49 protein-coding genes and 1 riboswitch (1 of these 50 running past the window's edge) are annotated in these 57,671 nt (G+C 41.6%); of the genes, 22 read left to right on the top strand and 27 right to left on the bottom strand.

Annotated features, from left to right (window positions below; all coding sequences use genetic code 11):
- The 3 genes in view from pabC to ACH0BF_RS10965 are tightly spaced (at most 1 nt apart) and all read right to left on the bottom strand, a layout consistent with a single transcriptional unit that may run on beyond the window.
- On the bottom strand, window positions 1-334 hold the 5' end (the start) of the coding sequence (pabC, locus tag ACH0BF_RS10975) for an aminodeoxychorismate lyase (RefSeq protein ID WP_406909385.1). Its footprint begins 524 nt before the window's first position; the window shows 334 of its 858 coding nt (coding positions 1-334); it begins with the start codon at window positions 332-334; its stop codon lies off the left edge, out of view.
- A gap of 1 nt (window position 335) precedes the next feature.
- Window positions 336-923, bottom strand: a complete 588-nt coding sequence (gene pabA, locus ACH0BF_RS10970) for an aminodeoxychorismate/anthranilate synthase component II (RefSeq protein ID WP_406909384.1) — start codon at window positions 921-923, stop codon at window positions 336-338.
- Entirely contained in the window at window positions 920-2,347 is a 1,428-nt protein-coding gene (locus ACH0BF_RS10965; protein WP_406909383.1) for an anthranilate synthase component I family protein, read from the bottom strand. The genes pabA and ACH0BF_RS10965 overlap by 4 nt, the downstream gene beginning before the upstream one ends.
- A gap of 155 nt (window positions 2,348-2,502) precedes the next feature.
- Between ACH0BF_RS10965 and ACH0BF_RS10960 the strand changes: the two genes are divergently transcribed.
- Window positions 2,503-3,315 carry an AAC(3) family N-acetyltransferase gene (locus ACH0BF_RS10960; protein ID WP_406909382.1) on the top strand — a complete coding sequence of 271 codons (813 nt, stop codon included), beginning with the start codon at window positions 2,503-2,505 and terminating at the stop codon, window positions 3,313-3,315.
- Here the strand turns inward: ACH0BF_RS10960 and ACH0BF_RS10955 are convergent.
- Together ACH0BF_RS10955 and ACH0BF_RS10950 are read right to left on the bottom strand one after the other, a co-directional pair.
- Entirely contained in the window at window positions 3,296-3,838 is a 543-nt protein-coding gene (locus tag ACH0BF_RS10955; protein ID WP_340856252.1) for a class I SAM-dependent methyltransferase, read from the bottom strand. The genes ACH0BF_RS10960 and ACH0BF_RS10955 overlap by 20 nt on opposite strands.
- 80 nt (window positions 3,839-3,918) lie before the next feature.
- Window positions 3,919-4,029: riboswitch (SAM riboswitch) on the bottom strand.
- Window positions 4,030-4,134: 105 nt separating this feature from the next.
- Window positions 4,135-5,331 (bottom strand): pyridoxal phosphate-dependent aminotransferase, encoded by a 1,197-nt coding sequence (locus ACH0BF_RS10950; RefSeq protein ID WP_340856253.1) that lies wholly within the window; start codon window positions 5,329-5,331, stop codon window positions 4,135-4,137.
- Window positions 5,332-5,427: 96 nt separating this feature from the next.
- On the opposite strand from ACH0BF_RS10950, the gene ACH0BF_RS10945 reads away from it, so the two are divergent.
- Entirely contained in the window at window positions 5,428-6,213 is a 786-nt protein-coding gene (locus tag ACH0BF_RS10945; RefSeq protein WP_120036298.1) for a carbon-nitrogen family hydrolase, read from the top strand.
- 100 nt (window positions 6,214-6,313) lie between these two features.
- Here ACH0BF_RS10945 and metA read toward each other — a convergent pair whose 3' ends face one another.
- Together metA and ACH0BF_RS10935 are read right to left on the bottom strand one after the other, a co-directional pair.
- The gene (gene metA / locus ACH0BF_RS10940; protein WP_340856255.1) at window positions 6,314-7,222 is read right to left on the bottom strand and encodes a homoserine O-acetyltransferase MetA; all 909 of its coding nucleotides are present in this window, start codon (window positions 7,220-7,222) and stop codon (window positions 6,314-6,316) included.
- A gap of 141 nt (window positions 7,223-7,363) precedes the next feature.
- Entirely contained in the window at window positions 7,364-9,526 is a 2,163-nt protein-coding gene (locus ACH0BF_RS10935; protein ID WP_340856256.1) for a DNA topoisomerase III, read from the bottom strand.
- Window positions 9,527-9,710: 184 nt separating this feature from the next.
- Here ACH0BF_RS10935 and ACH0BF_RS10930 point away from each other — a divergent pair, with 184 nt between their 5' ends.
- Window positions 9,711-11,912, top strand: coding sequence for a GDYXXLXY domain-containing protein (locus tag ACH0BF_RS10930; RefSeq protein WP_406909381.1), 2,202 nt, complete (start codon window positions 9,711-9,713; stop codon window positions 11,910-11,912).
- A 295-nt stretch (window positions 11,913-12,207) separates the two neighbouring features.
- Window positions 12,208-12,657 (top strand): C40 family peptidase, encoded by a 450-nt coding sequence (locus ACH0BF_RS10925; protein ID WP_120036295.1) that lies wholly within the window; start codon window positions 12,208-12,210, stop codon window positions 12,655-12,657.
- 43 nt (window positions 12,658-12,700) lie between these two features.
- Here ACH0BF_RS10925 and ACH0BF_RS10920 read toward each other — a convergent pair whose 3' ends face one another.
- Window positions 12,701-14,017, bottom strand: coding sequence for a hemolysin family protein (locus ACH0BF_RS10920; protein ID WP_120038118.1), 1,317 nt, complete (start codon window positions 14,015-14,017; stop codon window positions 12,701-12,703).
- Between the two features lie 311 nt (window positions 14,018-14,328).
- Here ACH0BF_RS10920 and ACH0BF_RS10915 point away from each other — a divergent pair, with 311 nt between their 5' ends.
- The 3 genes from ACH0BF_RS10915 (at window position 14,329) to ACH0BF_RS10905 (ending at window position 18,671) form a co-directional block, all read left to right on the top strand.
- Window positions 14,329-15,885 carry an ABC-F family ATP-binding cassette domain-containing protein gene (locus ACH0BF_RS10915; RefSeq protein ID WP_340856261.1) on the top strand — a complete coding sequence of 519 codons (1,557 nt, stop codon included), beginning with the start codon at window positions 14,329-14,331 and terminating at the stop codon, window positions 15,883-15,885.
- A 154-nt stretch (window positions 15,886-16,039) separates the two neighbouring features.
- Complete coding sequence (locus ACH0BF_RS10910; RefSeq protein ID WP_340856263.1) at window positions 16,040-16,705, top strand: Dph6-related ATP pyrophosphatase; 666 nt, start codon at window positions 16,040-16,042, stop codon at window positions 16,703-16,705.
- A gap of 28 nt (window positions 16,706-16,733) precedes the next feature.
- Window positions 16,734-18,671 (top strand): SpoIIE family protein phosphatase, encoded by a 1,938-nt coding sequence (locus tag ACH0BF_RS10905; RefSeq protein ID WP_340856265.1) that lies wholly within the window; start codon window positions 16,734-16,736, stop codon window positions 18,669-18,671.
- 139 nt (window positions 18,672-18,810) lie between these two features.
- Here the strand turns inward: ACH0BF_RS10905 and ACH0BF_RS10900 are convergent, their stop codons facing one another.
- Window positions 18,811-19,980 (bottom strand): DEAD/DEAH box helicase, encoded by a 1,170-nt coding sequence (locus ACH0BF_RS10900; protein WP_340856266.1) that lies wholly within the window; start codon window positions 19,978-19,980, stop codon window positions 18,811-18,813.
- A 161-nt stretch (window positions 19,981-20,141) separates the two neighbouring features.
- Between ACH0BF_RS10900 and ACH0BF_RS10895 the strand changes: the two genes are divergently transcribed.
- Window positions 20,142-22,133 carry an alkaline phosphatase family protein gene (locus tag ACH0BF_RS10895; protein ID WP_340856268.1) on the top strand — a complete coding sequence of 664 codons (1,992 nt, stop codon included), beginning with the start codon at window positions 20,142-20,144 and terminating at the stop codon, window positions 22,131-22,133.
- Between the two features lie 24 nt (window positions 22,134-22,157).
- Here ACH0BF_RS10895 and ACH0BF_RS10890 read toward each other — a convergent pair whose 3' ends face one another.
- Entirely contained in the window at window positions 22,158-22,724 is a 567-nt protein-coding gene (locus ACH0BF_RS10890) for a general stress protein (RefSeq protein ID WP_120036287.1), read from the bottom strand.
- Window positions 22,725-22,863: 139 nt separating this feature from the next.
- On the opposite strand from ACH0BF_RS10890, the gene ACH0BF_RS10885 reads away from it, so the two are divergent.
- Window positions 22,864-23,076: a hypothetical protein gene (locus tag ACH0BF_RS10885; RefSeq protein ID WP_340856269.1), complete on the top strand. Its 213-nt coding sequence runs from the start codon at window positions 22,864-22,866 to the stop codon at window positions 23,074-23,076.
- A 335-nt stretch (window positions 23,077-23,411) separates the two neighbouring features.
- Here the strand turns inward: ACH0BF_RS10885 and ACH0BF_RS10880 are convergent, their stop codons facing one another.
- Window positions 23,412-24,008 carry a DNA-3-methyladenine glycosylase gene (locus ACH0BF_RS10880; protein WP_340856270.1) on the bottom strand — a complete coding sequence of 199 codons (597 nt, stop codon included), beginning with the start codon at window positions 24,006-24,008 and terminating at the stop codon, window positions 23,412-23,414.
- Window positions 24,009-24,294: 286 nt separating this feature from the next.
- On the opposite strand from ACH0BF_RS10880, the gene ACH0BF_RS10875 reads away from it, so the two are divergent.
- The gene (locus ACH0BF_RS10875) at window positions 24,295-24,657 is read left to right on the top strand and encodes a DUF948 domain-containing protein (protein WP_340856271.1); all 363 of its coding nucleotides are present in this window, start codon (window positions 24,295-24,297) and stop codon (window positions 24,655-24,657) included.
- Window positions 24,658-25,023: 366 nt separating this feature from the next.
- On the opposite strand, the gene ACH0BF_RS10870 is transcribed toward ACH0BF_RS10875, so the two are convergent.
- Together ACH0BF_RS10870 and recQ are read right to left on the bottom strand one after the other, a co-directional pair.
- Entirely contained in the window at window positions 25,024-25,398 is a 375-nt protein-coding gene (locus ACH0BF_RS10870; RefSeq protein ID WP_120036283.1) for a DUF2512 family protein, read from the bottom strand.
- 197 nt (window positions 25,399-25,595) lie between these two features.
- On the bottom strand, window positions 25,596-27,740 hold the full coding sequence (gene recQ / locus ACH0BF_RS10865; protein WP_340856272.1) for a DNA helicase RecQ: 2,145 nt from the start codon (window positions 27,738-27,740) through the stop codon (window positions 25,596-25,598).
- Window positions 27,741-27,877: 137 nt separating this feature from the next.
- Here recQ and ACH0BF_RS10860 point away from each other — a divergent pair, with 137 nt between their 5' ends.
- Window positions 27,878-29,539 (top strand): glutamine--tRNA ligase/YqeY domain fusion protein, encoded by a 1,662-nt coding sequence (locus ACH0BF_RS10860; RefSeq protein ID WP_340856274.1) that lies wholly within the window; start codon window positions 27,878-27,880, stop codon window positions 29,537-29,539.
- A gap of 58 nt (window positions 29,540-29,597) precedes the next feature.
- On the opposite strand, the gene uvsE is transcribed toward ACH0BF_RS10860, so the two are convergent.
- The 4 genes from uvsE to ACH0BF_RS10840 all read right to left on the bottom strand — a co-directional run bounded on the left by uvsE (window position 29,598) and on the right by ACH0BF_RS10840 (window position 33,260).
- On the bottom strand, window positions 29,598-30,485 hold the full coding sequence (gene uvsE, locus ACH0BF_RS10855) for a UV DNA damage repair endonuclease UvsE (RefSeq protein WP_406909380.1): 888 nt from the start codon (window positions 30,483-30,485) through the stop codon (window positions 29,598-29,600).
- 85 nt (window positions 30,486-30,570) lie between these two features.
- Entirely contained in the window at window positions 30,571-31,314 is a 744-nt protein-coding gene (tatC, locus tag ACH0BF_RS10850) for a twin-arginine translocase subunit TatC (protein WP_120036280.1), read from the bottom strand.
- Window positions 31,315-31,407: 93 nt separating this feature from the next.
- Window positions 31,408-31,602 (bottom strand): twin-arginine translocase TatA/TatE family subunit, encoded by a 195-nt coding sequence (locus ACH0BF_RS10845; protein ID WP_120036279.1) that lies wholly within the window; start codon window positions 31,600-31,602, stop codon window positions 31,408-31,410.
- Window positions 31,603-31,613: 11 nt separating this feature from the next.
- The gene (locus ACH0BF_RS10840; RefSeq protein ID WP_120036278.1) at window positions 31,614-33,260 is read right to left on the bottom strand and encodes a PhoX family protein; all 1,647 of its coding nucleotides are present in this window, start codon (window positions 33,258-33,260) and stop codon (window positions 31,614-31,616) included.
- Window positions 33,261-33,644: 384 nt separating this feature from the next.
- Between ACH0BF_RS10840 and ACH0BF_RS10835 the strand changes: the two genes are divergently transcribed.
- From ACH0BF_RS10835 to ACH0BF_RS10805, 7 genes are all read left to right on the top strand, one after another.
- Window positions 33,645-34,613, top strand: a complete 969-nt coding sequence (locus tag ACH0BF_RS10835; RefSeq protein ID WP_120038116.1) for a proline dehydrogenase family protein — start codon at window positions 33,645-33,647, stop codon at window positions 34,611-34,613.
- Window positions 34,614-34,741: 128 nt separating this feature from the next.
- Window positions 34,742-36,286: an L-glutamate gamma-semialdehyde dehydrogenase gene (gene pruA / locus ACH0BF_RS10830; RefSeq protein ID WP_406909379.1), complete on the top strand. Its 1,545-nt coding sequence runs from the start codon at window positions 34,742-34,744 to the stop codon at window positions 36,284-36,286.
- Between the two features lie 168 nt (window positions 36,287-36,454).
- Window positions 36,455-37,936 (top strand): sodium/proline symporter PutP, encoded by a 1,482-nt coding sequence (gene putP / locus ACH0BF_RS10825; RefSeq protein ID WP_120036276.1) that lies wholly within the window; start codon window positions 36,455-36,457, stop codon window positions 37,934-37,936.
- Between the two features lie 163 nt (window positions 37,937-38,099).
- Window positions 38,100-39,344: a PucR family transcriptional regulator gene (locus ACH0BF_RS10820; RefSeq protein ID WP_406909378.1), complete on the top strand. Its 1,245-nt coding sequence runs from the start codon at window positions 38,100-38,102 to the stop codon at window positions 39,342-39,344.
- Between the two features lie 150 nt (window positions 39,345-39,494).
- Window positions 39,495-39,659, top strand: a complete 165-nt coding sequence (locus ACH0BF_RS10815) for a hypothetical protein (RefSeq protein ID WP_182917088.1) — start codon at window positions 39,495-39,497, stop codon at window positions 39,657-39,659.
- Complete coding sequence (locus tag ACH0BF_RS10810; RefSeq protein ID WP_406909377.1) at window positions 39,628-40,473, top strand: prohibitin family protein; 846 nt, start codon at window positions 39,628-39,630, stop codon at window positions 40,471-40,473. Before ACH0BF_RS10815 ends, ACH0BF_RS10810 begins: the two co-directional genes overlap by 32 nt.
- A 99-nt stretch (window positions 40,474-40,572) precedes the next feature.
- Window positions 40,573-40,917, top strand: coding sequence for a hypothetical protein (locus ACH0BF_RS10805; protein ID WP_120036273.1), 345 nt, complete (start codon window positions 40,573-40,575; stop codon window positions 40,915-40,917).
- A gap of 110 nt (window positions 40,918-41,027) precedes the next feature.
- Here ACH0BF_RS10805 and ACH0BF_RS10800 read toward each other — a convergent pair whose 3' ends face one another.
- Window positions 41,028-41,918 carry a PhzF family phenazine biosynthesis isomerase gene (locus tag ACH0BF_RS10800; protein WP_406909376.1) on the bottom strand — a complete coding sequence of 297 codons (891 nt, stop codon included), beginning with the start codon at window positions 41,916-41,918 and terminating at the stop codon, window positions 41,028-41,030.
- A 274-nt stretch (window positions 41,919-42,192) separates the two neighbouring features.
- Between ACH0BF_RS10800 and ACH0BF_RS10795 the strand changes: the two genes are divergently transcribed.
- Window positions 42,193-43,389: an MFS transporter gene (locus tag ACH0BF_RS10795; RefSeq protein ID WP_406909375.1), complete on the top strand. Its 1,197-nt coding sequence runs from the start codon at window positions 42,193-42,195 to the stop codon at window positions 43,387-43,389.
- 67 nt (window positions 43,390-43,456) lie between these two features.
- Here the strand turns inward: ACH0BF_RS10795 and ACH0BF_RS10790 are convergent, their stop codons facing one another.
- The 5 genes from ACH0BF_RS10790 to ACH0BF_RS10770 all read right to left on the bottom strand — a co-directional run bounded on the left by ACH0BF_RS10790 (window position 43,457) and on the right by ACH0BF_RS10770 (window position 49,850).
- Window positions 43,457-44,635, bottom strand: coding sequence for an amidohydrolase (locus ACH0BF_RS10790; RefSeq protein ID WP_406909374.1), 1,179 nt, complete (start codon window positions 44,633-44,635; stop codon window positions 43,457-43,459).
- 55 nt (window positions 44,636-44,690) lie between these two features.
- The gene (locus ACH0BF_RS10785; protein ID WP_406909410.1) at window positions 44,691-46,034 is read right to left on the bottom strand and encodes a YfcC family protein; all 1,344 of its coding nucleotides are present in this window, start codon (window positions 46,032-46,034) and stop codon (window positions 44,691-44,693) included.
- A 221-nt stretch (window positions 46,035-46,255) separates the two neighbouring features.
- Window positions 46,256-47,875 (bottom strand): M20/M25/M40 family metallo-hydrolase, encoded by a 1,620-nt coding sequence (locus ACH0BF_RS10780; RefSeq protein WP_120038114.1) that lies wholly within the window; start codon window positions 47,873-47,875, stop codon window positions 46,256-46,258.
- A 72-nt stretch (window positions 47,876-47,947) separates the two neighbouring features.
- The gene (locus tag ACH0BF_RS10775; RefSeq protein ID WP_120036268.1) at window positions 47,948-48,709 is read right to left on the bottom strand and encodes a dimethylarginine dimethylaminohydrolase family protein; all 762 of its coding nucleotides are present in this window, start codon (window positions 48,707-48,709) and stop codon (window positions 47,948-47,950) included.
- Window positions 48,710-48,977: 268 nt separating this feature from the next.
- On the bottom strand, window positions 48,978-49,850 hold the full coding sequence (locus tag ACH0BF_RS10770) for a dimethylarginine dimethylaminohydrolase family protein (protein ID WP_120036267.1): 873 nt from the start codon (window positions 49,848-49,850) through the stop codon (window positions 48,978-48,980).
- Window positions 49,851-50,008: 158 nt separating this feature from the next.
- Between ACH0BF_RS10770 and ACH0BF_RS10765 the strand changes: the two genes are divergently transcribed.
- The gene (locus tag ACH0BF_RS10765; protein ID WP_406909372.1) at window positions 50,009-50,749 is read left to right on the top strand and encodes an IclR family transcriptional regulator; all 741 of its coding nucleotides are present in this window, start codon (window positions 50,009-50,011) and stop codon (window positions 50,747-50,749) included.
- Window positions 50,750-50,832: 83 nt separating this feature from the next.
- On the opposite strand, the gene ACH0BF_RS10760 is transcribed toward ACH0BF_RS10765, so the two are convergent.
- Complete coding sequence (locus ACH0BF_RS10760) at window positions 50,833-52,248, bottom strand: amino acid permease (RefSeq protein WP_406909371.1); 1,416 nt, start codon at window positions 52,246-52,248, stop codon at window positions 50,833-50,835.
- Between the two features lie 534 nt (window positions 52,249-52,782).
- On the bottom strand, window positions 52,783-54,183 hold the full coding sequence (locus tag ACH0BF_RS10755) for a M28 family peptidase (RefSeq protein ID WP_406909370.1): 1,401 nt from the start codon (window positions 54,181-54,183) through the stop codon (window positions 52,783-52,785).
- A gap of 244 nt (window positions 54,184-54,427) precedes the next feature.
- Here ACH0BF_RS10755 and ACH0BF_RS10750 point away from each other — a divergent pair, with 244 nt between their 5' ends.
- Window positions 54,428-55,222, top strand: coding sequence for an arylamine N-acetyltransferase family protein (locus ACH0BF_RS10750; RefSeq protein WP_406909369.1), 795 nt, complete (start codon window positions 54,428-54,430; stop codon window positions 55,220-55,222).
- A gap of 74 nt (window positions 55,223-55,296) precedes the next feature.
- Here ACH0BF_RS10750 and ACH0BF_RS10745 read toward each other — a convergent pair whose 3' ends face one another.
- Window positions 55,297-56,289 (bottom strand): zinc-binding dehydrogenase, encoded by a 993-nt coding sequence (locus ACH0BF_RS10745; protein WP_406909368.1) that lies wholly within the window; start codon window positions 56,287-56,289, stop codon window positions 55,297-55,299.
- Window positions 56,290-56,381: 92 nt separating this feature from the next.
- Complete coding sequence (locus tag ACH0BF_RS10740) at window positions 56,382-56,570, bottom strand: hypothetical protein (RefSeq protein WP_120036261.1); 189 nt, start codon at window positions 56,568-56,570, stop codon at window positions 56,382-56,384.
- Between the two features lie 149 nt (window positions 56,571-56,719).
- On the opposite strand from ACH0BF_RS10740, the gene ACH0BF_RS10735 reads away from it, so the two are divergent.
- Window positions 56,720-57,562, top strand: a complete 843-nt coding sequence (locus ACH0BF_RS10735; protein WP_120036260.1) for an STAS domain-containing protein — start codon at window positions 56,720-56,722, stop codon at window positions 57,560-57,562.
- Window positions 57,563-57,671 lie beyond the last annotated feature (109 nt).

The following is a 57,671-nucleotide window of genomic DNA, read 5'->3' as shown; positions in this document are numbered from 1 at the left end:
CAATTACATTAGGTGCTTCATAAGCGGCTGTCTGCAAGCCGATTTCACCGTTACCCGCTGAAACATTAAAACGAATATAAGAATGTCTCCATCCATTCACCTGTGATAATTGCTGGAGCAGCTCTGTCGTTTCTATACGGTTAAATTCTTTCTCAATCATTAATGCGCGCAAGCTGCGGTTCAGACGCTCCAGATGATCATCGAGTAAAAAAGGATGATCATTATATATTCGAAAGGTTTCGAATACACCAAGCCCATATAAGAAACCATGATCAAAAGGTGAGATGGCAGCTTGTTCCTTTGATACAATTTCTCCATTGATATAAATAAACACCTTATACCTTCATCCTTGCTTTTCGATAATAGCGAATGAAACTCTGCAGCATTTCTTTCCCGCCATAAGTCATAATGGACTCCGGATGAAATTGTACCCCTTCGATGGGCAGCTCTCTATGACGGATAGCCATAATCTCTCCTTCTTCTGTCCAGGCAGAAACTTCAAAACAACTTGGCAATGTCTCTCTACGCACAATTAACGAATGATAACGGGTAGCTGGAAAGGGATTAGGCAAGCCTTCAAAAATCGTTCGGCCGTCGTGGACCATAGGCGACGTCTTCCCATGCATGAGCCGATCCGCCTGAACCACTTCTCCCCCAAATACTTGGGCGATGGACTGTTGCCCCAAGCACACGCCAAAGATAGGGATTTTACCGGCAAATGCACGAATGGCTTCTAAGCTGACTCCTGCTTCGTTTGGTGTACAAGGACCTGGTGATATCATTAAAAAATCGGGATTCAACTTTCCGATTTCTTCTATAGTAATTTCGTCGTTTCTCTTTACAACTAATTCTTCACCAAGCTCCCCTAAATATTGCACGAGATTATAAGTGAAAGAATCATAGTTATCAATCATTAAAATCATCTGCATTCTCCTCCTGCTTGAACAGGTGACACTCTCTTTTCAGCCATCTCTTTCGCAGTCCAAACGGCTTTGGCTTTTTTCAAGGATTCTTTATACTCGCTTTTTGGGTCAGAATCGATCACAATCCCAGCACCCGCCTGAATGTGGCACATCCGGCCTTGAACGATCATTGTTCGAATCACGATGTTTAATTCCATATCCTCATTAAAACCAATCCAGCCGATTGATCCTGTATACAGGCCGCGCCTAACTGGCTCTAGCTCCTCAATAATTTCCATCGTTCTGACTTTGGGGGCGCCGGTAATGGTCCCACCCGGAAAAACAGCATGAACAACCTCTGCATTTGTTTTTCCCTCAGCAAGCCTTCCACGTACATTAGAAACAATATGCTGGACATGCGAATACTTCTCAATGACCATGAATTCATCCACTTCAACCGAACCGTACGCACTCACTCGGCCCAAATCATTTCGCTCTAAATCAACGAGCATGACGTGTTCGGCGCGTTCTTTTTCATTCTCAATTAATTCCAAAGCAAGCCGCAAATCGTCGTCCTCATCTTTTCCTCGCGACCGAGTGCCGGCAATTGGTCTCGTGCTTAAATTTGTTCCATCTTTTTTGATCAATAATTCTGGAGAGCCCGATACAATTTGAAAATCAGGAGTATGAATATATGCCATGTAAGGAGACGGATTCAACTTCCTCAACTCTTCATACACAGCCATGGCCGGGATGGAAAGAGATTTAGACTGTCGAACAGATAAATTCACTTGGAATACATCTCCAGCAGCGATGTATTGTTTGGTTTTTTCCACTGCCGCCTGGAAAGCTTCCTCCGAAAAAGAGACTTCCAATTCGCCCGTGGCTACGGCTACTTCTAAAGGTTTTTCTTCTTCATTAAAAGAAGCAGTCCATTTTCTTTCTGCTTCATTCAATTTCCTTTCTGCTTCTGCTGCCTCCTCATCTATAACGAGCAACCAGAGTGTTTTTGCCTGATGGTCAAATATAGCCCACTCCTCAAAGATCTGAAAATAAAGAAGCGGCAATCCCAGATCTTCTTCAGCGCAATTCGGTAATTTCTCAATGTAACGAACATAATCATAACTGATGTAACCGATTGCCCCCCCCTGGAAATCAGGCAGGCCTTCTTGCTTAGGCAGCTGATATGTTTTTAACCAACTTTCAAGCTCTGGAAGCGGGACTCCTTTTCTTTTTTCTGTTTGACCGGCAGTCTGAATTTCAATGCCCTCCTCATTTGAAAAAACAACCGCAAGCGGCGACAACCCGGCTACGCTATAACGCCCGCCCCTTCCGCTTTCGAGAAGAACATGATGGGATTCCACCCCAGCTAGCCATTTATATTGATGAAAAAACTTTTCGCTATTATAGGGAATCGTTCGAGAAAACACTCGTCGTTCATTCACTGGTTTTCACCCTTTTCCTTCTTAGTCTTTTTCATCATACTAGACAAAGCGGAAAGAAAAAAGCATGGAAATAGTATTTTTGTTGCAGCTCCTATGCATGGTCATCTCTATCTTTTATAATAGAAGAAAATAGATGAAAATAACGGAGGAAGCTGATGACAGGTAATCGTTTAGTTCAACAAACAGAATCATTCATTACTACAGAGACATTGCAAAAAGACCTTCATTCTCTTGGAATAAAACCTGGTTCGACTGTTATGGTACACTCTTCCCTGCGCTCACTCGGATGGATAGCTGGTGGAGAAGTTACCGTCATTCAAGCATTAATGGCCGCTGTTTCGAATAGCGGGACAATTGTTATGCCTTCGCAGACTACTCATAATACCGATCCAAAATATTGGCAAAATCCGCCTGTACCCGAAGAGTGGTGGCCAGGTATCCGGTATTTTATGCCTGCCTATTTACCAGATATCACTCCTACTGTTGGTATGGGGCGTATCGCGGAATTATTCCGTACGTTTCCCGGTGTAAAACGGAGCCTCCATCCTTCCAGCTCATTTACAGCCTGGGGAAAATATGCTTCCTTCATTATCGATAACCACTCGATTGACTTTGCATTTGGAGAGCAGTCGCCGCTTGCAAGGTTATATGATCTTGATGCATCCGTTTTATTTATCGGTACGGATTACAGCACGTGTACAGCTATGCACCTTGGTGAATTTCGGGCAGATGACGGCCGTAAAGCTTTTGAGCAAGGCTCAGCCATACTAGAAAATGGTGAGCGCATTTGGAAAACTTATATGGAGCTTGAAGAAAACTCTGAACAATTTAATGAAATTGGCCGAGCCTTCGAGAAGGAACACACAATGACAAATGGCACAGTTGCTCAAGCCTCTTGCAAGCTTATCGAAATCCGACCACTCATCGACTTTACGGCTCGTTATCTTACTAACCTTTCAAAGCAATAAAGCGATTCACAACAGCCGGGAACATCGCTCTTTCTGTCAGCTCTATCCATCCCTGTTCCATTGCTTCTGCAAGGGAACGGACTGTTATCTGTTGAACAAATATTGCTTCAAATCCAATTTCTCTTAAAAGATCCCAATAATCGGGGAGGCTTTTAATATAATTTTTTCCCTCTATGTTCTCCAGTGTAATGGCTTCGGCTAAATCGATGATAAGGCGGCCTCCCGGCTTCAGTAAATGAAAACTTTTTCTCAGCCATTCTTCTCCCTCATCCAAAAAATGGATGCCAAGCTGAGCTGCTGCTACATCGAATTGACTTTTTTTAGAAGTAAAAAGGGAAGGAGAAATTACAGTAATCTGAGCTCTTTCACTCACCCATCTTGTTAGTGAAGGAGTTGAAGCTGATCCTATCCATAAAATACTTTCGTTCTGTTGAACGCTAGCTGTTTCTAAAAAACTTTCTGCTGATATAGTCCATTCTAAAATGCGATCTTTTGCAAGTCCTTTCTGGTCTGTCACTGTCATTTTCCATTCCTCCCTTTTTAACAATAAAAACAAAATAAAAAACCTCTTCAGATAAGAAGAGGTTTGGTAGCTATTCCACTCTCTTATCTGTCAGCTTGCGCTGCAAGAATTAGCACCGTGCCTGCATGTATACATACGGGTCGGTTGCCGGGCTTCATCGGGCTTGTCCCTCCACCTGCTCTTGATAAGATATTCGTTTCTATTCAATTCATCAGCCTTAAGCTGGCTGAAGTAAAATTCTATTTATACTCTGAATTTACGCATTAATTTATTAATTCATACGAATTATTACATGATTATAATCGATTGTCAACCTGATTTTTAAAAATAGAAAGTTGCGAAATGCGACGCACGGCTTCTTTGATCTTTTCTTCTGAAGCTACCAATCCAGCGCGGACATACCCTTCCCCGCGTTCGCCGAAGCCAATTCCCGGTGCAAACGCGACGCCTGCTTCTTCAAGTAAAAGGTCACTGAATCCTTCAGAGGTATAGCCTTCTGGCACCTTTAACCATGCAAAAAATGACCCTTCCGGTGCTGTCACTTCCCAACCAATTTCATTCAAGCTATTAATGAGTAAGTCGCGGCGCTTTTCATACATGGCTTGTTGTTTATGCACCTCATCTTGCGGCCCGAGTAAAGCCGCGGCCGCAGCCTCCTGAATGCCGCCGTACAAACTGCAGTGTAAATGATCTTGAATTAAATCTATAGCGGCGATCACGCTCGGGTTGCCAACAGCAAATCCAACTCTCCAGCCTGCCATATTGTACGTTTTTGACATTGTGTAGATTTCGATGCCGATCTCTTTTGCCCCATCAATTTCAAGATAGCTAACCGGCCTTTTCTCATCAAAACCGATCGCTCCATAAGCGAAATCATGAACGATACAAATCCCATGCTGATTAGCAAACTGAATAGTCTCCTCAAAAAAAGCAGCGTCCGCCATAGCCCCCGTTGGATTATTGGGATAATTGATGAACAGCAGCTTTGTCTTTTTCAATATCTCTTCAGGAACATCTTCATACCGGGGAAGAAAACCATTCTCTTCTCTTAGCGGCATCATATACATTTCTGCGCCGGCAAGAGCAATGCCTGACCAGTAATCCGGGTAGCCTGGATCGGGTACAAGCGCTACATCACCTGGGTTTAACAAACATTGTGGAAGCTCAACAAGCCCTGCCTTGCCGCCGATAATAAGGGCTACTTCCCTGGCAGGGTCTATTTCTACCCCATACTCTTTCTGATAAAACTCGGCACAGGCCTCTTTTACATGATCAAACCCTTTAAAAGGTGGATATTTATCGTTGGCAGGATCGTCCACAGCTGTTTTCAACGCAGTCTTTATATGGCTAAACACCGGTTGATCTGGGCTTCCCTGTGCTAAATTTATAATTTCGCGCCCGCCAGTAGAGGCGTCTTTGATCTTTTGGCCCAATTTAGCGAAGAATTGCTCCGGCAGAGCCTGAAGCCGATTAGCTGTTTCAAAAGTCTTCATGTATGCAGCCCCCGCTTTCAAATTATAGTTAATAATGGTATAACGAAAGGGAGAGAAAGTAAAGTAAGAATTTTCGGAAAGGGAAGTGGGGCTGAAATGATATTGAAAACTGCTGTCATCCAAATGGATATTGCTTTTGGCAACCCGCAAGAGAATTACAGGCGTGTGGAAAATTGGCTGCAAAAAGCGGCCGATGAAGGCTGCCAATTAGCAGTGCTGCCTGAACTCTGGACAACAGGTTATGATTTAACACGGCTTGACGAAATTGCAGATAGACAGGCGCAAGAATCCATTGCTTTTTTATCGGAGCAAGCTAAGAAACATCAAATGCACTTGATTGGCGGCTCGATAGCTAACCAAACAGACGATGGTGTAGAAAACACGTTACTTGTAATAAACAAGCAGGGAGAATTATTGAAACAATATAGCAAGCTGCATTTGTTCCGTCTCATGGAAGAAGAAAAGTTTTTGAAGGCAGGAAAAGAAGATGGCTTATTTACACTTGAAAATGAGAAAATGGCTGCATTCATTTGCTACGACATTCGCTTTCCAGAATGGTTAAGAAAGCACGTACTTGCAGGGGCAAATGTGTTGTTTATCCCAGCAGAATGGCCTCTTGCCCGCACAGACCATTGGCGCACATTGCTCATCGCCAGGGCAATTGAAAACCAAAGCTATGTTGTTGGCTGTAACCGAAGCGGTGAAGATCCTAAAAACAAATTCGCCGGACATTCCCTTATCATTGATCCATGGGGAGAGATTATTGCTGAAGCGGGTGAGGGAGAAGAGCTGCTCATTGGAGAAATTGATCTTGCAAAAGTGTCAGAAATAAGAAAACGGATTCCTGTTTTTGAAGATCGCCGGCCAGAGTTTTATCGTTAATGAAAAAGACACCAGGGAAATTTCCCGGGTGTCTTTTTCATTAACGATAAGTAATTGCCCAAGGGCTGCCATCACTTGTCTTTACTTTCTCCTTTCGCTTTCAATCCCACTCATACGGCGTTTCTTGGTATACATAATAGTTTAGCCAGTTGGAGAATAATAAGTGAGCATGTGAACGCCATTTATTAACAGGCTTTTTTGTCGGATTATTGTCCGGGAAATAATTTTTTGGCATGTGAATCTCGAGCCCCTTCGCTAAATCCCGCTCATATTCTTCAGCAAGGGTTTTCGCCTCATATTCCAGATGTCCTGTAATCATGACATGACGTTCATCTTTTGACATAATGATAAATGCTCCTGCTTCTTCAGAATAAGCTAAAAGCTGCAAATCCTCGTGCGCCTCAATTTGCTCCTTTTCCACGTCTGTATAACGAGAATGCGGTGCATAAAAGATGTCATCGAAGCCGCGCATTAATTTTACAGTCGGCTCATTCACTACATGGCTGAAAACTCCAGAACACTTTTCAGGTAATTCGAACTTTCCGATGCCAAAATAATGATAAAGAGCAGCCTGGGCCCCCCAGCAAATGTGCAGCATGGACGTAACATTTGTTTTAGCCCAATCCATGATTTCTTTCAACTCTTCCCAATAGTTGACTTCCTCAAAGTCCATCAGTTCAATGGGCGCGCCAGTAATAATCATACCGTCGATGCGTCTGTCCTGTACTTCCTCGAATGTCGTATAAAATTGCTCTAAATGAGACCTGCTAACATTCTTTGATTCATATGTAGCCGTATGCAAAAAAGATACATTCACTTGAAGTGGTGTATTACCGAGCAGCCGCAGAAGCTGTGCTTCTGTCTTTTCTTTTTCCGGCATCAAATTTAGAATTAAAATATTTAAAGGACGGATATCCTGGCTGCGGGCCCGGTCAACATCCATCACGAAAATATTCTCTTTCTCCAGAACCTCCCGTGCTGGTAATTCCTGCGGTATATTAATCGGCATTCTTCTACCTCCTCTTAGTTTTGAATTTTCAATAAACTATTATAGACAGCCTGGCTGAAAAAACACAAGGATTGTTTTTTCGCTTGGTTATAGGAAAACAAAAAAAGCCTGCAAAGAAGCGCTTCTTTGCAGGCAGATTGTTTATTTTAGCTTTAACTTCGCTAAAGCATCAGCCAAAGCCGTGTTCAATGGTTCATCCTTTGATTGCTTTTTCAAATATTTATTCACATCTTGCTTCGTTGCTTTGCTTCCTGACTCCTTCTTCCGTCTTTCCTGAAAAGTCGTCAGTTTTTCTCTGTAACCGCATTTACAGACAAAAATTTGGCCTTTTCCTTCCCCGCGAAGCTCAAGTTTTTTATGGCAGTTCGGACAGCGGGCATTCGTTAATTTGGCCACATTCTTACGGTAACCGCATTCCCGATCCTGACAGACAAGCATTTTTCCTTTTTTTCCGTTCACTTCAAGCAACAATTTGCCGCAATCCGGACACTGACTGCCAGTTACATTGTCATGCTTAAACTTTTTGTCGCTATGTTTAATTTCATTGGTTACTGCCTTTGTATAATGGCAAATTTCTTTCATAAAAACTTGCGGCTTCAGCTTTCCCTTGGCAATGGCTTCGAGCTTTTGCTCCCACTCGCCGGTCAAAGCCGGTGACTGCAGTTCGCTTGGTACGAGCTCCAACAGTTGTTTGCCCTTAGAAGTAAGAAAGATATCTTTACCTTTCTTTTCGATCAGAAACGTATTAAAGAGCTTTTCAATAATATCTGCTCTTGTCGCTACTGTTCCAAGTCCTCCGGTTTGACTGAGTGTTTGTTTCAGCTGTTTACTCTCTTCTTCCATGTATTTTGCCGGATTTTCCATTGCGGATAGAAGTGTACCCTCATTAAAACGAGCAGGTGGATTCGTTTCTCCTTGCGTAGCAGTTAACGCTGCTACCTCAAGTTCTGCTCCATTTTTGACAGAAGGAAGCGAAGTTTCATCATCCTCTTCTTTTCCATATACCTCTTTCCAGCCAAGAGAAGTAATCACTTTTCCTTTAGCCGTAAACGTTTCTGATCCAATTTTCGCTTCTACTGTAGTCTGCTCGTATTCAAATGGCGGCAGCAAAACAGCTAAAAAACGTTTAACAATTAGATCATAAACTTTCCGTTCCTTATCGCTTAAATCACCAAGAATTGCCGTTTGTTCAGTTGGAACAATCGCGTGGTGATCACTGACCTTCGCATCATTAATAAAGGACTTGTTCGGTTTAATTCCATATTTCTTTACTTTGACCGCAAACTTTGTATAAGGATTGATTTCCACAGCTTCTACTCTTTCTTTCAGCGTATCAGCCATATCGCTTGACAAATAGCGAGAGTCAGTACGCGGATACGTTACGAGTTTATGCTGCTCATATAGCTTCTGCATGATAGATAACGTTTCTTTTGCTGAAAAGCCAAAAATCTTGTGGGCATCACGCTGCAGCTCCGTCAAATCATATAATTCCGGCGCATAAGACTTTTTTGCTGCTTTTTTCACGTCTGTAATTACCGCTTTTTCTCCACGAATTGCTTTCAAAATTCCATCACGCTTGTCCTGGGAAAAAGTCTTTGTATCATTCGACTTAGCTTCTTTCCATGTTAGCTTCATGTCGCTAGCAATCGCCGTGATTCCATAATAACTTTTCGGCTTAAATTGTTTAATCTCTTCCTCTCTTTTGGCAATCATGGCGAGCGTTGGTGTTTGTACGCGTCCGCATGAAAGCTGTGCATTAAACTTTGTCGTCAATGCCCGTGTAGCATTAATTCCGACAAGCCAATCTGCTTCTGCTCGTGCTACAGCAGACCGATACAAGTTTTCATACTCCTTGCCATCCTTTAATTTCTTAAAGCCTTCACGGATTGCTTTATCCGTTACAGAAGAGATCCATAGACGCTTAATCGGCTTTTTCACATGGGCTTTATCAATAATCCAGCGAGCAACAAGCTCCCCTTCTCGCCCTGCATCTGTAGCGATCACAATGCCTTTTACATCCTTGCGGTTCAACTGTGTTTTTACCGCTTGGAACTGCTTGCCGGTCTTCTTAATAACAACCGTTTTTAGATGATCCGGCATTAATGGCAGGTCAGCCAGATTCCATGTTTTGTATTGATCACCGTATGCCTCAGGGTCCGCATGAGTGACCAGGTGGCCAAGCGCCCAAGTGACGATGTATTGATCTCCTTCCAAAAAGCCGTTTCCTTTTTTTCCGCACTTTAAGACACGGGCAATATCGCGGGCAACAGACGGCTTCTCAGCTAGTACGACTGTTTTGCTCATAGTAACATCCTTTCATTTTCACACTGCTTTTATTATACCATTTGTTTCTGCAAATAGCGGTGCTCCTCTCCTTAAGCCTTTACTGACGATAAAAACGCGTGACTTCTTTCTCCTTTTCCTTTATATTTGGTAAAAATATTACATTTCAGCATATTTATCTATTACTTGGAAAGGAGTGATCGTTATGCTGTTGCATAAGCGCGGTGACATCCCTTATATTCTTGGGCTAATTTTTTTGATCGCTGGAATTATTTACTTTTTTGCCTCAAACTGGCCTCTGCTGGACCGCCCTGTAAAAATCGGACTGAGCATGCTGATGATTGCTGCCAGTTTTGCGGCCTCACTTATTTATAAAAAAAGCACCACTTTTGCTTATTTAAGCAATTGGTGGCTATTGATCTCATCTATCGCATTTGGTACCAGCATAGCCCTCATCGGGCAGATGTATAATTCCCACGCAGATTCTTATTTGTTGTTTCTTATTTGGCTGATCCCTGTCGTCCTGTTTGCTATTGCAACAAAATACCAGCCTTTTTTCTGGCTGTCCTTCCTGCTGCTGGAGCTGACAATTTGGCTAAAGATATACCCTGTCGGATTATGGATCGATTATTCAGATATGCAGGAGGCTGCCTTATATTTTCTGTTGATGGTCTTTCACCTTGGTCTGTTTTATGTATGGCAAAAAGCACGGCTTGAAAAACTTGGATTTCTCGCCTTAATAGGAGCGCAATATTGTGCTGTTTTTTTACTAATCAAGCATTCTCTCTATGCTATTTTTTCTAATTTCGCTTCTTTTTCTTTTATTTATCTTTGCTTTCATGTAGTGTATCTCGTTCTTATGGTATGGTTTTGGCGCAAGTTCATGAGTGAGCGCAAAAGCCACCCAGTGATTATGGCTGTTCACCTGCTCTTTTTTGGCTTTTATATTATTTATAACGCTTTTCTTATTTACATTATGGTGTTTGGCGAAACAATTTTTTATACGGGCTTCCTTTTGCTAATAGCTGTTTTTGGATTTAGCATATATATTCTACAAAAGCTTTCAAAAATGGCTAAGGAGACCGAGAAAAAATGGAGCTATTACACTTACAAGTTTTTTGTCGGTATTTTATCTTTTTTAGGTACTATCATTGCGATCTCATCTATTAGTTCCTTTGTTGTTTTACTATTTGGCTTTGGAATAGGTTTGAAATACAGCTTTCTCTTTATCGGAGTCATCGCTGTTGTTTTCAGCCTTTTCATCTCTAAAAAAGAATGGGTGGTCGTTCGTCTTACCCTGCAAGTGACCGGCATTGCCTTTTTATTTTTCTTTTCGTACACACATGGAGAAGCATGGTTTTTCTGGCTATTAGCTGTCCTTTTCTCTTTGATGACTGTTTTATTTTTTTCATTGCGTGAGTCGTTGCTCTATTATGTCGCAGCAAATAGTGCTCTGATGAGTGCTATCTTTTTCAGCTTTAACCTTCCCGAAGAGGGAATAAAGCTAACTTTTCTCTTATTGGGGTTATTGAATGCTCTTTTATTTTTAAAACAGCCCGTTCGGCGTCTCGGCCTGCTTGCTTACCTGTTATCTCTTTCTTATTTCTTTATAATGACGGCAGTTGAAGGCCATTCAGTTATTTTATCGGTCTTTCTTCATCTCGTATTTGCCGGATACTTTTACTTTCACCTTGTTTGTCCAAAAAGCACATCCAGGCTCTATCAGTGGGCCACCTGGGCAGCAGTTGCCGCTTTTTTCATTTGGAAATATTATGAACTCGTTTGGAAGCTGCTGCATAAGTCACTTGCCTTTTTCATTGTGAGCGCTCTATTCTTCCTTATCTTCCATTGGTGGGGCAGAAGGCATACAGAAAAAGCAAGAGATGTTCAGAACTGGAGCTGGAAGCCCATCATTGTCATTTTAATCATGCAGCTACTTTTCATTGGATTGACTTCATGGCAAAAAGAGCAATTGTTACAAAACGGAGAACTCGTTGCTCTCGAGCTGGAACCACTTGACCCTCGCTCTTTACTGCAAGGAGATTACGTTCAGCTTAACTATGCTATTCATAGAGCCTATCAAGAAGAACAACAAGATGGAAAGTTTACTAAAGGCAAGCTACATGCTGAACTAAGAAAAACAGCGGAAAATATTTCTTATCATGGCACAGAAGTAGCTATCTATGAACCCGTTCGCTTTACCCGAGCAGATCAGCCGGTTATCGTTAATGAGGAAATGGTCACGATTCAAGGGAAAAGCCATTATGGAAACCTCAATCTCGGCATTGAGCATTTCTTTATTCCTGAAAATACAGGAAGAGACTGGGAAGAGAAAAACATCGCACTTGTACGCGTTTCTAAAAATGGAGATGCCCTTTTAGTAACATTAGTAAAGCATGAAAAATAGACTCACACTCTACTGTCAGCAATAAAAAAGTTTGCTTTTGCCTCTATTACACTGTTAAATCAGAGGATGGAGCAGGAGGATACAGCAAGCTACACAGATGATTGCTGAGGAAGGTAGAAAACCGCATAAAAAGCCAAAAGACCGAGTAACCACTCGGTCTTTTGTAATGTATTTGTAATATTATACGATAAAATGTAACAGCACTTATAACAATTTTCTGATATATTAGCCTCAGATAAACATAATCTAACAAAAAATCTAATTTTAGAAGCGGAAGGGTAACAGGGTGAATCAGATGAAAAAATGGTTAACTGCAATAGTAAGTTCATTGATTTTAAGTGTTAGTTTGTTAATGCCTGTACATTCAGCAGACGCAGCTTATTCTGCAGACTCTGTCATTGCGGAAGCAAAAAGATATATTGGCACGCCATATAAATGGGGCGGCACTACTCCAAAAGGCTTCGATTGCTCAGGATTTATTCAATATACACATAAAAAAGTCGGTGTTTCATTACCAAGAACAGCTGCACAAATGTACCAAAAAGGGACAGCTGTTAAGAAGAGTGAAATGAAACCTGGTGATTTAATCTTCTTTAGTACATATAGTAAAGGCGCTTCCCACGTTGGGATTTATTTGGGAAATAATGAATTTATCCACTCTGCTTCCAAAGGCGTGCGAATTGATAAAGTAAGCAATTCCTATTATCAAAAAAGATACTTAGGTTCAAAACGGATCGCTAACTAAACAACTGTAAAACCGGCCCCCTTAACAAAAGGAGGCCGGTTTTTTATGGCTGCGTTTGTTTTTCTTTCTTTACTTTTCTGGCTTCAATCATATGAATATGATGACCGTCCACATCACGGATAATAAACTGATATCCTTCCTGCTCTAATGTATCTCCAAGAGCTACATCAATTTTCTGTGTCAAAAACCAGCCGCCCAAGGTATCGACATCATCTTCTGACAAATGAATGCCTAAAAGGTCGTTCACTTCTGTGATCAACACCCTCGCACTTAACATAAATTGGCCATTTGCAATCTTCTGTATTTCTGGTTTTTCGTCGGAATCAAACTCATCACGAATTTCACCAACGATCTCTTCTAAAATATCTTCTACTGTTACAAGGCCTGACGTACCGCCATACTCGTCCAATAAAACAGCCATATGGATCCTCTCTTTTTGCATCTTTAGCAATAAATCATGAATAGGTATAGTTTCAATTACGCTAATGACTGGCTTGACAAACCACTCCAGTGGCTGTTCATCGTAATTATCTTTGTTTAAGAAATAAGAAAAAATCTCTTTAATATTCACCATGCCAATAATGTTGTCTTTATCCCCATCATCTACTGGATAGCGGGTATATTTTTCACTTTTTAATATGGCTGTAATTTCAGCCCACGTTGAATCTTTATTTAAAGTTACCATTTCCGTGCGCGGCACCATGATCTCTTTAGCGATTCTTTCATCAAATTCGAAAATATTATCGACGTATTTATATTCGGATTGATTAATTTCACCACTCTTATAGCTTTCCGACAAAATAATGCGCAGCTCTTCCTCTGAATGGGCCACTTCATGTTCAGATGCTGGCTCCAAGCCAAACAGGCCGGTGAAAGAGCGAGCGGAAGTGTTCAATATCCAAATAAATGGATACATTACTCGATAAAACAATACGAGTGCAGGTGAAAAAGCTAAAGTTAACCACTCTGCTTTTTGAATGGCTAAAGTCTTTGGCGCTAATTCCCCTATAACAACATGGAGGAAAGTAATAAAAGCAAACGCAATAACAAACGATAGCACTCCGGCTACAGATGGAGCTAAGTCAATTTTTTCAAACAGCGGATGCAGCAGACGTTCGACAGTCGGCTCACCAAGCCACCCTAATCCAAGTGAAGTGATTGTGATACCAAGCTGACAAGCTGATAAGTATTCATCCATGTTCGTAACAACCTTTTTAGCAACAGCTGCCTTTTTATTTCCTTCAGCAATCAGCTGATTGATTCGGGACATTCTGACCTTCACAATAGCAAATTCAGAAGACACGAAAAAACCGGAAAATCCAATTAGTACTGCAATAAGCAAGAAATTCACAATAATCAAAGACGGCAAGGAAAGTGAAGAATGACAGGCAGCGGGCAGGTCTCATTCCCTTCTTTACTTTCCTCTGTCACCTCCCGTACAAGTTTATAACTACCTTTACCCAATTAAAAATCATCCATAACAAAAAGATGAAAGTTTGCAGAGGATTAGCTTTTTCCATTTTCTTTATTCTTTTACTATTTCCACTAACCTATGCGTAAGAAACAAAGTTCCTTTACTCATTGTAATAAAAGCAAGGGGCAGTTTCCATTTTAAAGCCCCCATAGTAAAATAAATGTAAGCAATTTATTTTACTATGAGAGGGTTTTAACATGAGTATTTTGACAGTTGAACACTTAAGCCACGGCTTTGGAGACCGGGCTATTTTTGATAATGTATCCTTTCGCCTTCTTAAAGGCGAGCATATTGGACTCATCGGTGCAAACGGAGAAGGAAAATCGACATTCATGAATATTATCACCGGCCAGCTCCAGCCGGACGAAGGCAAAATATCCTGGGCTAAAAATGTTCGGGTTGGTTATTTGGATCAGCATGCTGTGCTAAAACAGGGAATGACGATTCGTGATGTCTTAAAAACCGCCTTTCAATATTTATTCGACTTAGAAACAGAGATGAATGACTTATTCGCCAAGATGGGAGAAGTCTCCCCTGAAGAGTTAGAGAAACTCCTGGAGGAAACAGGCACCATCCAGGATTTGTTAACGAACAATGACTTTTACGTGATCGATGCTAAAGTTGAAGAAATTGCCCGCGGACTCGGGCTCGATGAAATCGGGCTCGATCGTGATGTCCATGACTTAAGTGGCGGACAGCGGACGAAGATATTGCTTGCTAAATTGCTTCTTGAAAAACCGGATATTCTTCTTCTCGATGAGCCGACAAACTATTTAGACGAACAGCATATTGAATGGCTGAAGCGCTATTTACAAGAATATGAAAATGCATTCATTCTTATCTCCCATGACATTCCTTTTTTAAATAGTGTCATTAATCTGATCTATCATATGGAAAATCAGGAGTTAAATCGCTATGCTGGCTCTTATGACGATTTCATAAAGGTATATGAAATGAAAAAACAGCAATTAGAAGCTGCTTACAAAAAGCAACAGCAAGAAATTGCTGACCTTAAAGACTTTGTTGCCCGTAATAAGGCAAGGGTGTCTACAAGGAACATGGCGATGTCCAGGCAAAAAAAGCTCGATAAAATGGACGTAATTGAACTTGCTCAAGAGCGCCCCAAACCCGAATTTCACTTTAAAGAAGGCCGAACATCCGGGAAAATGATCTTTGAAACAGATAGCTTGGTCATTGGCTATAACGAACCGTTGTCCAAACCATTAAATTTACGCATGGAACGAGGACAAAAAATTGCCTTAACTGGTGCAAATGGCATTGGAAAAACAACTCTTCTCCGCAGTATACTCGGTGAAATACAACCATTGTCAGGAAAAGTCGAACGAGGTGAATCCCTGCAAATTGGCTATTTTGAACAGGAGATTAAATCGGACAATAACCGCACGTGTATTGAAGAGATATGGAGTGAGTTTCCATCTTTTACCCAATATGAGGTTCGTGCTTCCTTAGCCAAATGCGGCCTTACAACCAAGCACATTGAAAGCAAAGTGAGTGTCTTGAGCGGTGGAGAGAAAGCAAAAGTGCGGTTATGTAAATTGGTCAACAAAGAAACAAATCTGCTCGTACTCGATGAGCCGACCAACCATCTTGATGTAGACGCTAAAGCTGAACTGTTGAGGGCTCTGCAAGCATACAAAGGCAGTATCCTGCTTATCTCACATGAACCTGAATTTTATCAGCAAGTGGCGACAGAAGTATGGAACTGCGAAACGTGGACAACAAAAGTTTTTTAAGGACAATTATTTATACAAAAAGATGCATGTCTAAACACTCATTTTAGCTAATACAACAAAAATCGACAGTATTTGCTACGAGCTTTCGATAAAATAGGGATGGTTAAACCATAAAAGAGAATGATTAAACCATGTAATATAGGAGCGTGCCAAGATGGCGAAACGAATAGCTTTATCATGGAGTGGAGGCAAAGATAGCTGCATGTCCTTGGAAAAATTAGTGACTGGCGGACATGAAGTCTTCTCTCTGCTCACAACAGTTCCTCAAGAATTAGAACGAACATTTGCCCATGGGGAAAAAATAGAAATGATCGAAAGGCAAAGTCATTCTTTATCTATTCCTGTGCATTTCGTTCGTTGTTCATTCAATGATTATACAGAAACTTTTATTGAAGATCTGATCAAGTTGAAAGATCGTTATAAGCTGGATAGCGTAGCATTTGGAGATATTTATTTAGATGGGCACCGGGAATGGGGAGAGAATGTCGCTGCAGCGGCCGGATTAGAAGCGCTCTTTCCTCTTTGGTGTCGCCCGCAAGACAGCCTCAACCTTCTAGCCTCCTTTGTTCAATCAGGTTACAAGGCAACGGTCATCCGCATACGTGAGGATGCCCTTGATGAATCTTGGCTGGGTAAAAAACTCGATCATACCTTTTTAGAAGAAATTCAAAGGCAGGCCGTTTGCCCACTTGGCGAAAATGGAGAGTACCATACGTTTGTTGGTGACGGCCCCCTCTTTCAACATCCTGTTCTGTTCACTCACGGACAAGTCTTTTCACAGGATGGGAGCAAGCGTTTAGACATCCATCCGCTCGTTTGATGAATCAATAGACAAAGGGGGTTCGTTCATGCCCAAACGTATACAGCAGACAGAAAAGAAAGCGTTTCTTTATATCGTGTTTTCCTTTGCTGTATTCCTTTCATTGATTAGTTTTGCCGGCTTCTTTTCTTCCATGTACGAACCCTTAAGAAGTAATTTTAAATTGATTCATTTAGTATTGGAGTTTGTGAGCATTGCTGTCTCAGCCATCATCGTAAGCAATGGATGGGTAGCATTCACTCATACTTTATCAATGAACCGCCTGCTATTTTCGAGTGCCTTTGTGACTGTTGCTTTCTTTGACTTGATGCACATCTTAACATTTGACGGGACAGCCTCTTTTATAAAAGACCATTCCGTCTCTTTGACGCTATGGTTTTGGGCAATGGGCCGGCTTGTTGAGTCGGCCGCCCTTACCTTTATTACATTCTCTTCTAGCAAAGGAACCGCATCGCGCTCCATGCGCTGGTTAACTTATAGCTGTTCTCTTCTGCTAGCGATATTGACTTCTATCATTGTTACTTTATATTCCGATAGCTGGCCAGACCTTTTGCAATACAGCCGGCCGACATTGTTTAAAAAGGCAACAGAATATTTGTTTATCATCATTCACTTGTTGATTCTAATGAAGTCCATCACCACTTATAAGAAGGAAAGAAAGATCGAAGTCCTGCTAATTATTCTTTCTTCTTACTCCCTTATTTTTTCTTCGTGGCTAATGACCTTCTATCACTCTCCGGGTGACTACCTTAGCTTTGTTGGACATCTATTCAAAGTGTTAGGGTATCTTTTTCTCGTTAATATTATCTTTAAAATTAACATTGAGCACCCATTTAGGCAGGTGGAAGAATTCAGCAAGAGAAACCAACTTCTACTCGATAGTGTGGGGGAGGGAATCTACGGACTTGATAGCGAAGGGCAAACCATTTTCATTAACAAATCTGCCCTTCACATGCTTAAATATACGGAGCAAGAAGTGATGGGCAGAAAGCTTCATTATCTCATTCATTATAAAAAAGAAAACGGATTTCCTTACTCCCCGAGAGAATGTCCCATACGGCAGACCCGTTTAGATGGCCAAAGTCGCAGACAGGAATCTTTTTTTTGGCGCAAGGACGGAACCGGTTTTCCAGTTTATTTAGACACCCGTGCCCTGCTTGATGAGGATGAAATTATCGGGACTGTTACTACATTTACAGACTTAACTGAAGCCCGAAAGCTTCAAAAGCTGGAATTGGAAAAACAGGCTGTGGATGTCGAACTGGAATTGGCTGCCACAGTGCAGCAGTCCCTCCTGCCAAAATTCAATCACATTCCTGCCGGAGTAGATCTTGGCGGGATCAGTGTTCCTTACCGGAAATTAAGCGGGGATTTCTATAAAGCGGTATTTCAGGAAAGTCACCTTGTATTCGGAGTAGCAGACATATGTGGAAAAGGCGTGCCTGCCGCTATTGAAATGGCAATGATGACTTATTCCATGGAACAGTTTAACCATCTAAGAGAAGAACCACATCATGTGATGAAGAGCTTAAACCGTTTTGCCGTTAAATACATGAGTGATTCTTCATTTGTCACCATGTTTTTTGGTAATTACGATATTTGTACATCTATTCTTTCATATAGCAATGCCGGGCATGAACCTGCCCTATTATTCAGAGAAGATACGAAAGAATTTCTCGAATTGACGACTAATAACCCGATTCTCGGTGTAATGGAAAATGCTCCTTATGAAACGAAACACATTCAGATGAAGTCAGGGGATCTCCTTCTCCTTTACACAGATGGTTTAACGGAGAATCGTTCTTCCACTTCTCCCGATGATAGCAACGAATTGCAGCGACTGTTGTTGCATATGGATCGTTCCCTTTCAGCGCAAGAGCTTTCGCTAAAGCTCTTCCAAGCGTTAAACAAAGGAGAGCGTCCTATCACCGACGATCAGACGTTATTAATATTTAAAAAGCTCTAAAGGCCAACAAAACCTAGTTAACCTAAACCTCAAGCTGATTGAAAACGCTTGTCTTTCAATGTGTAAATCTTAACAGAAAGCTGTCCACCAAATGGACAGCAAAGAAAGCGAGCGTTGGATAACAGCTTAGAGCTGGCCTCTATCTGCCATCCCTTCTGCTTTTATTCACCTGCTTTTCTTCCGCATCAACAGGCTTCCCTTTAAAAAACTCTTTCTTCACAAGCTGAATGCCTAATTCTTTAGCCATCCTTTTCAAGTCGCGCTCTTCCCTTTCAGTCACAAGCGTGATAACGGTACCCACTTGTCCTGAACGTCCAGTGCGACCCGCTCTATGTGTATATTGAATAGTGTCCTTTGGCAAATCAAATTGCAATACGTGGCTTAACCCTTTAATGTCTAAGCCCCGAGCGGCTACATCCGTTGCAAACAGCAGAGTCAGTTTTCCTTCACGAAATCTTTTTAGCGCGTTAGCTCGTTCTTGCTTGCCTAATTCGCTATGAAGAATGCCATTAGCGAACCCTTTATAAGCTAGCTTTTCCGAAAACACATTCACCTCACCGATATCCTTTATAAAAGCAAGCACCCGTTCCGGCTCAAAACCGCGAATAATCCGCTCGACCATCACATTCTTCTCCCGCCGATCGCACACAAAATAAAAATGGTCTACCTGAGATTCCGGCAACTCTTCCTTTCCAACCGTTAACATGATTGGTTCTTTCATCCATCCTCTTGCAATTGCAGCTGTTTTTTCGGGCATAGTAGCTGAAAACAAAGCAAGCTGCCGTTCCTTCATTGTTGACTTAATAATCGCTTCCAAACCTTTCATATGTTCTGGGACAAGCAACTGATCCCCTTCATCAAGAACGAGCAGCCTCACTTCATGCATTTTTAATTTTTTCATTTGGATCAGCTCATGAATCCGCCCCGGCGTGCCGGCAACAACTTGCGGCTGTTTTTTTAGTTTTTCTAGCTGGCGTTTTATGTTCGCTCCTCCAATAAAAGCAGCGCTTGTTATGCCTCCTCCCCACTGGCGGATTTCATCAGAAATTTGCATAACAAGCTCTCTAGAGGAAGCAAGAACAACAGCTTGTACAGCTTTTTTACCGGGGTCTACTTGTTCAAGTAAGGGCAGCAAGTAAGCTAACGTCTTTCCTGTTCCTGTCGGCGATTCAGCGATTAGATCTCGTCCTTCAAGAAGGGCAGGCACTGCTTTTTCTTGAATTGGCGTGGGCGACTGAAAACCCGCTTTCTCCCAAGCTTCTTGTAAAAATGGCTTCATTGTATTTAAAACAGAAAATGTTGTTGTCATATAAACTCCCTCTTCTTTACCGTCCTGCCGGTGTTATTGTTCTTTCATTATGAAAAACTTTTCTCGTTTGTGCAATCCCCGTTCAAAATGTTTTAAACCTAAAAAAAAGTGGAATAAATGTTTAGGCAGTTTTTTAGATTATCAGCTAAAGGAGAGAACCAATGAATAACAAACGAATATTTACAATCAACTACGGCCGCTTTCTTAGAAAAATGACTGCAGCCTCCCTCCTTCTTGCTTCTATTCTCTCTCCTTTGACTGTCGCAGCCGCTGAAAAAGGAACGATGATGATTGTCTCCTTTGATGGGATGCGACAAGATTTTGCAGAGAAATATATAGAAGACGGCAGCATGCCTCATTTAAAAAAACTTAGAAAAGAAGGCTCCTATGCTGAGGACGTTATAACTATTTTTCCGTCTTTGACAGCTGCTTCCCATGCCTCTATTGCTACCGGTGCCAAGCCAGAAAAAACAGGCTTCGTCAGCAATTCATTTCATTATCCCGGCCATAAGCTGACTAATGAACAGGACGCTTTCAGCGCCACCATTAAGGTACCTCCTCTATGGGAAGAAGCAAGAAAGCACGGAAAAGTTACCGCGGCTGTCGGTTTTCCTGGTTCTAATCCAGCGCAAAAAAATGAAGCCGACTATTCTATCTATTACGGCAATGTGCTTGCTGAAAGTGATTATGTTACTCTTCACTTTAAACCCTGGAAACATTTAAAAAATAGGCCTAAAAGCTTCTCCGCTCCTCAAGAAGCGCGCATCAATATTAAGTTAAAGGGGAAGAAAGACGTCCTTTTACATATTTTAGCCATCGATTCTTCAGATAATAACAAAAAAGATTACGATCGCTTCTATTTATCTGACAGTCTTTCTTTTGATAGAAATGCTATTTCTGCTGCTCCGAATAAATGGGGACGGATGCCTCTGCAAATTAAAGAGACAGATACAGCTGGCTTCTTATTCAAGATAAAAAACAGCGGAACCACATTGGACTCCGTTAAGCTTTACCGGACAGCAGTGACTACCGGGTTAATTAAAGGGCCTGACGGATTTAAAGAGGAAATTATAAAGCGATTCGGTTTCTTCCCTGATCAAGACGACCTCCCTTCCTATAAAAAAGGATGGATTTCTCGAAATGAATATGAAGAAATCAATGAAAACTTTTCGAATTGGATGCTGGAAACCTCTTTATTTATCAAAAAAGAGTACAAGCCTGATTTATTAATGTTTTACGAACCTCATATCGACTTGGAAGAACATGCATTCTTATTAACTGACCCCCAGCAGCCTGGCTATAACAAAAGAAGAGTAAACAAATACGAATCTTATATACAGCGAACATATAAACAGGCAGACCGGGTTATTGGAAAAACGATGGATTCCATGACGAATCAGGATCGTTTATTTATCGTCTCGGATCACGGAATGGAGCCTATCCATTCACGGTTATCACCTAATTATGAGTTGAAACAAGCCGGGCTTTTACAATTTGATGAAAAAGGAAGAATCGATCTTACGAGATCAAAAGCCTACGCTGTCGCCAGCGGAACGATCGCTCATGTGTATATTAATTTAAAGGGAAGAGAAAAAGGCGGAATTGTCGATCCAAGCGAATATAAACAAGTTCAGGATGAAATTGTTCAAGCCTTTAAAACCATTAAGGACAAAAGGAAACTCGCCTCACGAAAAGAATTACTCAAGCTTCATTTTAAAGAGTGGCGTGACAGTGATCATGAGTGGACAGAAACAAAGGATACGGTTGTTAGCTTCTTTGACATTCTGCGGGATAAAAAAGAAAATCCCTATGAAAAAATCGATAAATTAGATCGAAAAGAGGGGGATAGCTCTGATCATCCAAATGCCGGAGATGTGATGTTAACCGCTGCTTCAGGTTATTTGATGGGCAAAGACGCTAAAAAAGCCATGGAGCCGACTGAGGAACTTGGCAGCCACGGGGGAGATCCAAAAAGACCAGAGCTTGCCCCTGTCTTCTATGCCTATGGCAAGGACATCTCTCATGACAAAATAAAAAAGCACATATCTACCATTGATATTGCTCCCACGGTTTATCAACTAATGGGGCTTCCAATCCCTTCTTTTGTAGATGGCAAACCAATCAAACAATTAACAAAAGGACAGGCCGATTAATCGGCCTGTCCTTTTGTTAATTAATTATAGCCCTCTGTTATCCAAACGACTATCTGAATTCATGTCGTGAAGATCATGATCTCCTCTGATAACCGTTCTGTCTGTGGCTGTTCCAAGATCATGGGTGCCTGTGTTAGCTATGCCAGCATCACGATCTACCAGTACGAGCATTTTTCCTTGTTTGACATATTCATTGTAGCGATCGGCATCCTCTTCAGGAATGCCGAGGCCGATCAATGCGCCCGTTAAACCGCCAGCTCCGGCTCCGGCCGCTGCACCAGTCAAACCAGCTACAATCGGACCGGCTGCCACGATTGGACCAATACCAGGTATAGCCAGCGCTCCAGCTCCGGCTGCTACGCCGGCCAATCCACCAAGAATGCCTCCTGTAGCTGCTCCTGTAGCTGCTCCCTCTTCTGCTTTCGTATCCGTGGTTTCTTCCACATATTCGACATCATCGCGTTCTTTACTGATGACGGAAATTTCTTCTGAATTATAGCCTTGGCGTTTCAAATCTTCAATAGCTTCAATAGCTTCAGTGTGATCATCATAAACACCAACAATTCGCTTTTCATTGTTATGGTTTAACATATAACATTCACTCCTTTGTTTTTTTTCCTTGTTCACCTCCTGTTTTCCCCGTTCACTAAAACCTAAACAAATTATTTAAATGTTTAATCCCTCTTTAACAACGGGTAATAATGTATTAAATTACACTGGAGGTGGCCTGATGGCTGAAGAAAACAAAAAAGAATTTAGCAAAAGCAAGATGGATAATCCCGATCAAATGAAAACCGACAAGGAAAGCATATATGATAAATTTAAAAATGAACAAACTGTAGATTCTATTCCTTTAGAGGATTTAAGAATGGAACAAGAAGAAGAAAAGAATAAACACGATACAAAAGATAATTCATCAAGCGAAGAAAAATTCCCTGGATAAATCCGCCGGCTTTCCGGCGGATTTTCCTTTTTCCTAGGGGAAGAGCTACTAAAATATGGGCAAGAAAAAGAATTTCCTCCTATGAGCAACTCAAGCGTTCTGCTTACTTTAACAGCAATTATGCTCATTTCGAGAATCAATGGGTCGGTTATTAAAATATGCGTTGAATACTTTTTCCTGCACGGCAATGAATGGCTCTATACCGCAAGATTAACAGCGGCAAACGGAGGCTTAATTCTGAAATAACGAAGACCTTTTACCAGCGTGCTTTTAGACTTTTGTCCAGTCAGAGAATCGATTTTCGCAGGCGTATCAAGATAGAAGGACTCTGCCTTCTACCTTGATACAAATGCATTGCCTGTCACCCAGAATCGCCACGGGTATTCTTTCGCCTCTCCCGAATTATCAATACCAATGCGCGGTCCCGTTGAAATTTCTTTAGGTGTAAATCCTTTTCCAATGTAGAGAGGTGGTTCGTCAAAGCGGCGGCCGTAATCTTCCATTGTAATGTTTAATGCTTTGGTTAATTTTCCCGGCCCGCTTGTCAGGTTTTTCAGAGAGGTTCCTCCCCTTCTCTCGATCATTAAATCAATCCCCTCGTAAGGTTCCACTGCTCGGATTAGTACCGCTTCTGGTATGTCTTTTTCTGCAGATACAACATTCACAAGACAATGAGTGTGCATTACGTACGTATAGACATGACCAGCCTCATGAAACATAATTTCTGTTCGTTTCGTCCGCCGGTTATTGAAGCTGTGTGCCGCCCGGTCCATCGGTCCTTTATAGGCCTCTGTTTCTACAATGAACCCAGCTGCTGTTCCTTCCTGCGTCTCTTTCACTAACAAACAGCCCAAAAGCGCCTCGGCTAGTTGCAATGTCGGCTGCTGAAAGAACGATTTATCGAACGGCGTAAACTCTGCTCTTTGCTCCATGCTAACTCTCCCTTTTCTGTTTATTTATTCAGCTTTTCCCTCACTTTATAGCAAAAAAACAACTCTTTAGACTGTCGCCTATAAATACTCCGAGCATATTAAACCTAACCTTTCCTCCGTTCTTTCTTGTTTTCTCTTTTAAATAGGTTCTGCTTTTTATTTAAAAATAAACGAACACGGCCATAAAATAAATAATTCAAACGTTTTCCCGATATTTTTTCGTTAGATCGTTTACAATAAAGGGTAGAGTCTATAATACATAATGAGTTCATAAGGAGGGACATATATGGCGATTATCGGGTGGATTAGCCTGGCTATCGTTATCGGAGCATTGATTTACCTAGGTATTTCCGGATTCAGCACTTATAAATCAATGAAACCGAAGATCGATCATTTGGAGGCGGTATCGGAGCGGCTAAAAGTAAAACAAGAGACCATTCAGTCAGAAACAGAAAAGCTGAAAGCCACACAAGAACATATCAAACAAGATATCGAAGAAAAAAAGGAAGCGGTGTTATTCACAGTAGATGAAGCAAAAAAAACACCGGAATCCCTTAAGCAACTTGGAAGAGCGTTAAATATTATGAACGAAAACGTAAAGTTGAAGCTGCCGATTCCTAAGCGAAAAAAACAGGCAGAAACTATTTAATGACCATATAAAAAAACCAATCTGACTAGAGTCAGATTGGTTTTTATTTATTCGTAACTCACAACGCTTCGACTGAAAAAGCTTTTTCATGAGATGAACCGCCGCGGTTATATTCTACATCGTCGTCTATGGTAAACCTAAACGACCTAAGCCCTGCCTTCTCTTAAGTCCTTGCGGCTCCGAGGCCGCGCCAGTTTGAATAAGTGTTACTTCTAAAACATAGCAGAACGCCAATATTATTTATATAAAACGTCATAAGTTACTTTATCACTGAATCACAAATGATAACATCTTTTTCAACTTATGTCAACTGCTTTATCAATAAAAAGGCAGCCTGCTTAGAATCTAGACAGACTGCCCCACTTCTCACGTATGCTCCGGATCTTTCAGTCGCGTTTCTAATACTTTCTCCTGCATGTAATTATGGAAGAACCACTCACCGATTCCTAAAAAGAATGCAACGGCAAGAGCATTCACAAATGCACCAGCACTGTTATCCATTGCATTGCCCATTATCCATAAAAGTACAGCGGCAAGAACAATATCGCTAAAAACAGCTATTGAGTTTCCCGCCGCCGGTAAGATCATTAGATCCCCAAGGATATACGAGACGACCGTTAATACTAATCCCATAATAAGTATATCTGTTATCGGAGTATCCATGATAACTCCCAGAGCAATGTATAGGATAGCTGTTAAAGCAACAAACTTCATAAGCAGCGCAGTTAAATGCTTAGTCATTTTCCCGCCTCCTTTCTCGGTTGGATTACCGGTTACAATTACACATTTCCCCGATTGATCATAATTATTCCTGTTCCTATATTTTTTTGTGAAATTAATCTTACTTTTCTAGCATAATGGATGTCTTCGCATAAACAAAAAAACCGATAGGAACAAGTATATACACTACCCGTCCATATCAGTTTCATTTCCTTTATTTATTCTTCCGCTGCTCCTGTCTTTTCCGGCATTCCAACAGTTAAAAATGCTTTAATCATACCGTATGTTATCTTTTCTGGCACAAGCTCCTTAATTGGTTTTAAGCGCTCCGGTCCCGCCTCCTGTACAGCTTTTTGCAAAAGCGGCCAGTGTTCTTCAGGCACGATCAGCGATAGCTCGACTTCCATTCCTTCCTCCGCACACTGTAGTAAATGATTTTCGATTGTGCTGATAGCGAGCTGTCTCTTCTCGGCAATCTCCTCAACGGTTAGTTGCTGACGATGCCATTCATACGTATCCAGATGAGATTGGCCGGTTACTTTTTTCTTTGGAGATGCCGGGGCTAATTCGGACGCACTATCTTTTTTCCGTTCGGGATGTTTCTCACAAAAGCCGGAGATAGCCACTAAGAACAACTGTCCGTATTTCTCAAGCTTATTGCCCCCTACACCGCTGACCGTGAGGAATTCCTCCTCCGTCTGCGGCAGCTTTAGACACATGTCCTTGAGCGACCGGTCTGAAAAAATAACAAACGGTGGGACGCCGGCTTCATCAGCAAGACTTTTTCTTAAGCTGCGCAGCTCTTCAAACAGCGGATCATCTGCGGCAATTTGCTTTGTTTGCACGGCTTCCTTCCTTTCAACTTGGCGATCGCCTAGCAGGACTTCTCTGCCTTTTTCCGTAACAAAAATGGTGGGGTATGTGCCATGTTCTACACCGAGCAGCTCTTGTGAAATCAAGAACTCAATAAAATTGGTAACATCTTTGGCACTTTTATCTTTCATAATTCCATATGTTGAGAGAGTATGAAAGCCGAACTCCATAATCTTTTTATTTTTAGATCCTGTCAAGACTTGGGCAGTAATGGATTTGCCGTAACGCTGGCCCATCCGAATCACGCATGAAAGCACCATTTGTACTTCCTTCGTTACATCAACTGCCACGCGTGAATCGGTACAGTTGCCGCAGCGGCCGCATGGCTCTGACGCCTCATCGCCAAAGTATTTAACAATATAACTCTGCAAGCAGCTCTCTGTGTGACAGTAATCAATCATTAGCTGCAGTTTTTCCAGCTCCCTGGGAATGCGTTCTCTTTCAAGAGACTGGTCAATTAAAAAGCGCTGTGTTTGCACATCTTGCGGTGAATATAGGAGAAAGCATTCACTATCAAGGCCGTCCCTTCCAGCACGCCCTGCTTCCTGATAATAGCTTTCCATGTTCTTTGGAAGCTGATAATGGATGACATAGCGAATGTTGGATTTATCAATCCCCATCCCAAAAGCGTTGGTTGCTATCATCACTGCCGCTTGATCGGTTAAAAACCGATCTTGCTCGCTTATTCTTTCCTCGTCGCTCATTCCCGCATGATAGCGGGCTACTGAAATGCTGCTTTTGCTGAGTTTCTCGTAAAGCTGATCAACCGCTTTTCTCGTAGCTGCATAAATAATCCCAGATTCTTTTTCATTTTTCGTAAGATAATCTTTTATAAAGGCAAATCGATCCTGCCCCTGAATAACAGAAAAGGATAAATTCTCTCTTTCGAACCCTGTAATTACAGTATGAGTCTCATCAATATTCAAGAGCCGGCAAATATCTTCCCGCACTCTCGGGGTAGCTGTAGCTGTTAATGCCAGCACGACTGGATGTTGCGGAAGCATTTCTGCAAGGCGCTGAATCTGCCGGTAGCTTGGCCGGAAGTCATGTCCCCACTGCGAGATACAGTGAGCCTCATCCACCGCTACAAGCGGGATAGGGATCTCTTTTAAATCTTCTATAAATGAGTAAGACTCCAGCCGTTCAGGCGCAATGTAAAGAAGCTTGTACTCTCCCTGTCTTGCTGCTGCCATTGTATCCCGCACTTCAGCTGCACTAAGTGAGCTGTTAATATAGGCAGCAGAAACTCCTGCTTCAAGCAATGTATCTACCTGGTCTTTCATCAAAGAAATCAATGGCGAAACAACAACGGTCATTCCCGGAAGAACAAGAGCCGGAATTTGATAGCAAATTGATTTTCCGCCGCCGGTCGGCATGACACAGATTGTATTCTTTCCCTCAAGCACCTGGCTAATTGCCTGCTCCTGTCCGCTGCGAAAAGCCGAGTAGCCAAAATATGATTGTAATAATTGCCGCGCTTGTTGGAGCATCCTTACACTTCCTTCGTTCTTTTTCCCAATTATAACATGTTATCTGGGTCTCCCTCCGCTTTTCATTATGGATTTATGCGGTTGATTTCACTATAATGAGAAATAACTATAGGAAAAACAGAAAGGCTGGTAGCAATTTGGAACACAATTCATCAAACTTTATCAAAACGATTATAAAAGAAGACTTGGAATCAGGAAAACGTGACCACGTCGTTACCCGTTTTCCACCTGAGCCAAATGGTTACCTTCATATCGGTCATGCCAAATCCATCGTTATTAACTTTGGACTCGCAGATGATTTTAACGGAAAAACAAACTTGCGCTTTGATGATACAAATCCCTTGAAAGAAGATCAGGAATATGTAGATGCCATCAAAGAGGATGTTAAGTGGCTCGGATATGAATGGGAAGAACTTCGCTTCGCCTCCGACTATTTTGAAGAAATGTATGATCGGGCTATCCTGCTGATTAAAAAAGGCAAAGCGTACGTAGATGATTTAACAGCTGATCAAATCCGTGAATACCGTGGCACCCTTACTGAACCGGGAAAAGAGAGCCCGTATCGCAACCGCACCATTGAAGAAAATTTAGATTTATTCGAACGCATGCGCAAAGGAGAATTCGGCAACGGAGAAAAAGTGCTACGCGCGAAAATTGATATGTCTTCACCAAACATTAACTTGCGTGATCCCGTCTTATACCGTGTATCTCACGCGTCCCATCATAATACGGGTGACAAATGGTGCATCTATCCAATGTATGCCTTTGCTCATCCGCTTGAAGATGCCATTGAAGGGGTCACTCACTCTCTTTGCACATCAGAATTTGAGGACCAGCGTCCGCTCTACAACTGGGTTGTGGAAGAATGCGAAATGTCGCACCAACCACAGCAAATTGAATTCGGTCGTTTAAATCTTTCCAACACCGTTATGAGTAAACGGAAATTAAAACAGCTTGTTGATGAAGGAATTGTCGACGGTTGGGACGACCCTCGCCTTCCGACTATTTCAGGCTTGCGCCGAAAAGGGTACACTCCGACAGCCATTCGCGAATTCGTCAAAGAAACCGGCGTATCCAAAGGTTCTGGCGTGGTGGATGAGGCGATGCTTGAACATTTTGTCAGAGAAGACTTAAAGTTGACGGTGCCGCGTACGATGGGAATATTAAAGCCGCTGAAAGTGGTCATCACCAATTATCCGGAAGATCAAGTTGAGTGGCTGGATGCTGAAATTAATCCAGAAAATCCGGAGATGGGCGTGCGGAAAATTCCATTTTCTAGAGAGATTTATGTTGAGCAGGAAGACTTTATGGAGAATCCTCCAAAGAAATACTTCCGCTTGTTCCCAGGCAATGAAGTTCGTCTGAAACATGCCTATTTCATTAAATGTGAAGAGGTCATTAAGGATGAGAATGGAGAAGTAATTGAGCTTCGCTGCACGTACGATCCCGAAACAAAAAGCGGCTCCGGCTTTACAGGCCGCAAAGTAAAAGGAACGATTCACTGGGTTGATGCCAAGCACGCTTTGCCGGCAGAGTTCAGGCTGTATGAACCGCTCATTTCCGACGCGGATGAAGAAGCGGATGAAGCAGAGGAAAAGACATTCCTTGATTATGTGAACAAAAACTCCTTAGAAGTTGTGCAAGGTTTTATCGAGCCAAATATGGAAGATGTAAAACCGCATGATAAATTCCAGTTCTTCCGGCATGGTTATTTCAATGTCGATCCAAAACATACAACAAAAGAAAAAATCGTATTCAACCGGATCGTTTCTTTAAAAAGCTCGTTCAAACTAAAGTAATAAACTAAAAAAGCGACCCGGCAGTCCATTCAAGGACTGCCGGGTCGCTTTTTTCTACTTACAGGCCCATCTCTGGATATAGCTGTTGCAACCGCAGCACTGCCTGTTCCTTCATTTTCGCTTCACACATAATATCGACATCTCTTCCGCAGAGCTTCTGCAAGAAGTCTTCAAAATCTTCTTTAAGAATATAATCATGGTGTGCTGGATCGACAGCAGTGTTTCTCCCGGAGCTAATGTGCATTTTATGTATTTTGCCAGCAGGCCACGATTGGAATACCCTCGTTAAAATAGCTTCCGTATCTGCTTTTTCTTCATGATTGCAGCGATGATGATGGATATCAAAACAAACTGGTGCTCCTGTTCGTTCATGCAGCTCAAGGACATCCGTTGCCGTATATGTCTTATCATCATTCTCAATTCGCAAAACTGCTTTTATTTCTTCAGGGAGTTGGGCATAGTTTTTTGCAAACCTCACTTTTGCCTTCGCTTTATCTCCATAAGCCCCGCCTGCATGGAGAATCATGTCTTCCCCGTCGATTAAATCAAGTACTTTCTGATGGTACACCAATTCGGAAATAGAATGAACGACTACCTGCTCTTTAGGGGAATTTAAAACCGTATATTGTCCAGGATGCATTGAAAGTCTTAAATCATGCTGCTCTCTTAGCTTTTTTATTTCATTCGTTAGAGCCATAACATCCTCGTCTTTTTCCCACTCCCACGTGACAATCGGATGGCTTGCAAAAGGAATGAGTTCGCTGCTCAACCGAAAAAAGAAAATGCCGTTTTCAATGTTCCAATGCAATACATTGAGTACTTCCGACAAATTATGAATCGTGAGCGCCTTCACTTTTTTCATGCCTTCTATCTCTACTGTCTTTAGCCGGCATGTTTTGAATTTTGAAGGCAGAACGGTGTTAATGCACGCATATCCAAGTTTCATTTATCCGCCTCTTTTTCCCCATGGATTTTGATTGCTTCTTTTCCTATTCCCTTTCGTTCATTATTATATACGTTCTTATTGTCTATTAACTGAGTGCTTTCAGCTCGGCTTCTTCTGCCTGTTTTGCTGCTTTTCTCTTATACACTACCTTGGCAAGGCTGACACTCACTTCATAAAGCAAAATGAGCGGTATAATAACTAAAATATCCGATATAAAATCAGGAGGAGTCACAAATACCGATACAACAATCAGTAAAAAATAAGAGTATTTCCTGAAAGCGCGAAGCTTATACGGATTAATTAACCCTAAACTCGTTAAAAACATCATAACGACCGGCATTTCAAACAATATACCAAATGGAAGGGTCATATGCAGCAAAAACTTAAAATACTTCTCGGTCGTGAAAAAGGTCTGAAACATTTCTCCCGACAGCGACATAAGGAAGGATAAGATAATTGGAAACAGCACAAAGTAACCGAATGACAGACCTGCTAAAAACAGCAGAAACAGCGCTGGAATGTAAGCAAGTGCAACCTTTCTTTCTGATTGTGTTAAAGCGGGCTTAATGAAAAGCCATAACTGATGAGCGGCTACAGGAATAGTCGCCGCTCCTGCCACTACAGCGGCAATCATCAAATAGACAACAATAATGTCTCCCGGGCCAAGCAAAGCCAACTTAAACGGCAAGTCTTTTACTAAATAATGATAGATATCTTGAACAAACATAAATGATCCAGCTAAAAACAAGAGAAAAACAGCTAGAGTGATAATAATCCTTTTTCTTAATTCTTCAAGGTGTTCCACTGCCTTCATGTCAAGATCTTGCATCGTCTCTCTTCCTCCTGATCCATAATGAAAAAGCTGTTTCAAAAGGCTCCCAAATGATCCTCTTGAAGACAGCTTTTCTGTTTATTCAATGAATTAAACCAAATTTTTCTTTTCTTTTTTGTCCGCTTCTTCCTGCTCATCAGCTACGAGGTCTCGGGTAGACTTTTTAAATTCCTTTAATGTAGTGCCAAAAGCCCGTCCGATCTCCGGTAGCTTGGAGGGTCCAAAAATAATTAACGCGATAACAAGAATGAGAATTAATCCCGGCACTCCTATATTTTGCAACATAAAATAGCCTCCTAGTATTGAAATCCTGTGATGGCAACGACAGCAGGGCGCGGCTGATTATCACCTTTTCGATGCGGCCACATGCTTGTCGGCTTGTGAATGTTTGTTGTTTCCTCTCCCGGATGTTGCACGGCCAGGAACAATGTTGTTTCATCATCTGTAAAACAAGGGCCTGTCAGCTCTGCTTCCACTGGAGCGGAAGCGAACTGGAAAGCTTCCCCCTCGTTTTTTCCTGTTGTTGGAATGACAAATACCCCATTGTTTTTAAAGGAAGAAAACACTCCTTTATTAACCGAACTAGAAGAAATATCGGTCACTGTCCATAAGTTCCCGTCACTATCAAATGTTAAATTGTCCGGAGCGCTGAACCCACTTTGGCGACCGCCGCAAGCAAAGATTTCAAAATCAAATGTTAACGATCCTAAATCGTCATTCTCTTCTAAAAAGCGCGTGATATGTCCATGGATATTTCCATGCTTCGAATTGTTTGTGTGAGCGATAAAAACGGATTTATCAAATGGGCTGATCTCTACATCTTCCGGGCGGTCTGTCGGAGTAGCCCCGAGCAAGATAGCCGCTTCATGTGCATGAACGAGCACATCTGCCTGCGTTTGAAACTTGTTGAGCAATTCTTGATTGCCCGCTGCTTTTTTACGGACAGCTTCAATAGTTAGAGCAATCCATTCGCCCTTCGATAAGCTTGCTGCATAGAGAGTTCCTTCTTCAAGCAAATCGGAATTAGCTTGCTTTCGTGATTTTATGTATTTATTTTTGCTAATAAATTTATAGACGCATGCATCCGTTTTGTCATCTCCCATATAAACGGCCACACGCCCGTCATTTGTCAGCCCCATTGCCGCGTTTTCATGATGGAAGCGGCCGAGTGCTGTATGCTTCCGTGGAGAAAATCCTGGATTAAATGGATCCACTTCAACGATCCAGCCATAATGTGTTTCATTCAATGAAGCTGCGCTTGAGGTAGATTCATAATTTTCCTCAGCTGATAAAACTGTATTCCAAAGTGTCTTGCCGCCTGAACAGTTAGCAAATGTTCCTTGTACAACATCCGTGCCTCCTACTGCTTTGGAGCCTTTTGCCGGTCCGGTCAGCCTAAATGGTGTCAATCCTGTAATGCGTCGGGCAAACTGTGAAGTCGTGTCCATCTTCCACGTTCCGTCTTCTTTATATACTTCAATAATGGATCCGCCCTGGTTGTACAACATTTTTTCTATTTGGGCTTTTGTGTATTTTCCATCCTTATTCTGCGGGCCCGTTACCCATAGATCACTTGTGTATTCATGATTTACCCACAGTAACCCCCGCTCATTCGATCCCTTAATTGGAAAGAACATTGTAAAGTCATTGTTGTAGCCAAAGGTTTCCCCTTTTTCATTAATGACATCTCCGTAAGCAGCTACTACATCATATTTAAATCCGCGCGGCAGAACGAGAGCATCTTTGTCTGTAGGTTTGATTGGTCTAAAATTGACTCCTGACACTTTTTTATTTCTGCCGAATAAATGGGAAGCGGCTTTTGCTCCTTGTGCTTCCACTACTTTTGGCGTAAAAGCTCCAAGCCCTGCTGAAGCCACTGTTAAAGCCGTAACTCCTGTTCCTACATACGTCAAAAACTTTCTACGGTTTAATTCTTCCCCCATTGTTGCGTCACCTCTTCATTTTTATCTAGAACCTTTGCCCACCCCTCATGATAAGGAAGAATTGTTAAGCTTATTTTTCCTCTTTGTTATACTTGAGTAAATAATTGTAAAAATTATTGGCCTCCCATCCTCCTTTTTGTCACTTACCGACAAAAGAGAGAATGGATTATTGTATTTCGCAAACATTGTCGACATCTGTCACAAAACTGTAAAATTAAGAAGAAATTAAGCTATTCACAAGGTGCCAGAAACACCGAAAGCGATTACACGATTTCTTTTATTTTTATATGGGTAAAGTGTAAAACACTCGTTAAAGATGAATAACTTAAAAGAAATCGCGGATAATGCGAATATAAATAAAAACAAAGGAGTATAGCTATGTCTATGTTAAAAGATCTTTTTATAGGCTTGTCCCAAAACCAATTCCTTAACAGTGCAGCAAAGAAATACGGCCTGAAACTTGGTGCGCAAAGCGTTGTAGCTGGAACGAACATCGAGGAAACAATCAGAAGCATTAAGGAATTAAATGCTCAAGGAATTTCTTGTACTGTCGACAATTTAGGGGAATTCGTCTATAAGAGAGAAGAAGCAACAGAAGCAAAAGAACAAATTCTCGAGGTAATTGAAGCTATTCATGAAAATAATGCAGATGCTCATATCTCTCTAAAACCAACTCAACTCGGATTGGACATTGATTATAACTTCTGTTTGGAAAACTTGAGAGAGATCGTAAGCAGAGCAAACAAGTATGACATGTTCATCAACATTGATATGGAAGATTATTCTCATTTACAGCCTTCTTTTGATCTTCTCGATGAGTTGTCAAAGAACTACAACAACGTAGGCACAGTTATCCAAGCTTACTTCTATCGTGCGGAGGAAGATATTAAGAAATATAAAGATTATCGTCTGCGCATCGTAAAAGGTGCTTATAAAGAGCCTGAGGAATATGCCTATCAGGATAAGAAAGACATTGATACAAACTTTATCAAGTTGATCGAATGGCATTTGCTAAATGGAAAATTTACATCTATCGCTACACATGACCACCATATCATCGATCATGTCAAGAAATTTGTTAAGGCAAACAACATTCCTAATTCTAAATTTGAATTCCAAATGCTATACGGATTCAGAAAAGACATGCAGCTTCAATTGGCAAAAGAAGGATACAATTTCACTACTTACGTGCCTTTTGGAAAAGACTGGTATGGATACTTTATGCGCCGTCTTGCAGAAAGACCGCAAAACTTAAATCTTGTTGCTAAACAAGTATTTACGAAAAAAACAAACACCATGATTGGCCTCGCAGCTGGAGCATTTTTGTTAGGAAGAATCTCCAAAAAGAAATAATTGCAGTGATCATCTAATATGTAATCGTTAAGCGTCCATTTTGACTGTATAGGATGAAATGACGCTTAACGATTTACCATATAAAAGCAAGCGCTTATTACTAAATGATGTGAGGAGAATAGGCAGATATGATTCCATACAAGCATGAACCATTTACTGACTTTTCAAAACCAGAAAACAAGAAAGCGTTTGAAGAAGCACTCCAATTTGTAGAAGGATATCTCGGACAAGATTACCCGCTTGTTATTGGCGGTGAAAAAATCACTACAGAAGATAAAATCGTTTCCTACAACCCTGCCGATAAAAAAGAAGTCATCGGACGTGTCTCCAAAGCAAGCCGTGAACATGCTGAGCAAGCAATGAAAGCTGCTGTGAAAGCGTTTGAATCCTGGAAAAAAGTCAAGCCGGAAATTCGCGCAGATATCTTGTTCAAAGCCGCTGCGATTGTTCGTCGCCGCAAGCATGAATTCTCTGCCCTTCTTGTAAAAGAAGCCGGAAAGCCTTGGAATGAAGCTGACGCTGATACAGCAGAAGGCATCGATTTTATGGAATATTACGGCCGCCAAATGCTAAGAATTAAAGACGGCATGCCAGTGGAAAGCCGGCCAGGAGAAGATAATCGCTATGGCTACATTCCATTAGGCGTAGGCATCGTTATTTCTCCATGGAACTTCGCCTTTGCCATTATGGCAGGTACAACTGTCGCTGCTCTTGTAAGCGGAAACACGGTTTTATTGAAACCAGCTTCAGCTACACCAATTGTAGCAGCGAAGTTCGTGGAGGTTCTTGAAGAAGCAGGCCTTCCAGCAGGCGTCCTTAACTTTGTGCCAGGAAGCGGTGCAGAAGTGGGGGACTATCTTGTGGATCATCCGAAAACACGCTTTATCTCCTTCACTGGTTCACGTGATGTAGGCCTTCGTATTTTCGAACGTGCCTCTAAATTAAATGACGGCCAACTTTGGCTGAAACGCGTCATTTCAGAAATGGGCGGAAAAGACACTATCGTTGTGGACAAAGAAGCAAACCTTGAGCTTGCTGCTCAATCCATCGTTAAATCAGCGTTTGGCTTTTCCGGACAAAAATGTTCTGCCTGTTCCCGTGCAGTAGTCGTAGAAGATGTGTACGACCAAGTATTAAGCCGTGCAATTGAGTTAACGAAAGAAATTTCGGTGGGCAACCCTGTTGATAACAGCCATTATATGGGACCAGTGATTGACCAGGCATCGTTTGACAAAATCATGAGCTATGTTGAAATTGGTAAGGAAGAAGGACGTATCGTAGCGGGTGGAACAGGCGACAGTGAAACTGGCTATTTCGTTCAACCAACCATTGTAGCAGATGTTGATCCAGAAGCTCGCCTTATGCAAGAAGAGATCTTTGGCCCGGTTGTTGCGTTTGCCAAAGCGAAAGACTTTGATCATGCCATCGAAATTGCAAACAACACAGAGTATGGCTTAACAGGAGCTGTTATTACCACTAACCGCATGAACATGGAAAAAGCCCGTGAAGACTTCCACGTTGGAAACTTATACTTCAACCGCGGCTGTACAGGAGCGATTGTTGGATACCAGCCATTTGGCGGCTTCAACATGTCCGGTACGGATTCCAAAGCTGGCGGTCCGGATTACTTACAGCTTCATATGCAAGCAAAAACAACATCTGAAATGTTTTAGTAAAACAGATCACAATTAAAGGGAGGCTGCCTCGCCAGATCAGGATCTTCTCTCCCCTTTGGCGGAGGAGACACCGGATTCTGCTTGCGGGACAGCCCCCTACACTCAATATTTTATTAGGCAATTTATAATCAATGCTATGAAAACAAGGTTAAAAGGAGTTTTACGATGTCCAATGAAATGTATCAATTAATTGCAATTATTATTTATATGGCTGCAATGGTTTTCATCGGTTGGTATGCATTTAAACGCACATCCAACTTGACTGATTACATGCTTGGTGGCCGCTCACTTGGACCGGCAGTCACAGCTTTAAGCGCCGGGGCTGCAGATATGTCAGGCTGGTTGCTCATGGGGCTACCAGGTGCTATCTTTTTGAACGGTCTTGTGGAGACGTGGATTGCCGTCGGACTAACGCTTGGCGCTTATTTAAACTATGTACTCGTTGCCCCTCGTCTTCGTGTCTATACACAAGTATCAGGCGATTCCATTACGATTCCAAGTTATCTGGAAAATCGTTTGAAAGATAAATCTCGTCTTTTACGTATTGTTTCAGGTATTGTTATTCTAATTTTCTTTACTTTCTATGTCTCTTCAGGAATGGTAGCAGGTGGAAAGTTTTTCCTCAGCTCCTTCGGGCTTGACTATCACGTCGGTCTTTTAATCGTATCGGCGGTTGTTATTTTTTATACTTTATTTGGCGGGTTTTTAGCGGTTAGTTATACGGATGTTGTTCAAGGACTTATTATGTTTCTCTCGCTGATACTTGTACCGATATTCGGGTTATTTCTTACAGGCGGTTTCTCAGAAACAGCGACAAGCATTCGAGAAGTAGATCCAAATTTATTGAGTTTCTTTTCTGGCGCTTCGTTCCTTGGAGTTTTATCAGCGGTTGCATGGGGACTTGGCTACTTCGGCCAACCACATATCATTGTGCGTTTTATGGCAATCAGCTCAGTTAAAGAAGTGAAAGGCGCGCGCCGTATCGGAATTGGCTGGATGTTCCTCAGTCTCTTTGGAGCCGTGGCAACAGCCCTTGTCGGCATTGCCTACTATCATCAAAATGGCGCTACGCTCGCTGATGCAGAAACTGTGTTTATTGCCCTCGGACAGATCATCTTCCATCCGTTTATTGCGGGTATTATGCTTGCGGCCGTCCTTGCAGCTGTTATGAGTACAATTTCTTCCCAGCTGATTGTTACGTCATCTGCACTGATTGAAGACTTGTACAAAGCTGTTATTAAAACGGATGCTCCAGATAAACAATATGTATTTTATGGAAGAATGGCTGTTCTCGTCGTATCTGTTATCGCCATGATTCTTTCTTGGCCAAACAGTGATACGGTTTTAAAAATTGTTTCGTTTGCTTGGGCTGGATTCGGCGCTTCATTCGGTCCAATTATCTTACTCTCCCTCTACTGGCGGAAAATCACTGCTAAAGGAGCTCTTTGGGGAATGATTACCGGTGCGATCACCGTTATTATTTGGGGAAATGTCGATGCATTGACAGATACGCTTTATGAGATTGTCCCTGGCTTCATCATCTGTTGGATTGTTACTTACTTAGTAAGTCTTGCAACATATAAGCCAAATGAGGAGATTGACAGAGAATTCTCAGAAACTGTTGAGCTTCTTCAAAAAGAACGTTGATCTGCTTGGTTGATCGCCCTCCTTTCTAAAGCAGGAGAAGTTACTAAGGAACCAGATGAAAATGACCTTTCATCTGGTTCTTTTTGCTGCTCTACACTATACATTATCCTTCTTTATCAGTATGATTAAATGGATAAACATATGAGTATGGAGGAGGAGCTGAATGAGCCAGCCACTGGAAAAGGTTCTTGCATTGACAAATATAAATGATATTACTGAAATGGTCAGTACGTATTTAAAAAAGCCTGTCGTTGTAGAAAATGATCAATTTTCATTGCTGGCCTACAGTTCTTACTATATTGAACAGTTTGACGAGGCAAATCAGCAAACGATTTTCACGAAACGCTGGCCCATTCCCATATTGGAAAAGTTCATGGAAGAAGGCGTGGTTGAACAATTAAAGACGATTCCCGGCCCTTTCCACGTTCCGCCCATTAAAGATATTGGACTAAATCCCCGTGTAGTCGTGAGTGCAAAATATAAGGAACAAATTTTTGGTTATATTTGGGTCCAAGAAACAACTCCTCCGTTGACGGATACTCAAATGGATTTTTTACAGAAGGTATCGGTCCACGTAGGAAGGCTTCTTTATAAAGAAAATCAAGTAAAAGCAAGGAAAGACGAAAAGAAAAATCAATTTTATAAAAAAATTATCGATGAGACTTATCGAACGGAGAACCAGATCAAATGGGAGGCAGCCAATGTCAACGTCGTATTGCCTACTTCCTTTCTCGTGACTGTCTTCATGGTTGCCCAAATTGATGAAGATATATTTGAGGAGCTTACGGAAACCATCCGGCTGTTCGTCAATGCGCTAAACCGTCCTGCCCACTTATTCACCGATGAACTGAAGATTATTGTTATAATCGGCAGCAATTCCCCTGCTTCAAGTAGTTTAACTGAAAGTGCAGACCAGTTAACAAACACCATTTTAAGTCAATATAAGCCGCAAACTGTATACGTAGGGATTGGCAGTGAGTACACTTCCATTGTTGATTTACGCCAAAGCTATCTGGAAGCACTTCGGGTAATTCATACAGCTGAATTTCTTGGCACCTCTTCCCTTCCGGCATTCCATTATAAAAAGATGGGTGTATTCCGCTATCTCGAAGCGATTGCTCGTTTTAACAGTGAGACAGATTATGTGAATGAAGACTTACTAAAGCTAGAAAGGAAAGACCAAGAAAGCCAGTCAAACTTACTTGAAACGTTGGAAGCTTATTTGTTGAATCATTGTCGAATCAAACCTGCTGCTGAACAACTTTTTATTCATACCAACACACTAAAGTATCGGCTTAAGCAAATTGCTGATTTAACCACTATAGATTTTAATGACTTTAACATGAACGCTCAGCTATTTATCGACTTGCAGCTCATGAAGCGAAAAAAACAAGCACCGGACCGCTAATAGAGCAGTCCGGTATTTCCCTTTTCTTCATAAAAAAAGATTAATTAAGTGAATGGCTACATAGGTATATATAGACTGAATTCTTTTAATATAACTGCTTCGGGTGACAAATTTGTCAATCAATGTCAGAATAGAAGAGGGGGCGATAGAATGAAAGTAGTTATAGGTTCAGTCATCATTATACTTATTATTTGCTTTGGCATTTGGTTAATGCTTTCTCCTTCGTTTAAAAAGGTTGGAGACACTGCTCATCGACTAAAAGAAAAATTGGGGGAGGATGAAAATGGAACAACAAACAAAAAAGAAAAAAAATAACCGTAAAATTTTGGGAGGATCTATTGTTGCTGTTGCCTTAGTAGTCGGGATTGCTTTATTGTCATTATTTATTGAAAAAATACCAAATGGGTACGTCGGCGTTGTGTATAGCCCAAATGGCGGTGTTCAAGATGAAACGCTTGGCCAAGGTTGGCATCTTGTCGGCTTATTTGACAAAGTGACAAAATATCCGGTTAGAATGCAAACTGTTAATTATAAAGATATTCAAGTTGCTACGTCTGATGGGAAAAGCGTGACTGTCGACTTTGCCTACAACTACAGTATCCAGCCTGATAAAGTAGTAGCTGTCTTTAACAAGTTTGGTCCGGTGGAAGTAGAGCAAATTGAAGAGTCCTACCTGCGCACACGCCTGTGGGCGGCTGGCCGTAAAGCTGTTGCTAAATACTCCGTTATTGATACATATGGAGAAAAATCCTCCGAAGCCGCTTCAAAGGTTCAGGATCTATTTGCTGACGATGTCGGCCGGTTAGGCTTTACCGTTGATAACCTGACACTTGGCGTGCCAAAACCTGATAAATCTACTCAGGCTGCCATCGACAAGCGTGTAGAAGCTGCCCAGGAGCTTGAGAGAAAGCAAATAGAATTAAAAATTGCTCAAGCAGAGGCTGAGAAGAAAAAAATCGAAGCTGAAGGGATTGCCAAATATAACGAAATTATTAAGAAGTCTATTTCTAAAGAAGTGATCCAGAATAAATGGATTGAAAAATGGGATGGAAAAATGCCAAGAGCTACTGGCTCCAATCAGCTAATTGAAATTCCGATTGACGATGCCCCTTCCCAGTCAGGTCAATGACTTAAAAGCTGCCGTTCTATCCGGCAGCTTTTTTCTGTTTTATTTATTGAATACGAGGGAACTAGAAATAAGAGCCGATTCATTTAAAGGAGTGATCGTATGTATCTAGATAATTTCGTCAATCAGAAAATCCAAATCAGGCTTCGCAACTTTCCCGAAGAGCTTGTCGGGTCCATTACCGGCATCTATCATCCTGACCAGTGGTATATGGTAAAGTTAATGCACACAGAAAGCATGGGCATCTGGGTGGAGAATCCTTGCCACAAGAGAACAGAAGTGATGAACGAATCAGGAGACGAAATCCCCTCTGAGCACCAGAAGGAAGAAACGTGCTCTGTTCATCTTTTTATTAGATGGGAATACATTAGTTCCGTCATTACTTTTCCAAACAAAGATACTGTCGGTCTCGACAAAAAAGCTACCCTTATCGGTTTCCATGCTTAAACGTAGCCTCCTGCCCTGTGCAGGAGGCTATATTTCTCTTTTGTTTATCCTCTCCGAGTTGTATAGAGGCCAAATCAATGGTCGAACATTCAGCCGCTGTGTATGCTCACTTATTCGATTTCAATTTCAATATTTTTAACATAAGCAGCCGTCCCTGAAATAGAAAGGTCTAGTTGATCCTGCTCTCCTTTTATATGTACGTACACTCGTCCTTCCTTATCGATTTCATGCCCTTGTTCCACAATAAGCGTCGTTGGCAACACAGTGTCTTTCTTTATAAAAGTTTTATAATACGCTCCCATCACACCTGAAGCGGTACCTGTAATGGCGTCTTCTACTGTACCCGAATAAGGGGATGAAAAGTGGCGAGCATGCATATCGCTGTCATGATCGCGCACTTGGAAACAGATAGGATGTAAAGATGCTTTTGGCCTTTCCTTTAAAATACCTGGAAAGCTTTCTGTCAGAGGATTCATTTTATTGAAGCTTGATAACTCCTTAACCGGAATAATCAACGTCCAAATCCCTGTACTGCCATAAACAATTGGGTAGGTTGGATGTAAGTCCTCTTCCCTTAATCCGATGGATGCTGCTAAGTCCGATCTCGATCCCTTAAATGGCTGAAATTGAGGTTTTGCCTGCTGCATAGTCATCAGTAATTGATCGTGTTCTTCATGAATATATATGGGCAGTACACCTGCATTCGTCTCAATTGTAATAGATGATTGTTTTAGCAAACCGTTCATTCTTAAAGCATAAACCGTTCCCATCGTTGCATGGCCGCATAAATTCACTTCATGTCCAGGTGTAAAATAACGGATACGGAAATCAGCTATTTTTGAAGAAACGACAAAAGCGGTTTCGTTAAATCCTACGGCTGCTGCGATAGCTAACATCTGCTTTTCAGTATAGTCATCACCATTTAATACTACACCAGCCGGGTTCCCCTTTCCGGGAATCGAACTAAATGCATCAATATGTTGTACATTCACTTTTAGCAAAATAATTTCCCCCCTTCATTATGTAAGCCCGTCTATCTAAAAAATGTTTACAGTAATTGTGACTCACAGACTGCAACCAGCACTATGTCGAGAGATCAATCTCCATTTTTATCTATCTCTATTATTTTCGACTATAGACTAACTGCCTCCTTTCTCCCTACTAATAAATAATCTGCCTAAATAGCAACTATTCAATTGACAACTTCCCCATCTCTCGCTATATTAAATATTTAGCATTTTCTGAAGAAAATGTATACGGAAAGAAGGTGTTCTTTTGTTACCTGAACAGCGCAAAAAAATGATTATTTTGATGATTAATATGTTTATAGCTATCGGCAGTTTTGGCATTATCATCCCTATTCTACCTGCTTATCTGCTGTCGATTGGCCAAGGCGGAACAGCGGCCGGCTTAATTATTGCTATTTTTGCCGGTGCTCAGTTGATCATGTCCCCTATCGCTGGAAAATGGGCCGATCAATACGGCCGGCGTATTATGATTATTGCAGGGCTTAGCGGACTGGCTCTCTCTATGTTTGTATTTTATTTTTCCGATACGATCAGCATTTTATATCTTTCACGCGTTATTGGCGGGATTGGAGCAGCTTTATTAATCCCGGCTATCTTTGCCTATGTGGCCGATATTACCACAATGGAACAACGCGCTAAAGGAAATAGTCTGATTTCTGCTGCCATGTCTCTCGGTATCGTTGTCGGCCCTGGTGTAGGAGGATTCCTTGCTGATTTTGGCCTCAAAATGCCGTTGCTCGTTTCGGCTATTATCGGTGTGGCCGCTGTGGCTTTCTCCGCTATTTGGTTAAAAGAAAGCAAGGAAGAAGTCGGCTTCTCATCTGGAGTAGATGATGAGCGAATGGTAAAGAAGCTCGCTCAATCTGTTCGAAAGCCTTATTTTATTCCACTTATTATTACACTTGTTATGAGCTTTGGATTAATGGCTTATGAATCTGTTATCGGACTTTTCGTTGATAATAAATTTGGTGCCACTCCCCAGGAGATCGCCGTCATGGTAACGGCAACAGGTATCGTCAGTGTAATTGTTCAGTTATTTATCGTGGACCGCATCGTACACCGGTACGGTGAAGGAGCTGTATTGAATATGTTCCTAGCTGTTACAACAATCGGGTTCCTCTCGTCTTTTTTTGCTTCAAGCTATGCCTTATTTTTTATTGTTACGCTTATGATTTTTCTCGCTTCATCCATTTTACGCCCGGTGCTAAATACGCTTATATCTAAGCTGGCAGGCAATGAACAGGGCTTTGCGATGGGGATGAATAATGCTTATATGAGTATCGGCAATGTGCTTGGTCCGACACTCGCCGGTCTTCTGTATGATGTGCATATATACTATCCATTTCTGCTAGGGCTCATTATCCTTGCTTTGACGATGCTTGTCTCCATAGCATGGCAAAGGAAACAAAAAACTGCCGGTCGCAATGCAGCTGTATTGAAATAAACTATAGTTTTTACAGAAAAGAAGCAAGACTCAAAGAATATTTGAGTCTCGCTCCTTCTTTTTTATTTTATTGACCGCACAATTTTTCTGCAATGCCAACGAAATATTCTACTCCGTATTTTAGAGCATTTTCGTCAATTTTAAATTGAGGATGATGCAAAGGATAAGCTTCTCCTAACTCTTCGCTATGCACCCCGATAAATTGCATAGATGCAGGAACAGCTTCAGAGTAAGCAGAGAAGTCTTCTGTTCCGAACATCGGCTCCTCGACATTAATTGCGTTTTCCTTTCCGCGAATCTCTTCTACAACGGCTCTCGAAACATCAACCGCCTCTTTTTTATTGACGACAGCTGGATAGCCTAAATACCAGTTTATTTCATAGGTTGCTCCGTGTGCCTCTGTAATGCCTTTGACAATTTTCTCAAGATGCTCCCTCGCTTTCACTCGGCTATCAGGATCCAAAGAACGGATTGTTCCACCGAGCTCCGCATATTCTGGAATAACGTTAAGTGCGCCTCCGGCATGGAAGGTAGTAACTGAAACAACCGGGGCTCTAAGGGCCGAAATTTTTCTGGAAACAATCTGCTGAATATTGGTCGTAATTTCCGCACCGATAATCAAAGGATCAATCGTTAATTCAGGAGTAGATGCATGGCCCCCTCGCCCCGTAATTTTGATTTCAAAGTCATCAGCCGCTGCACAGAATACACCTTCCCGAATGCAAATAGTTCCTGTCCGCTCATAAGGGCTAACATGAAGAGCAAAAGCATAATCTACCCCTTTCATTGCCCCTTGCTTAACTAATTCCTGAGCTCCTCCCGGCAGGACCTCTTCCGCATGCTGAAAAATAAATCTAATTTCTCCAGCAACCTCTGCTTTTTTCTCAGAAAGCACTCTTGCCGCACCTAATAGCATCGCTGCATGCGCATCATGACCGCATGCATGCATCACACCGGGATTTTTTGATTTAAATTCCACATCTGCTTCTTCTTGAATGGGAAGCGCGTCAATGTCCGCTCGAAAAGCAATCGTATGCTCTTTTCCTTCTGATTGCTTTGACCCTTTTAGAACAGCCAGCACACTCGTTTTTGTTGGCCTTGTCACTTCAAGGTTTGGAAATGTTTTCAATAAATTATAGATGTATTCAGAGGTATTATGCTCCTGGTAAGAGAGTTCCGGATTTTCATGAAAATGCCGTCTCCATGAAATGACCTCTTTCTCTACTGTCTCCAATACTGCCTTCATTCTAAAGACCTCCCTTATTTTTTTAATGTTGCATGATCGCTTCTCTGCGTCGTCGTTAAAACGGGCCATAATGAATCACTTGAGCAATCACTAAGAAAATCACAGCTATCACAACTTGAATGGCTAGATAGGGAAGAACCCATCTCACCCATTTCGTAAATGATATGCCCGCTACAGCTAATCCCGCCAATAGCAAACCAGAAGTCGGGAAAATCATGTTGGATATTCCATCTCCGAGCTGGAAGGCTAATACAGCCGTTTGTCTTGTCACACCCATCAAGTCTGCAAGCGGTGCCATAATTGGCATCGTAAGAGCAGCTTGTCCGCTTCCGGATGGGACAATAAAGTTGAGAAACATTTGTACGATAAACATCCCAACAGCATTAATCGCCGGCGGAAGATGCTCTACCAAACCTGCAGCGTAGTATAGGATGGTATCCAACAAGCCCCCATTGGTAATAATAACGAGAATGGTTTGCGCGATACCGATAATCAATGCTCCAGAAACCATATCGCTCGCTCCAGAAATAAAACCGTTAGCCATCCTAGACGGAGATAATCCTCCGATAAAACCCATAATGATGGCACTTAATAAAAACAAGCCGCCAATTTCACTAATATACCAACCTAGTTTAATCACTCCGTAAACTAAGAATATAAAGTTTAAAAGCAGAACCATTAGAGCAAGGAAGTGTCTTTTGCCCATTTTAAAGCTCTTGTCAAGCTGTGTCTGTCCCTCTCGACTGAACTTTCCGTACTCACCAAGCTCCGGATTTCTTTTTACTTTCATCGCATGACGATAAATATACACGACTGTTAGAACATAAAAAGCAGCAAGAATGGCGATCCGCAAGCCCATTCCAGAATACATCGGCAATTCGGCGATGCTCTGGGCAACCCCGACATTAAATGGATTCGTTAAACCGGAAATAAACCCGGTTGCTAACGTTCCCAGCATGACAATGGCAAAACCGGTAAGTGCATCGAATCCCAAGGCAACTGTCATGGGAACTACAATGGCAATATACACTAGCGCATCCTCAGCTGAGCCAATGAGCGTCCCTAGCGAGGCGAAGACTAATACCATCAGCGGAATAAGTAATTTCTCTTTTGATCCGAATCGGACAGCTACAAATTTGATAAACGAATCAATTGCCCCAGTGGCCTGCATGATGCCAAGGGCCCCACCAAATAAAAAAACAAACAATATAATGGAAGCGCCTTCAATCATCCCCGCATGAACACTGCTAAACATTTCCAATAACCCTACTGGTGTGGAATCAACAAACTGAAAAGAACTAGGATCGACTACACTTCGGCCTTCTTTTTCAATCCTTGCATATTGACCCGCAGGTAAAATGTAGGTTAAAGCCGTTACTATCGCAATTACTACAAACATTAGAACAAAAGGATTAATTCCCTTTTCCGGCAACTCATTTAATTGGGTAGTAGAATTTGTGGGCTGATTAAGCGGCTCAGAAGAAATATTCTGTTTAGTCAGATTATTCATATTAGACCCCCGGTTATATTTTATCGTCAAGCGATGAAAATTAACTTCAGCTATTTATCTATCATGCTACTGTGCTTTGCTGCCAATTGGGTAAATGCGATAGGTCCATCCTATCGCATCTCAACTGTTTTTTTTACCATACTCTTTATTAAATGATCAAGCATGGCCGGAGTATGAACGAATGCACTGTCGATATGAAGGCGCTCAGTAAGCTGATGGGCATCTTTACCGAACGGTCCTACATTGAGCACAGGTGCTTGAAGCTGAAGCATATCAGCAAAAGGAATCGTGTAAATATCTCCCCAAACGGGTGTATTGCGTTCAAAAGCCTCCCATCCATTGGCTTCATCATGATAGTGGACATAACTTAAATCACAAAGCCCATTAAAATAATGAATCTGCTCCACGTCTACACCAAAATTGCTCGCCACTTTCTTTACTAGCTGAACAGATTCTATAACAAGTGGGTCACCAGACGTATTAACAGCCGGGTAATATGGAGGGGCAAACAACAAAACAATCGCCGGTGCAAGCTCCTGACACTGGATCAGCAGTTTATCAGCGATTCGCAGTGATTTTTCCCGTTCATCCCATTCGGTGTTTTCTTGAACTTCATCTTTTATTTTCTTAACAAGCTCGCTGCCCAGCTTTTCTGCGGCATAAGCAAGCAGCTTTTCATAGCGCAATACTCGAACTTCGCCAACTCCATCAATTTGTTCACTCTGACAAAGCACTTTGTAAGCCTCATTGCACTTTTTTGCTGCCTTTTGTGCCACTTCTTCAAATAGATCCATAATCTCGGAAGCCGTTCTTTTCATTAAAAAGACATTATAAAGAGCAGCCGCACGATAAGGTGTCTGTGTTGAGTATTGTGTTTTCAAATCTTTTTGTTGAAGGGAGACTGGTAAAGGAGTATTTTCACCAAGGTCACTTTCATGAAAAATAGGATTCCATTCCATCATCTGTGTAAGGAAAGAAGCGATATAGTTTGCTGTCATTCCTTTTAACGGTTCCCCGACATGAGTCTCTTTCCCGTAAAAAAGAGCGGCCGGCATAATTTTCCCTAGTGTTCCGGAATAAACATAATGTTTCTCATCACCTGGTTTTTGTGAGAAAGACGGTTCACTATTTAAAAATAGCTTATAAGAAATGCCGTACTTATCGCGCATATTTACGAGCTCTGTGACCGCTGCTCTCATACCCGAGGAATTTACTTCCTCATCAGGAACCGTTAAGAGCACTAGGTTAATCGGCCACTGTTCAATGCTTGCTTTTTCGATTAGAGCCATATGAAGGGCGAGCCCCATTTTCATATCCATTGTTCCGCGTCCGAATAGGTACTTTCCTGACTCAAGATCAATGCGCGCCCCTTCTGGCAGATTACTTTTTCGATTAAGCAATTCTTTCGTCAGTTCTTCCGGTCTAAAAGCAAGAGGTTCAAGATCGCCATACTCTTCTGTCTGGACTGTGTCAAAATGACTAATTAACACAACTGTATCCTTTGCTTCAGGATGTCTATAAAATGCCGTAACGAAATGTCGGCCAAGATCGGCTGGGTGAAGGGATAAATAGTCTGGATGCTTTTTAAAGTAGTCAAGCTCGCTTAATTTTTCTCGAACATTATAAGCAAATTTTCGTTCCCCATCTGTGAAAGTGCGGCTATCCCAGCTGACAAGCTCACATAACAGCGCCCGAAGAGTTTCAGGAGTTCCCCATAATAATTGGCTCATTGAAATCACCTTTCCCGTTTGTTTTTCCATCAGCAGAGACTAGCCCTGCTGATGGAAGTGTTGTTGTAATCTTTAGAAGCGCAAGGATAAGCAGCTTAACCCGCCATCTTGCTTTTGGAATTCTGACATTTCTAATTCGATTGTTTTGTATCCCGCTTCGTTCATTTTGCGTTTTGTCTCTTCGTATCCCTTTGGAATGATGACATAGTCATTTACAAGGATGCAGTTCGCTGAATATTCGTCTTCAGCTGAAACAGTAAGCTGGTCGTATTGGGCAAAGTCTGGATGGCCGATAAATTCACCAGCAGCTACGATCAAGTTATTGCCAAGATAAGCAATCCCTGTTTTTAGATGAAAGAACTTCTCCAATGGAACAATCGTTGCTTTATAGCCTTCCGATTCCATGATTTCTTTAAATTGACGAGCTCCCTCTTCATTTGTACGTTCAGAAATACCAACGTAGAAATGATCTTCCACTTGAAGAACATCTCCTCCATCTAATGTCCCTGGAGCTTTAATATAGTGAAGCTTGTCGTAGAATCCTTTTAAAACCGGCTCCATTTCTTTAATTTCTCCGTTTCTTGAATCAGCTCCCGGATTTGAAATAACAGCAAATTCTGGAGTCAAGACAGCCGTATCTTCAACGAAAGTGGAATCTGGAAACTCTTCACTTGCTGGCAAGTGTGTAACGGCCACGCCGCACTTTTTCAAAGCTTCTACATAAGCAGCATGCTGCTCAAGTAATTTATCATAATCTGGCTTTCCTAGGTCAGATGTTGTTAATCCATTTACATAGCTTTTTCCTGGTGTTTTTACGATGACATTTTTAAACATAAGTGATTCCTCCAATGATTTTTTATTAAGGCTATTTTCGTAAACTATGTTGCCAGTTCATAAAAAAGAATGGTTGATTTCTGCTCCAGACTGATCCGTTGGAGCAGGGCGGACGGTAAGCCTCCTCGGCGCTGTGCGCCTGTGGCGTCTCATTTGTCTCACTGTTCCCCCTGGAGTCTCGCTCCCTCCGTTCCAATCAACTTCTTTATTAGCGATTTACTTTCTCAAAACTTATTAACAAACAATACTCTTTTAAAAAGAGCCTTTATTAATTACGAACAACTGGACAAGTTAAGCAAGTTGGCCCGCCAGTGCCTTTATAGCTGATTTCATTTCCTTTGTATTCATATACCGTAGCCCCTGCATCAAGCAACTGCTGTTTGGTGCAATCGTTTCCAGCAGCAATCACACATACTCTCGGAGCTAGTGCAAGCACATTGCATCCTAAGTTCATATATTCATCATTTGGCACTTCAATTAGCTGAATACCGCGCTCGATCAGAAGCTGCCTGAAAAAAACTGGCATTAGCCGGGAATGCACAACCGCTAAATCGCGATCCACCATGCTGATGAAAGACATAAGGTGAAGACATTCTGCCTCTCCCTGATCGTGGGGAAGCTGAACAATAATAAATTCATCTACAAGGTCGGCTGTCATTTCTTTTAATTGCCGGATGGCTTCATCGTTCGTACGATAACCACGTCCGACAGCGAGTGTCCGGTCATCAAGCCAGACAATGTCACCGCCATCTGCTACAGCATTGCCGGTTAATTCACCGATAACCGGGATGTTCTTTTCTTTAAGAAATTCTTTATATACACCCGCCTCAGGCTGCCTTAATGCCTTTCCAGATTTTAAAATAATGGCTCCTTTGCTTGTAAACTTCACAGGATCATGCGCATACAAAGAGTCCATTCCAACTTTTGAGGATGTCGGTAAATAATCAATCTGGGGAACATGTTTTTCCAGTATGGAAATGAAGTCTGCATACTCATTTAGAGCTTCATTAAAATCTGGTGCTTCTACATAGTTGAACTTTTGCCATTCATTGTTTATTTGATCCTGGCTAATAAAAGCATCATTAGGGTGTTTTACAATTACACGTTCTAATGGTTTATACATAGACGAGCAATATGTCATTTTCTCCCTCCTTATTTTCCGTTGTACGGAATTTGATTCCGTTGTTAGGAAAGTTTCTTAAATTATAAAATTTAATATGTTATACTGTCAATAATGTTTTAATTTTTTTCAGAAAATTTCATTTTATGATTTTGTGGCGAAAGACAGGTGATACGTTTATGCAATCAATTGATCGTGCGATGAATGTTATTCAAGTGCTAGTTTCTGATGAATCGGAAAACTGGCTATCTATTACGGAACTATCTCAAAAATGTGACCTTCCTGTAAGTTCCATGCACCGCTTATTAAAAGCAATGGCTAAGCACGGCTTAATTCAACAAGATGAACAATCTAAACAATATGGTTTAGGCAATATTTGGCTTGAATACGGCCTGCGCATGTATGACAAAATGGATTACATTAGCCAAATAAGACCTGAATTAGAAAGGCTCATGACAAATGTAGAAGAAAGCGTCTACCTTAGCCAGCCGGCAGGAACAGAGTCACTAATCATCGAACGGATCGACAGTGAAAAAAATACGATCCGTGTGTTTGACCAGCTGGGCTTGCGAATCCCGATGAACATAGGAGCCGCTAATAAAGTTATGCTTGCTTACATGCCATACAAACAAGCAAAAAAAATTGTAGATACGCTTCTTCCAGAACAAGAAAGAACAGCTTTTTGGGAATTGTTGAAAGAAACAAAAACGAAGGGTTATGGCATTAGCCATAGCGAAAGAACAGAGGGAACATCCTCTGTTGCTGCCCCGATCTTAAACCATTTCGGAGAAGTGCACGGAGCAGTGAGTGTTGGTTTTGTCAGCTTTAACCTGACAGATGAAAAACTAGGCTTTCTAATTGAGAATGTGATCGAAACCGGTAAACGTATTTCTGCTAAATTAGGATATAGCGGGCTTTAATTATCAAAAGCAATGGATGAATCGGCCTTTTCAAACCGATATACATCCATTGCTTTTTTATATTTGATCAATCATTAAAATAGTTAGACAATATCCTGGTCATCTTCGTCCAAATCTTCCGAGGCTCCTGCTTTTTTTGCCAATTTAAATTTATAAAATAGTACACAAGCAACTAAGAAGCCAGTGCCGTACAATACACCGATTCGCTGAGTCGGATCAAAGACAAGGAAGACAAGAATAGAGAAACAGAACGTGACACAGAACAAAGGAACAAACGGATAAAGAGGAACTCTATATTTCAGTTCTTCCTTCTTCCCTCCCGCTTTTATAAATCTTCTCCGGAACATATATTGTGACAAAGCGATGCCCATCCATGAGATCGTAACAGAAATCCCCGCTATCGACATAAGCAGCACGAACACAGTGTCAGCAGCAATAAAGCTCGTCAGCAAAGATAACAATGAGAAGGAGATTGTAAAAAGAAGAGCATTTAAAGGAACTTTTCTTTTGGACAGCTTTCCAAATAACTTAGGCACCATTCCATCATGGGCCATCGCCCATAATAAACGAGTAGAGGCATATAGACATGAGTTTCCAACAGACAGAATAGCCGTTAAGATAATGAAATTCATGATTCCAGCAGCATATGGAACTCCCGCCAGCTTCATTAATGTAACAAATGGGCTCTCTAACAAACCTAGTTCAGAAGAAGGAAATATAGCAGCCAGAATAATGATAGAAGCAATATAAAATACAATAATTCTGAAAAGCACATTGCGTATAGCCCTCGGAATATTCTTTTCGGGCTCTTCACTTTCCCCAGCAGCAATCCCGATTAATTCGGAGCCCTGGTAGGAAAAAATGACATTCATCATTGTCACAAAAACAATGGCAATTCCAGCTGGAAACAGTCCGGAAGGTGCGAGATTGTTAAAGAAAGGAGCCGGACGATCCGACAAAGGAATAAAACCAAAGATACCGGCAATTCCAATAAGAATAAAGGCGATAACCGCGACAACTTTTATTCCAGCAAACCAGTATTCTGCCTCAGCAAACCCTTTTGTTGTGAGCGCATTCAAAGTAAACAATAGAACGATAAACACAGCACACCAAATCCAAACAGGAACATGCGGAAACCATTGTTTCATTAAAATTCCGGCTGCTGTAAATTCTACGCCGGCGGTCGCCGCCGATCCTACAAAGTACATCCATCCAAGAGCAAAACCAGCGGAAGGACCAATATACTTAGCGGCATATTTTTGGAATGAACCCGTAACAGGCATATGAACAGCAAGTTCGCCTAAGCAGACCATGACCATGTATAGGATGACACCACCGACTAAATACCCTATCATGGCCCCTCCTGCCCCTGCCTGATTAATTGTATAACCAGCATTCAGGAAAAGACCTGTACCAATAACTCCTCCAAGTGAAAGCATAAATAAATGACGTTTTTTCATAGAACGGTTTAATTGTTCGTGAGATTGCATCCCTTCCATTAACCGAACCCCCTAATCTATCAAGGTATAAAACTTTTCAAAAAGCCAGCGCTGCTTATTGCCTAGCAAATTCTACTTTTTTAACCGGTAAACTCCCTCCTATTTTTCCGTATAACGGAATGTCTTTCTGTTTAAAGGAAATCCTTTTGTTAGATTATAAATAATAAAACGATTACATGTCAATATATTTTGAATTCTCTAATATGTAAACGCTAAATAAAATTACCTATCAATATAAAAATCCGCAGTGAAGCTAGTCTGCTTACCGCGGATTCTTCATCTTCTGTTTACACACTGCCCGGTAATCAGAGCAGCCCACTATAAAATCGGCTCTCCGGCAATCAAAACTCAGCCATCTGTCAATCCCACCTTTATAAATAAAAAGCTTGCTCCTAAAATTGAGCACATGACTGCCTACAAAAAATCACCCATTGAATCTTTCCTCTGTCTTCTCATATGCCTGGACAATAAAAAGAACGATTTCCCTTTGAAGGAAAATCGTTCTTTACTTAATAAAAGTAGCAAGCCTGAAGATTATTTTATGGATTTATTATGATACAGTTCTTTGTTCTTTTCCTTTTTCACCTTTACTTTTTTATCTTTAGGTCCCATATGATCAAATCGGGCTCTATCGTATATAGCTGTTCCAACTATTTCTGCTACATCCTGAAGCTTTTCCTTACTGATTTTATCGATGGTATCTTCTGGGGTATGATACCATGGCTCAACTGGCTCGTGGATGAATAGCGCTGCTGGGATTCCTGCTTCGCCAAATGGAACGTGATCACTGCGCCCTCCCTCGGCATAAGGAGTTGGTACACCATTTAACCGTTTACTCGATGCCTGTGCCAGCTCTGTTACGAGATTCGGCTTTCCATCCACTGTATTCATCACAAGATCACCGGCATCCCTGCTTCCGACCATATCGAGATTGAAATTAGCGATGATACGATTTAATTCAGATTCAGGAAGGTTGTCCACATAATATTGAGAACCAATCAGTCCGAGTTCCTCTGCACCAAATGTAATGAAGCGGATTTCAGTATCAGTCGGCAAGTTTTTTAATACACGGGCAAGCTCTAATGTTGTGGCTGTTCCGGACGCATCATCGTTTGCTCCAGGAGCTAATTCCACAGAATCATGATGAGCGCCGACAACGATTACATCATTGTTAGCCTTCTTTTTATTAGTTGGCTTTTTTGTCGCAATGACATTATGGGACTGCCGCTCTTCAGTGACGGCTCCCTCGACTTTTAAAGAAGCACTGGCAGCCTTATTCTGTACGTAAGCTGCTACTGCCTCCCCCTCGGCCTTTGTTAAGGCAACAGTCGGCACATAATGATCGCTCGCTTCACCAAGCGTGCCGTTTAAGGCTCCCTCTTCATTATTATAAATAATCACTCCGGCAGCTCCGGCAGCAGCTGCATTTAATACTTTTTCACCGAAGGAAATCTCTCCACGCTTAATCAGAGCAATTTTACCCGTTAAGTCTACCCCAGCAAGCTCTTCCTTCTTTCCTAATCCAGCAAGAACTATTTCCCCTGTCACATCACCGCTTGGTGTGTATGTAAATTCGGATGGATTTAACTTTTCAGTGAAGCCTTCTACAGACAATTCTAAACTGCTTGGCGATGTGTAACCAATAAAAGTAAATGGTTGAATTTCCACATCATATCCATACGATTTAAATTGTTTTTTAATGAATTGAACAGCATTGTACTCTTCCTTCGTGCCGGCTACACGGGGCACTTTCGCTAAATAATCGATATTTTTATAAATATTATCAGCATTAATTTTATGAATGATTTTATGATCAAATACTTTATAAGGTTGGGACTGTTCTGTCTTAGTGGGCTTAGCTAATACAGCCTGAGTGCCGAACGCACTGAAAGTTAGTGAAGCCGCAAGCGCGATTTTTACTATCGGTTTCTTCATTATTCTTTCCCTCCGCTAAGTTTATTTGTACCTCTAGAGGTAGATTACAATAGTTAGAATATTAAAAATAGAGAAGGAATAACTAAATATGCCAATATTTTTCAAAGAAAACCTTCTCTAACTATAAGAATTGTGCTATTCGATCTAGTTAATAATACGGACAGGCCCTCTTTTCTTGTATTGGTAATTTCGGCTTGATATACTGACTTCAACATAAGGAAAGCCCTTATGAGGAGGGATAAATATGGATCATTTAGTGAAAAAACTGAAAGAATCTGGGTATACTGAAACTTGGCCGCCCGTAAAACGAGTATCATTTGTTTTGCAAAAGTTTGCTGAATGGTTTCCTTTTGAAAATGTCGATGCATTGCTTGGGGATCAGGAGAATATTACGGCGGAATTTTTAACTAATAAGATGGTTAGAGGACAACGCGGCGGGCTTTGCTATGAAATTAATCCACTTTTACTCCTTCTTTTGCAAGAGCTTGGTTTTGAAGCACGGTTAGGAGCCGCTACCATCAAAAATAATGATGATAACTGGGCACTTGACCGCACTCATGCCCTTGTTCTTTTATATTTAGAAGGAGAAAGATATATAGCTGACAGCGGATTTGGGAACCGCCTTGCTCTTTCTCCTCTTCCACTCGACGGTAAAGAAGTTGTCTCTCCTGCAGGTACGTTTAGGCTGCGCACGCACAAGACAGAAAAAGGAGAGATCGCAATGGAATGCCTCAATGATGAAGGACAATGGTTCGTTTGTTATGCCTTTGACTGGGAAGTTGTGCCATGGGAAAAGCTATCCGACATGAAGCAGACCATCCACACCCATCCACATTCTCCCTTTAATAAACGACTGCTCATTGCCCGTACTTTGCCAGATGGAACCCAGTCCATTAATGAAGAGCGTCGGCATACAAAATGGAAGGACGGCCGTGAAGAAACTTTCTCTTTTCAAGATATACAATCCTTGCTTCACACCGTTCGTCATACCTGCTCTCCTGCTTTAGCGACAGCGATAGAAAAGTACAAAGAGCAATAACCTTTTCATTCTAACCGAGAAAAGCCCTCTAGTTTCTTCTGCTCCAAGAGAAACTAGAGGGCTTTTATGTATTATCAGTGAATAGAAAAACCGATTTTCCCTAGCTGTTCGGCTTCTTCCATCCTTTTAAAAGCCTGCTTAAATTTACTGAGCGGATACACAGTATCGACAACCGGCTTTATCTTGTAAGACTCAATAAACTTCAGCATCTCACTAAATTCTTCAGCACTCCCCATGGTTGAACCAAGCAGGTTGAACTGCCCATAAAAGAAAGTGCGCAAGTTGATGTTTACTTCATCTCCTGCTGAAGCACCGAATGTAACGATTGTTCCACCCGGCCGTAATTGTTCGAGCGACTTATTAAACGTAGCTGCCCCGACACATTCGATCACGAGGTCCATTTTTTCATCACCGAGCGCTTGCTGCCAATCCTCATTGCTGTCGATCACTTTATCTGCCCCCATCTCCAGCGCCTTCGCTGCTTTCTCCCTCGAACGAGAGGTGACATAGACAACGGCGCCTGCGGCTTTGGCAAACTGAAGGAGAAAGGTAGCCACTCCGCTTCCGATTCCTGGTATTAATACTTTCATTCCAGGCGTAACCTTTCCTCTAGTAAACAGCACACGATAAGCAGTAAGGGCAGCTAATGACAAAACACCCGCTTCTTCCCACGACAAATACTCTGGCTTAGGTACTGCATTTTCAGCAGGGATGACTATTTTCTCCGCAAATGTGCCATGATCAGGCAAGCCAACAATTTCAAACCCGGCTGGAGGCGCCTCACTGTTCTTTCGCCAGCCAAGCCCCGGATTAACAATGACTTCATCTCCGACTTGTATTCCCGTTACTCCCTCTCCAACCTTTTCTACTACTCCAGCCCCGTCTGAACCAACAATCAGAGGAGGATCTGACGGCTTGTGACGGGTGAGAACAAATAAATCCCGATGATTCAACCCGGCTGTTTTTAACCTGATTTTGACTTCCCCGGCCTTTGGCTGATCCTCTTCCATGTCCCTGTATGTAACTCCTTCAATCCCCGGAACCTCTGCATGAACAACTGCCTTCACTCTCATCCCTCCATATTCATTAATAAAATAAAGCTCTTTTGCTATTTTAGTATGAAACTGCCCCCTCTTGATTATTTTCCTTGCTATCCCTTCTAAAGAGTGATGTAGATACCTACTGCTGCCAGGGAAAGTGTTATTACCACCACGTAGATCCAAGATAAACGAGCAATATTCCCTTTCGTTGCTTTTCTATATTCTTTGTCTCCTTTTGTGCTAACAAAAACAGTTCCATATGCGCCTGCAACCAGCAAGAGTACAACAAATACGAATAATATAACCATCTGCCCCTCCCCCTCTGTTATTTTCTTTTGTATATAAAGCTACTTACCTCCTATCTTAAACTATTTCTTTTAAAATTGAAGTATTTCTGTTTGTTTGCTAAAAATGGACTATAATAAGATAAAGACTATTATAAGGGCAGGTATCGTATATGAAGGATGAGCTACTTTACATAGGGACGAAAATTGTAGACAACCACCTGACTTTAGCTCAAAGAATAGAAGGAGCTATCAATAAAGAAAATAACAAAGCTGAAATAAAAAATACCGCTTCCCTCGCTGAGCGCAGAAAGCATAGATCAAAATTAATCGTGTGTTTTGGAAGAGCTCTATATGAAGAGGGAGACCTTGTTTCTAAAGAAGTGGAGAAATTGGGAAGAAAAACAGCGGAAATTGCTATTCAATATAATATCTCCCTGAGCAATATTCTGAGAGAGATAGCTACTTACCGTACAGTTATTTGGGATGTGTTCACAGAAGAGCTGGAGCAAAGAAAGTTTGCCGCCATTACCATGCTCGATGTTTCAAAAATGATTGATCCTTTACTTGATCAGATCTGCAAAATAATTGGTGAAGTATATGAAGCTCATAGCAATAAGCTTATGAAAATGGCCTATACAGCACTCGAAGAATTGTCCGTTCCCGTCGTCCCAGTTGCAGAAGGAATTGCAGCCATTCCACTAGTGGGAGCCATTGATACACATCGGGCTAAATTAGTAATGGAGGTTGCTCTGGAAGAAGGAGCGCGCATGAACTTATCTCACATGATTATTGATGTCTCAGGCGTTCCTATTATTGACACAATGGTTGCTGATCAGCTATTCCAAGTTATCAGAGCTTTGCATTTAACAGGAGTCAAGGCCACTTTAACAGGCATTCGTCCAGAGATCGCCCAAACAATTGTCAATCTCGGTATTAATTTTAACGAACTAAATCCTTGTGTGAACCTTCAGGAAGCATTAAAAAACCTAGGTTTTCGCAGAATTGAAAGCTGACAAAATAAAAAACAGGCTCATGTACATGAGTCTGTCAGACTGTAGACAAACTCAATGAAATTCTAGAGTTTGTCTACAGTCCTTTTTATTTTGCTTGTGAATGGGGGCT

It is taken from the genome of Pseudobacillus sp. 179-B 2D1 NHS (genome assembly GCF_045370945.1).
In the GTDB taxonomy this organism is placed as follows: domain Bacteria; phylum Bacillota; class Bacilli; order Bacillales; family Domibacillaceae; genus Pseudobacillus.
This window is presented reverse-complemented; position numbering and strand designations above follow the sequence as displayed.

Excerpts from the sequence above, each read along its gene's own strand:
- ACH0BF_RS10960 (WP_406909382.1), top strand. The coding sequence starts at position 2,503 with ATGACAGGTAATCGTTTAGTTCAACAAACAGAATCATTCATTACTACA.
- ACH0BF_RS10840 (WP_120036278.1), bottom strand. The coding sequence starts at position 33,260 with ATGGGGGAAGAATTAAACCGTAGAAAGTTTTTGACGTATGTAGGAACA.
- ACH0BF_RS10775 (WP_120036268.1), bottom strand. The coding sequence starts at position 48,709 with ATGTTTAAAAATGTCATCGTAAAAACACCAGGAAAAAGCTATGTAAAT.
- ACH0BF_RS10740 (WP_120036261.1), bottom strand. The coding sequence starts at position 56,570 with ATGGTTATATTATTCGTATTTGTTGTACTCTTGCTGGTTGCAGGCGCA.
- ACH0BF_RS10895 (WP_340856268.1), top strand. The coding sequence starts at position 20,142 with ATGAATAACAAACGAATATTTACAATCAACTACGGCCGCTTTCTTAGA.
- ACH0BF_RS10930 (WP_406909381.1), top strand. The coding sequence starts at position 9,711 with ATGCTGTTGCATAAGCGCGGTGACATCCCTTATATTCTTGGGCTAATT.
- ACH0BF_RS10760 (WP_406909371.1), bottom strand. The coding sequence starts at position 52,248 with ATGGAAGGGATGCAATCTCACGAACAATTAAACCGTTCTATGAAAAAA.
- ACH0BF_RS10805 (WP_120036273.1), top strand. The coding sequence starts at position 40,573 with ATGTATCTAGATAATTTCGTCAATCAGAAAATCCAAATCAGGCTTCGC.
- ACH0BF_RS10765 (WP_406909372.1), top strand. The coding sequence starts at position 50,009 with ATGCAATCAATTGATCGTGCGATGAATGTTATTCAAGTGCTAGTTTCT.
- ACH0BF_RS10790 (WP_406909374.1), bottom strand. The coding sequence starts at position 44,635 with ATGAAGGCAGTATTGGAGACAGTAGAGAAAGAGGTCATTTCATGGAGA.
- ACH0BF_RS10780 (WP_120038114.1), bottom strand. The coding sequence starts at position 47,875 with ATGAGCCAATTATTATGGGGAACTCCTGAAACTCTTCGGGCGCTGTTA.
- ACH0BF_RS10905 (WP_340856265.1), top strand. The coding sequence starts at position 16,734 with ATGCCCAAACGTATACAGCAGACAGAAAAGAAAGCGTTTCTTTATATC.
- ACH0BF_RS10910 (WP_340856263.1), top strand. The coding sequence starts at position 16,040 with ATGGCGAAACGAATAGCTTTATCATGGAGTGGAGGCAAAGATAGCTGC.
- ACH0BF_RS10755 (WP_406909370.1), bottom strand. The coding sequence starts at position 54,183 with ATGAAGAAACCGATAGTAAAAATCGCGCTTGCGGCTTCACTAACTTTC.
- ACH0BF_RS10885 (WP_340856269.1), top strand. The coding sequence starts at position 22,864 with ATGGCTGAAGAAAACAAAAAAGAATTTAGCAAAAGCAAGATGGATAAT.
- ACH0BF_RS10835 (WP_120038116.1), top strand. The coding sequence starts at position 33,645 with ATGTTAAAAGATCTTTTTATAGGCTTGTCCCAAAACCAATTCCTTAAC.
- metA (WP_340856255.1), bottom strand. The coding sequence starts at position 7,222 with ATGCCGATTAATATACCGCAGGAATTACCAGCACGGGAGGTTCTGGAG.
- ACH0BF_RS10955 (WP_340856252.1), bottom strand. The coding sequence starts at position 3,838 with ATGACAGTGACAGACCAGAAAGGACTTGCAAAAGATCGCATTTTAGAA.
- ACH0BF_RS10815 (WP_182917088.1), top strand. The coding sequence starts at position 39,495 with ATGAAAGTAGTTATAGGTTCAGTCATCATTATACTTATTATTTGCTTT.
- ACH0BF_RS10935 (WP_340856256.1), bottom strand. The coding sequence starts at position 9,526 with ATGAGCAAAACAGTCGTACTAGCTGAGAAGCCGTCTGTTGCCCGCGAT.
- recQ (WP_340856272.1), bottom strand. The coding sequence starts at position 27,740 with ATGCTCCAACAAGCGCGGCAATTATTACAATCATATTTTGGCTACTCG.
- ACH0BF_RS10890 (WP_120036287.1), bottom strand. The coding sequence starts at position 22,724 with ATGTTAAACCATAACAATGAAAAGCGAATTGTTGGTGTTTATGATGAT.
- tatC (WP_120036280.1), bottom strand. The coding sequence starts at position 31,314 with ATGCAAGATCTTGACATGAAGGCAGTGGAACACCTTGAAGAATTAAGA.
- ACH0BF_RS10735 (WP_120036260.1), top strand. The coding sequence starts at position 56,720 with ATGAAGGATGAGCTACTTTACATAGGGACGAAAATTGTAGACAACCAC.
- ACH0BF_RS10875 (WP_340856271.1), top strand. The coding sequence starts at position 24,295 with ATGGCGATTATCGGGTGGATTAGCCTGGCTATCGTTATCGGAGCATTG.
- ACH0BF_RS10950 (WP_340856253.1), bottom strand. The coding sequence starts at position 5,331 with ATGAAGACTTTTGAAACAGCTAATCGGCTTCAGGCTCTGCCGGAGCAA.
- uvsE (WP_406909380.1), bottom strand. The coding sequence starts at position 30,485 with ATGAAACTTGGATATGCGTGCATTAACACCGTTCTGCCTTCAAAATTC.
- pabA (WP_406909384.1), bottom strand. The coding sequence starts at position 923 with ATGATTTTAATGATTGATAACTATGATTCTTTCACTTATAATCTCGTG.
- pruA (WP_406909379.1), top strand. The coding sequence starts at position 34,742 with ATGATTCCATACAAGCATGAACCATTTACTGACTTTTCAAAACCAGAA.
- ACH0BF_RS10915 (WP_340856261.1), top strand. The coding sequence starts at position 14,329 with ATGAGTATTTTGACAGTTGAACACTTAAGCCACGGCTTTGGAGACCGG.
- ACH0BF_RS10770 (WP_120036267.1), bottom strand. The coding sequence starts at position 49,850 with ATGACATATTGCTCGTCTATGTATAAACCATTAGAACGTGTAATTGTA.
- ACH0BF_RS10925 (WP_120036295.1), top strand. The coding sequence starts at position 12,208 with ATGAAAAAATGGTTAACTGCAATAGTAAGTTCATTGATTTTAAGTGTT.
- ACH0BF_RS10785 (WP_406909410.1), bottom strand. The coding sequence starts at position 46,034 with ATGTTTGTAGTAATTGCGATAGTAACGGCTTTAACCTACATTTTACCT.
- ACH0BF_RS10820 (WP_406909378.1), top strand. The coding sequence starts at position 38,100 with ATGAGCCAGCCACTGGAAAAGGTTCTTGCATTGACAAATATAAATGAT.
- ACH0BF_RS10870 (WP_120036283.1), bottom strand. The coding sequence starts at position 25,398 with ATGACTAAGCATTTAACTGCGCTGCTTATGAAGTTTGTTGCTTTAACA.
- ACH0BF_RS10845 (WP_120036279.1), bottom strand. The coding sequence starts at position 31,602 with ATGTTGCAAAATATAGGAGTGCCGGGATTAATTCTCATTCTTGTTATC.
- ACH0BF_RS10880 (WP_340856270.1), bottom strand. The coding sequence starts at position 24,008 with ATGGAGCAAAGAGCAGAGTTTACGCCGTTCGATAAATCGTTCTTTCAG.
- putP (WP_120036276.1), top strand. The coding sequence starts at position 36,455 with ATGTCCAATGAAATGTATCAATTAATTGCAATTATTATTTATATGGCT.
- ACH0BF_RS10900 (WP_340856266.1), bottom strand. The coding sequence starts at position 19,980 with ATGACAACAACATTTTCTGTTTTAAATACAATGAAGCCATTTTTACAA.
- ACH0BF_RS10750 (WP_406909369.1), top strand. The coding sequence starts at position 54,428 with ATGGATCATTTAGTGAAAAAACTGAAAGAATCTGGGTATACTGAAACT.
- ACH0BF_RS10945 (WP_120036298.1), top strand. The coding sequence starts at position 5,428 with ATGATATTGAAAACTGCTGTCATCCAAATGGATATTGCTTTTGGCAAC.
- ACH0BF_RS10810 (WP_406909377.1), top strand. The coding sequence starts at position 39,628 with ATGGAACAACAAACAAAAAAGAAAAAAAATAACCGTAAAATTTTGGGA.